Raw genomic sequence first — 57671 nt, forward strand, 5'->3', positions numbered from 1 at the left:
GGTCCTTGACGGAGCGGTGAAAAACATCGAATCCAACGGCAAGGGGAAGATAGACCTTAACGAGATCCCTATAGACGACGCAAAGACCTATGAGATGCTGCAGCGGGGGGACACGCTCGGAGTGTTCCAGCTTGAATCCTCCGGCATGACGGCGCTGGTGCGCCGGCTGCGCCCCGACTGCTTTGAGGATATGATCGCGCTCGTCGCGCTCTACCGCCCGGGGCCGCTGGAAAGCGGCATGGTCGACACATATGTGAAATGCAAACACGGCGAAGATACGGTGCGCTACCTCCATCCGAAGCTTGAGCCATACATGAAGGACACCTACGGGGTCATCCTCTATCAGGAGCAGGTCATGCAGAGCGCGCAGGCGCTGGCCGGCTACACGCTCGGAGAGGCGGACCTTTTGCGGCGCGCGATGGGGAAGAAGAAGAAAGAGGTCATGGAGAAGGAGCGCGTGAAGTTTGTCGAGGGCGCCGTCAAGAACGGCGTCGACGCGGCGAACGCGGGAAATATCTTCGACATTATCGAAAAGTTCGCCGGCTACGGCTTCAACAAATCGCACAGCGCCGCCTACGGGCTTATCGCCTACTGGACGGCCTGGCTGAAGGCCAACTATGGGCCGGAGTACCTCGCGTCGTACCTTTCCAGCCTCATCGGTTCCAAGATGGAGGTCCTCGGGCAGTACATCCGCAGCGTAAGGGACGCCGGCTATCCGGTCCTTCCGCCGGATATAAACGAATCGCGGGAAGATTTTACCGTCGTAGGCGAAGTCATCAGGCTCGGCCTTTCGGCGATCGCGAAGGTGGGAGACGCGGCGGTCGCGAATATCATCGAAAGCCGTGAAAAAGCCGGGAGGTTCACCTCGTTCTGGGATTTCCTCACAAAAATAGACACAAGGCAGGTCAACAAAGGGGTCATAGAAAACCTCATCAAGTCCGGTGCCTTTGACGGCCTCGATCCAAACCGCGCGCGGCTTCTCGCCGCGGTGCCGCAGTTCGTCGATCAGGCCTCGCGGCAGGCGCAGAATACCAACCAGGCATCGCTCTTCGGCGACGAGGACGAAGAGTATCTCATGCCGGAGATGCCCGAAGTCGAGGACTTCAGCGAGCGTCAGAAACTTGACCTTGAGAAGGAAAGCATGGGGCTCTACATCTCGGGGCACCCCTTCGACCATTACGAGGAACAGGTCTCGCCCTATATCACCTGTCCGATAAGCGAGCTCGGGCGCTGGCAGTCGCACCAGCCGGCGGTGACGGCTGGGCTCCTCTCAAGCGTCGCGGAAAAATTCAGCAAGACCTCCGGCAACCCTTACGGCACCGCCGTATTCGAGGACAACAGCGGCACCGTCGACGTGATGATCTTCGGCAGCCGCTGGACGCAGTTCAAACCGATACTGCAGGCCGGCTCGCTGTACTTCCTGAAGGGCAAACCGCGCGAGGACCGCGGAATATCGATAATGGCCGATGACATCTTTACGGAAGAGGAGTATAAATCCAAGCTGGAACGCCGCGCGATAGTGACCGTGGAATGCGAGGGGCTCTCTGATAAATTCTACGAGGAAATGTTCAGGCTGCTGACAAAACATCCCGGTAAGAGCGAGATAATCCTCAAGCTTGTTGGCGCCGAAGAGACGACCGTGTCGCTCATAAAGAGGATAAAGATAAATGTGACGGAGGAGCTTAAAAAAGAGCTCGTAGAGTATTCAAACGGATTGGCAAGCTGTATTTAGACAACAAAAAGGAGACGGCGAGATGGCGGAAAACGGACAGCCTGTCGGGGAATATATTGCCGTGAAGGCCCTGGAAAACGGGGTCACTGTCACGGGTGTGACGCGCGGCGCGGAAAATAAATTTCTTCACACGGAGAAGCTTGAGGAGGGCGAAGTTTGGATCGCCCAGTTCACCGAACATATCTCCGCGATGAAGATACGGGGCCGCGCCAGGGTGATAACCGCGCACGGAGAGATCGAGAGCGGAAAGAACTGAGAAAGGTAAGACAAATGGATAAGATGAAACGCAAGGTGAAGATAGTCTGTACGATCGGCCCCGCTTGTTGGGAATATGACACCCTCTTCAAAGTGGCGGAGGCCGGCATGAATGTCGCGCGCCTGAACTTCAGCCACGGCGATTACGCTTCCCACGAGCGGACTCTGAACAACGTCAGGGCCGTGGAACAGGAGCGGCAGATGCCGATCGCGGTGCTGCTCGACACCAAGGGACCGGAGATACGCACGGGAGAGCTTCCCGGCCACGGCAAGATCACATTGAAGGCTGACAGCCTCTTCACCCTCTTTTTTGATAAACGTGAGGGGGACGAACACGGCGTTTACATCGATTATCCGCCTCTTGCGAACGAAGTGAAGAGGGGACAGTCGATCTTCATCGACGACGGGGCGATAAACCTCGAGGTCGAAGAGGCGACGCCGGAAGGAGTCGTCTGCCGTGTGATCGTGGGCGGCGAGCTCGGGGAGCGCAAGGGCATCAACGTCCCGGGAGCGGACCTCTCCGTTCCGACGCTTACGGAAAAGGACGTCGCGGACCTTCTCTGGGGCGCGGCCCATGACGTGGACTACGTCGCGGTATCCTTCGTCCGCAACAGGGAGGACATTATCGAGGTGCGCCGCATCCTGGAAGGAGCCGGCGCGAAGGCGAAAATAATCGCGAAGATGGAGACGCGCCAGTCCGTGGAAAATATCGACGAAATCTTGTCTGTCGTCGACGGGATGATGGTGGCGCGGGGCGACCTTGGCGTCGAGATGAATACGGAGGACGTGCCGATGGTCCAGAAGGAGATCATCGAAAAATGCCGTATGCAGGGCAAACCGGTGATAGTCGCGACCCAGATGCTCGATTCGATGATACGCAACCCGAGGCCGACGCGCGCCGAGGCAAACGACGTGGCTAACGCGGTGATCGACGGGGCCGACGCCGTCATGCTCTCCGGCGAGACGGCGGGAGGCAAATACCCGGTAGAGGCCGTTGAAACGATGCAGCGGATAATCATACGCACCGAAAAAGATACGGAGCTGTGGCGCAGGAAGCCGCGCACGACGCCGCCGGTATGCGAGACGGCCGACGCCGTGAGCCACGCGGCGCGCGACGTCGCGAAGGAGGTCGGGGCGGCGGCGATAGTTTCGCTCACTTCGAGCGGCGGGACCGCGCGTATGGTCAGCAAATACCGCCCGCCCTGCCCGATACTCGCGATGACGCCGGCGCTCTCCACCTGGCGGCAGCTCTCGCTGGTCTGGGGCGTGATGCCCTGCATATGCCCGATCACGGCGGAACTGGAAAAATCGGTGGCCAACGCGATCTCGCTGATAAAGCGTGAGAACCTCGTCGAAAACGGCGATAACATCGTCATCACATCGGGAGTCCCTCTTGGCGAACCGGGAAGCACGAACATGCTGAACGTTCTGAGGATCGGCAGCATCATCGGCAAGGGAATGTCGCTTGTCCGCAAGCGGCTTACGGCGCCGGTCTGCCGGGCGGAGACGCCGGAAAAGGCGATCGCGGAGATCAGCGGGGACAAGATACTGGTGATAAAGAAGAGCACGAAGGAATATATTCCCGCGCTTGAAAAGGCCGGGGCGATAATCACCGAGGAAAACGGCCTCACCTCCCACGCCGGCGTCATCTCCCTCAACAGGGGCGTGCCGTGCGTCACCGGCGTGGCGGGGATCATGGACGAAGTGGAGGACGGCATGGTCATAACGGTGGACGGAATACCGGGACTGGTCTACGCTGGAAGGGCATACTGATGGCCCGTATCGGGACTCACGTCTCGGTAGCCGGCGGCCTGGACAAGGCCTTTGCGCGCGCGGACGCCCTCGGGTGTGAATCGATGCAGATATTCACGCGCAGCCAGCGCCAGTGGCAAAGCAAACCCGTTTCACTGCAGGAGGCGGAGGATTTTTACCGCGCCTGGCAAAGATCGTCGGTGGAGACGGTCGTCTCCCACGCCTCGTATCTGATAAACATCGGCTCCTCGGACGCGGAGATGCTCGTGAAAAGCCGGCGGGCCCTCCGTGAGGAGGCCGAACGGTGCCACCAACTGGGGATAACGGACATCGTGCTCCACCCTGGATTTGCGAAAGAGGCGACGGCGGACGAGGCGATAGAGAACATCGCCGCCTCCCTCCGTCAGCTTTTTGAGGATACGCCGGACTTCCGGGCGCGCGTGCTGCTGGAGACGATGGCGGGGCAGGGCACGGTGATCGGCGCCGATTTTGCCCACTTCTCACAGATAGGCGAGCTGCTGGACTGGCATCCGCGCCTCGCCTTCTGTGTAGACACCTGCCATGTGTTCGCCGCCGGTTACGACCTCCGTTCCGCGGAGGCCTACGAGCGGTTCATCTCGCTTATCGACAGGCACGTCGGGACGGACAACGTCCTCTGCTGGCACCTCAACGACAGCAAGGCCGCGAGGGGGAGCCGCCTTGACCGCCACGCCCACCTGGGCGAGGGGGAGATCGGGCTGCATCCGTTCGCGCTGCTGATGAACGACGTCCGTTTTGAAAATATCCCGACGATCCTCGAGACGCCCAAAGAGGGCGTCGGCGACGAAGGGAACCTTTCCTTCCTGCGAAAGGTACGCGGCGGATGATGCGCCTCTGATCGGCGGGACGCCATTGTGGATTTTGCGCTATAATCTATAAACAGATAAACGAAAAGGGGTGGGCCCTTGGCTTTTTTTGACCTGCGTTGGCAGGACTTTCTTGATATCCTGATAGTCGCTTTTTTGATATACAGGGTCCTTATGTTGCTTGTCGGCACGCGCGCGATGCAGCTTTTGCGCGGCGTGCTTATCATCGGCTTCATCGGGGCGGTCGCGAACATCCTTGAACTGCGCAGCCTCTCCTGGATCATCGGCAAGATGCTCGGCGCCTTTATCATCGTCGTTCCGGTGCTCTTCCAGCCCGAACTGCGCCACATGCTGGAGGAGCTCGGCAAGGGCCATCTCTGGAAGGTGGGCCGTAATGAAGAGGACATCGACCTGCGCGCGGATCAGCTCTCCAAGGCGCTGACCTACTGCCAGTCGCAGCGCATCGGCGCGCTCTGCGTGCTCCAGCGCGACACGAGCCTTAAAGAGGTATGGCGTACCGCCGTCATGCTCAAGGCAGATATCACCGAAGAGCTTCTCATCTCCATCTTCTGGCCCGGCACGCCGCTCCACGACGGGGCGGTGGTCATGGACCAGCAGAGCATCGTCGCCGCCGGCTGCTACCTGCCGCTGACGGAAAAGACCGATATTTCCCGCTGGTACGGAACGCGCCACCGCGCGGCGCTCGGCGTCACCGAAATGTCCGACGCGATCGCCCTCGTCGTATCGGAGGAGCGCGGAGAGATAACCGCCGCCGTCGGGGGACATTTTTCAAAGCCGCTCAGCGAAGCGCAGCTGAAGAAAATATGCAGCCACTATTTCAGTTTTGAGAGCAAAGAGACCAACTTCATGGACCGCCTCAGGGAAGAGATCCAGCAGCAATGGGCGGGAGGCGATAAAAATGTCTGATAACAGAAAGCGGATCGAGGCTTACATAATAAAAAAACTGCAGGCCGTCAACGGACGCATCGTCGGCCTGAGCAATAAACTTAATTACAAGGGAGATTCCGTATTCCAGTCAAAGGTATTCCTCGTCGGCGTCTCCGTCTTCATCTCGGTCCTCTTATGGGCCTTCGTCGCCCTTGACGGGAACTCCGACGCGGCGCGTACCGTGAGCGCCGATATCAAATACATAAACCTTCCGCGCGGATTTTCCATCTACGCTCCGGCGAAAAAGGCGGAGCTTAAGCTCGTCGGCAAGATAAACATGCTCTCAAGCGTGCTGCCTTCGGACATCGTTGCCGAAGTCGATCTCGCCAATCTGCAGCCCGGGAAATACAACCTGCCGATCAGGCTCGAAGCGCCGTCGTTCGCGCGCATCCGCAGCTGGCAGCCGTCGGTCGCCGAAGTGGAAATATACCGTCATGTCGAACGCACGCTTACGATCACTCCCAAGACGGAGGGCACGGCCCCGGAGGGGATGGTCGTAAGCTCGGTAAAGCTCGACCCAGACAGCGCCGTCATCAGCGGCCCGGAAAACGACGTGCTGGCCGTGCAGGGACTTGAGGCGGCGGTGCAGCTCGACAAGCTCGACGCCGACGGCAAAATGAAGGCGCAGGTCATCATCAGGACGGCTGCCGAAACACAGCTTGCGGGTCCGTCTCAAAACAGCAGGCTATCCGTCTCTCCGACGGAGACGAACGCCGCCATCGCCTTTGAAAACGAGATCGTGGGCGAAAGGATTCCCGTCAAGGTCTCCGTGGTAGGGCAGCCGCAGGAGGGACTGCAGGTGGAGTCGATAAAGGTGATCCCCGACAGCGTCTCCATCCGCGGCAGAAGCACGGCGGTCAAGAAAATGCAGTCGCTCGTGCTGCCGCCGGTCGATATATCGGGCCTGGACCAGAACATCCAGCTCATGATACCGATGCAGCCGGCGGAGATAGACCCCGACGTAGAGATAACCGGGACAGACCGCGCCAGGGTCGAGATCCGGCTGTCGAAGAAGATGAGCGCGAAGACCTTTACGAACGTGCCGCTCATCGTCGAAGGAGCCGAGCCCGGCAAAGAGTGGAAGGTCTCGCCGCACGGTGTCAGCATCACGATAGAGGGGCCGCAGCTTGCCATCGACTCGCTGGGCGGATCGTCTTCCGCCCCCTGCGAGCTTTACATCGACGTTTCCAATATCGTAACGAAGCAGATGGAGCTGCCGGTGCTGGTAAAGAACCTCAAAAAAGAATTCCAGGTGGTCCAGATAGAGCCGGAACAGGTGCTGGTGACTGCTGTCGACGATTAATTTTTATCTTGCGTGGATTTACGTATAACTTTCTGAGAGGGGTTACATACGAAATGGCAGAGGAGAAAAAGAGACGATTTTTCGGAACGGACGGCGTGCGCGACATCGCGAACAGCGGTATGATGAGGCCTGAATCGGCGATGAAGCTCGGAGCCGCCTACGCGCTCTTTTTGCGCGGGCGCGGCACGGGACGTCCCGTTATAGCGGTGGGACGCGACACGCGCCGTTCCGGCGAGATGCTCCAGTCGGCCCTCATGTCGGGGATCGCCTCGGCGGGCGGCAGCGCCGTCGACCTTGGCGTAATACCGACGCCCGGAGTCAGCAGCGTCGCCTCGCGCAACAAATTTGACGGCGGCGCGGTGATAAGCGCCTCGCACAACCCGGCGGAATACAACGGGATAAAATTCCTTGACAAAGACGGCTTTAAACTCACCGACGACGACGAGGCCGACATAGAGGCGATATTCCTCAATGAGGACGGCGGCCGCTTTGCGGCGCCAGAAGCGATCGGCGGCGTCAGCGACGGCTCCGCCTACCGGGCCCAATACGCGGACCGGCTGCGGCAGGTCGTCGGCGAGATCGAGGACACTTCCTACCCGATAGTCATAGACGCGGCTAACGGCGCGGCCTCGGACTTCGTCGAGCCGCTCTTCGCGCAATGGCGCGGAGGCGTGACCTTTATGGCCAACCGTCCCGACGGCCTCAACATCAACAAAAACGTCGGTGTCACCCACATCGGGACGCTCGCCTCCGAGGTTGTCAGAGGGGGAGCCGCGCTCGGCATCGCCTATGACGGAGACACGGACCGCGTGCTGCTCTGCGACAGCCGCGGGCGCACGCTCGACGGAGACATCATGCTCTGGGTCATCGGACGCTGGTTCGCGAAACGCGGCGTGCTCGGCGCGGGCGTCACGGCGACCGTGATGTCCAACATGGTGCTGGAAGACCTCCTCGCGGAAGATGGGATAAAGGTCTTTCGCTGTCCCGTCGGTGACCGCTACGTGCTCGATACCATGCGGCGCGAGGGCGCGCGCATCGGCGGCGAGCAGTCCGGCCACATCATCGCCCTTGAATACGCCAACACGGGCGACGGCCTCTGCGCCGGCATTCTCTTCCTTAAAGCGGTCGCCGAGCTTGGAGAGGATATATCGACGCTGGCCGACCGTTTCGAGCGTTATCCGCAGGTGCTGCGCAACATGAGGGTCGACGACAAAGACAGGATAATGACCAGCCCGCTTGTCGGCGCGGCCGCCGAAGAGGCGGAGCGGCTGCTGAAAGGCAGGGGGCGGATGCTGCTGCGTCCCTCGGGAACGGAGCCTCTTATCAGGATATTCGCTGAATCGCGCGACGCCGGACTGATGAATCAGGCCGCCGACATCATGGAGGCGGCGATAAAAAAGGCGGTGGAGAACCATGGCTGATAAGGCATATCACCCGGTAAAAAAGGCGGTTTTCCCCGTTGCGGGACTCGGCACGCGCTTCCTCCCAGCGACGAAGGACATCCCGAAGGAGATGATGCCGCTCGTCGACCGGCCGCTCATCCATCACGGCGTCGACGAGGCCGTAACCTCCGGCTGTACGGAGGTCGTCTTTGTCACCGGGCAGGGCAAAGAGAGCATCCGCCGCTACTTTGAGCCCTCTGACGAGCTCGTCTCGCTGCTGCGCGAGCGCGGCAAAGAAGAACTTGCCGCCGTCGTGGAAAATATCCACAGCCTCGCCGATTTCTACTACGCGTTCCAGGAAAAACCGCTCGGCCTCGGACATGCCGTACTCTGCGCCGAGGAATTTTGCAAAGACGAATATTTCGGCCTGCTGCTGCCCGACGATGTGATGATCGCCGAACCGCCGGTCCTTTCGCAGCTTGAGGCCGTGAGAAAAAAATATAATTCCTCCGTGCTCTGCGTGGAGCAGGTCGCGGAGAGCGAGGTCTCGCGCTACGGCATCGTCGACGCCGAAGAGGTCGAGCCCGGGATATACAGGGTGAGGGGGCTGGTCGAAAAGCCGGAACGCGGGGACGCGCCCTCGAACCTCGCGATCATGGGCCGCTACCTGCTCTCGCCGAACATCTTCCGCCATCTGCGCGAGCTCAAACGCGGCGCGGGCGGCGAATACCAGCTCACCGACGCCATCTCCTCGCTGCTGAACGAGGAGCCGGTCTACGCCGCGCTCTACAGCGGAAAACGGCTGGACTGCGGCGTCAAAGAGGGCTGGATCAAAGCGACGGTCGTCAAAGCGCTCGAAGACCCGGAGCTGCGTGAAATAGTCCTCGCGGCTGTGCGTGAAAGCGGCCTGCTGATGAGATAAAATGTCGCCGGAGCTACAAAGCGAAGTAAAAATTAAATTAAACTCAAACTTTTCCATAGTCTAGGGACCATCCGAGCGTAACTTTCTCACACATATAAAAGATATTCTGCAATAGCAACGTATTTATTTACTGTTTGCTATTGCAGAATATCTCTTTTTGTATTATAATCATAGTACTTACTGGGTACTATATACATCTTGGAGGTCTTGACATGTCTATGCCTGATTGGGTCGCAGCTTACAAAGGTCCGGGAAAAGAGATCAAGGAACAAAACGGTAGGTTTTATCTTTACGAACGCACTACTGTTTACGATAAAGAAAAGAAACGCGCCAAAAAAATCTCCGGCGCTTATCTTGGACGTATCACTGAGAACGGCTTGATTCCTAAAAATAGCTGTTTAGTGAGCGCAGAGCCTAAACCCGACGTGGAGTACGGCGCGTCTAAGCTGCTGTTTGATATGTCCGGCGATATCCGCACTGAACTTCAGAAGCGTTTTCCTGAGTGCTGGAGGTATATCTACGTTTTAGCGCTGCTGAGGATCGTTTCTATGGAGCCGTTCAAGCGCCTCCATGAAGGTTATGTGCGCTCTTTTCTTTCTGTGGAACTGCCGGGGCTGGATCTTTCTTCAAAAGCTATGTCCGGTTTTCTTGCGGCGCTTGGCGACAGACGTCCCGCGATGGTCGATTTTATGAAGGGTTTTGTTTCCGGCACGGAGTATATCCTTTTCGACGGCACTCGCATTCCTTCCCATTCTGATAATATGCTGAACGCTAAGCAGGGGTATTGTCATACGCCTGATTATTCCCCTCAGATCAATCTTATGTATGCCTTTTCTCTCAAGCCTGAGGCGGCTCCCGTCTATTATCGGACGTTTGCCGGAAATATCTGCGATGTCAGCTCTTTTCGCGAGGCAGCGGCTGAATCTGGTGTGAAGGATATGGTGGTGATTGCAGATAAGGGTTTTGGTTCTGATTATAATTTCAAGATGATGGATTCGTGCGGTCTGAAGTATATAGTGCCTCTTCGCAGGAACAGCAGGTATTTCAATAAGGATAGGATAGGCACCAGGGATTATAAGGGGACTTTTCTGTTTAACGACCGCCCTGTCTGGTTTTTCGAGGAGATAATAAAGGACGCGGACGGCAATGCGGCGGGCAAGGTGGTTACTTATCTCGACAAGGACCTTGAGCTTCGGGAGCAACGTGATTACATGAGCAGGATCGCGTCGCATGTGGATGGTTATACCGAAGAGGGGCTTTTTGAAAGGGCTGGAAAGATGGGGGTATTGCTGATACGCACTAATATTGAAGCGGACGGCAGGAATGTCTATGAGTTTTATAAGAAGCGGGCTGCGATTGAAGAATCGTTTGACGTATTGAAGAATACGCTTGAGGCCGATGTAAGCTATATGCAGAAGGATGTTTCGTTTGAGGCATGGGCTTTTATCAACCATATTTCTCTGATGATAATTTACAGGCTTTATTCAAGAATGAAGGGGGCGGAGATGCTGCAAAAGTTTTCGATTCGCGACTGTATCTTTTATCTCTCCGGAATCCGTAAGCAGCTTCAGGGCAAGGAGTGGAAAACGACCATTATTACCAAGAAGACCGCAAAGGTTCTGGAGCTTCTGGGATTAAAGGTCTAAACCAAGAAGCTCCTGGTAACTTCCTCTAGTACCTAGAAGATAGAAAAGTTTGGGATTAAAGCAAACACACTGACCATAGCCGGGGGATGACGGGGCTCTTTAATCGTCTCCCCGCAAATCCTCTGTGCGGGGACCGGCGGCTTTTGGTTTTCCCGTGTTGAACCCCTTGAAGCCGCTGGATTCCCGATAGGAGCGTTCGGGAATGACAAACCAACGTCACTGGATTCCCGACAGGAGCGTTCTGGAATGACAAACCAACGCCGCTGGATTCCCGACAGGAGCATTGATGAACATACTAAGTTCGATAACGGAAATCAAAGATTTCCTATCTCACTTATCGGGAATGACGGGAGGGCTTTAATCGTCTCCCCGCAAATCTTCTGTGCGGGGTCCAGCGGCGTCGGTTTCCCCGTGTCAAGCCCATTCAAAGCCGCTGGATTCCCGACAGAGGCATTCGGGAATGACGGGAGGGCTTTATTATCAGGCCGTCAGGCGAGGTCTGCATATCGGCTGATATTGTCCGCCGCGTACAGTGGCAGATTCTTCAGCCAGCCTTCGTCCTTATAATCTGACATTGAAATCCTGACGGAGGTCTCGGGCTTGAATTTTTCATAAAACGTCTTCAGACTCTTAGCTTGCAGGTTGGTCTCGGCTTTGACCTCGACGGGAATCACATTGGAACCGTTGTCTATCAGGAAATCGATCTCGGCGCCGCCCCTGTCGTTCGTCCAGTAGTAGACGTTTATGCCCTTCACGGTCTTCATCTGTTGAAGCACATACTGTTCCGTCAGCGCCCCCTTGAATTCTTTGAAGAGGTCGTTTCCCTCCATGAGTATCTTTTTGTCCAGCCCGGTCATGCAGGCAAGAAGCCCGACGTCCACAATAAACAGCTTGAACGCCTTAAGATCCTCGTATGCTTTCAAAGGAAGCTTTGGCGCGGCGGCGCGGTTGACCTTGTGGACAAGGCCGCAGTCCGAGAGCCAGAGCAGCGCCAATTCGTATTCCCTTGCCCGTGCCCCCTCTTTTACCGCCCCGTATATAAATTTTTTGTTCTCTTTGGCAAGTTGGGAGGGAATGCTGTTCCATAACATTCTTATCTTCGGCACGACTTCGTTCGGAGCGTGTTTGGAAAAGTCCTGCTCATACGCGTCGAGGATGCGGCGCTGTATCTCGCGCACGCCGCCGTATGACTCGTCTTCGATGAAGCTCATAACGGCTTCCGGCATTCCGCCGATGAAGTAATATTTTTTCAGCAGCTCAATATACTCGTGTTTGAACGCCGTAACCATGGCAAAATCGTACTCGTGCAGGAGCACCGCAAATTTTTCTTTTTTCATCGCCAGCATAAACTCTGAGAAGGAGAGCGGATATAAATCAAGAAACTCCACCTTTCCAACAGGGAAAGAAGTGCCGTGGTGGAGCGCCGTGCCAAGCAGCGACCCCGCGCATATTATCTGATATTCAGGCGCAAGTTCGTTAAAATATTTAAGCGACGACAACGCCTGAGGGACTTCCTGCACTTCGTCGAAGATCAGCAGCGTGTTCGCCGGGTCGATTTTCTGGTTCGTGTAAAGCTCCAGCCCGGCTGTTATTCTCCGCACGTCCATGTCTGCGGAAAAGAGCGCCTTCATCGGCCGGTTATTATCAAAATTGACATAGACGGCCCTGTCGTAATCCGTCCTTCCAAATTCCTTCATCAGCCACGTCTTGCCGACCTGTCGCGCGCCGCGTATTATCAAAGGTTTCTTTGCCTTTTTGTCTTTCCACTTGCGCAATTCCTCTATTGCCGTCCTGTACATGTCCATCACCTCGCCGGTATATCATACAATGTCGCCCACATTTTTACAACGAAAAATGTGAGCGTATGACATTTTTTACAGTGACTAACGTGAGCGTATGACATTTACTGCGACGACTAATGCAAAACGGAGAAGGCGCGGCCGCGCTCTCTATGCCGCAGAGCCGGCTGCGGCGAAAATAAATTCAAAGCCGCTGGATTCCCGACAGGAGCATTCGGGAATGACGGAGTTCCTAACCATTTGGGAATGACGGGGCTCTTAACCATTCGGGAATGGCGGGAGAGCTTTAATCGTCGCCCCGCAGATCTTCTATGCGGGGTCCAGCGGCGTCGAGTTTCCCGTGTTAAACCCATTCAACGCCGCTGGATTCCCGACAGGAGCATTCGGGAATGACGAGGTTCCTAACCATTCGGGAATGACGGGAGGGCTTTAATCGTCTCCCCGCAGATCTTCTGTGCGGGGTCCAGCGGCGTTGGTTTCTCGTGTTAACCCCATTTGACGCCGCTGGATTCCCGACAGGAGCATTGATGAACATACTAAGTTCGATAACGGAAATCAAAGATTTCCTATCTCACTTATCGGGAATGACGAGGCCCTTAACCATTCGGGAATGACGCGGGCTTTAATGGTCTTACTTCTTTCTTCTTCCGCCCGCAAGCGGCAGCAGCGCGAGCGCGAAGAGAGCCGCGAAGCCCGTTATGCCGGCGGAGCAGCCGCCGGAGGAACCGCCGCTGTCGCCGCCCTTTTTCGGCCTGTCCGGCTTGAGCCACGGGGAGAGTACTTTGACGGATACGCCCGTGCTGTTCTTCGCGATCTCTTCGACGAACGGGGCCTTGACCGTTACGACGTTGCTCTCGCCGGTGTGGATGCCGCCGAGCGCGCGGCCCGCCACGATGATGTTTTCGCCGTTTTTCTGATGGCTTATCACGAGCAGTTTGACGTCGGGAAGCGCGACGCTGCTTGTGAGGTGAACTTTTGCCTGAATGTATTTTTGCCCGTTCTCCGTGATTATCTCGGCGGACTTTTTGACGAACTCAGCCGTTACCGGCGGCTGGGCGGAGGCTGACGACGACTTTGACGCCGCGAGCTTCGCCGAAGAGACCGACGACGCGTCCGTTCCCTCGTACACGTCGGGGTCGAGCAGCGCCATGCGCACGTAGCCCCAGTTGTTGTCGCTGTGGATCTCGTCTCCGTTGGGGACGACCTTCACGTACAGGTAGCCGGTGAGCATCCCGTCCGTCGCGGCCTTGGCTTCGCTGAGCTTTTTGCTCGCGCTCCACTCGACAGCGATCTCCTTGATGTTCGAATCGCCCGTCGACTGCCAGCCCTTGATCGCGTAGAGGCCGCTCGTGCCAACTTTGTCGGCCTCCGTCAGTTCGCTCTCGTCCTTCCATTCGTTCGTCCAGTAGAGCTCGGCCTTCACGTCCGTCGTATCGACGTAGCTGCAGTTGTAGACGCGCACCTTGACGGTGTAATCGTCGTCGGCCATCAGCGCGCGGTAGCTCGTATTGCTGCTGGAAAGCGTGGTTCCGGCGCTCTCCTGTCCGTTGTATATAGTAACGCCGCGCATTATCCTCGGCGTGTCGTCGTCCGCGGTGGCCGTCCTATACGTGTAAGTGCTCGAGTTGAGCCTGTGCGGCAGGTTGAGCGCGGGGTCGGGATTTGCGTTGTAATTTCCGTTCTGATACCAGACGCTTGAGGATGAGGTCTTCTTTATGTCCGTTATCATCTGCGCCATCACGAAGTTGCCGGTGTTTTCGACCAGCATCGCAAGCGCGGCCCCAAAGGATGCCTTGTCCATCTCGTCCTGCGTGTAGACGCCGTCGTATCCCTTCTGTCCGGGCCAGCTCAGAGTATATGCCGCAGTGTTCGTGAGGTTGCTGCTCGACGAGCTGGACTCGCTGTTCGTCTCGTCGTAACTGAAACTGGCCGAAACGCTGACCGGTGTCTTTCCAGCGGCGTTGGACTGTCCGATGCCGACGCCGAGCTCCGCGTTGAAGGAGTTCTTGTTCGTCGTGGACGACGTGTCCGTCTCGCCCGTCATTTCAGACAGCTTGACGGAGACGCTCGAGCTGTTAGCCTCGCCGATTACTACGTTCGTTTTCGTCGTCTCGCCGACACAGCTTGAGTAGTTCTTGACCTCTTTGAGCTCGCGTGGATACGTGAAGAGGTTGTACGGCTGATGAACGGGGTCGTACCACTCGGCGTTGAGGCCGCTGACGGCGTACTGCTCCGGCTGCTGCGGCACCTGTATCTGGAGGTAACGCTGCGACGGGTAGACCGTCATATCGCCGTCCGTGCCGAATACGTCGTCGCTTGCCGCGTATGGTCCGTCGCGCCCGTAGTCGTCGTCCAGCGGATAGATGACCGGATAGCGGTATACGTCGATCTCCTCCGTCTGGTAAGAGACGAAGTCGTCATACATTCCCGCCGCGCTGACGCTTGATGTGGCGGTGTATTTGTTGGTCTGCGTGTTGCTCTCTTTTTGAGTGTTTGTATAGCTGTACCCGGCGGAAGCCGACCCGCTGACTTTGCCGCCCTCCTTGCCGGCTTTAGCGGAGGCCTTGACGGAGACGCCCATCGTCGTCTCGGAGGACTTCGTCTCGGTCGACGAGACTTCGTCGTTCTCCGTGCAGTCGGCCTGCGTCTTGTAGACGCCGTACATCGGCATGGAGACCTGCTTTGTGAATACGTCGATGCTCGCGCCGTTCACCACGTCGTAGTGGCGCGGCGCCATCTGCAGCTCGAACGTCGGCTGAATTTTGGCCGTCATCGTGTAGATGCTCGGCTCGCCCAGCAGCATCGTCTGGTGGTCATAGTCGACGGCGGTCAGGCAGATAGAGGGCGTTCCATAAGAAGTGTACGTCCCCCCCAAGTCGGACGCCCACTCACGCGAAACAAAATACTGCGCGAGTACCGACTGATAGCCATGCGTTTTAAACGACCAGCTGCCTCCGTCATTCACAGCCTCGATGACGGCATAATCTATCTTGTTGTCGTTGCCGTAGCTTGCGATGGCTATTTGCTTGATATTATTGTCATTCGTACACTTGAAGTTGCCAACGGTCATCCCATGCGAACCGGCGTAATCCGCATTTTCATACCAGTCACCATCGTCATATTGTTTACCCCAGTCCAAAAAATACCAGCCGAACATATCATAGGTGCTTTGGTTGCAGAGCAGGGTTCCCGCGCCGTCAAGGTTTGCCCACTCCCTGACGCTCACATAAGAGCCGTAGTGCTCCCCATCGTCTACCCAGCCCGGGTGAATATAGACAAGCTCGTCCTTGCCGTCGCCGTCGAAGTCTGCCGCCTCCGCCCATATTTGTGCGACTAGATTCTCTCCGCACCAGAGGTTCACGCTCTCGTCCTTGGCGACGAAATACTTTGTGAAGGAGCGGTTGGCAATGTCGGGCTTATAGCAGGCAAAGGCGATTCTGTTCGTGCTTTTACCCTCTTTGACCTCGCCGGAATAGGTTCCGTAGACGACCATTATTTCATCAGAGCCGTTGCCGTCAAAATCGCCGACTGTAACGTCCATTCCCTCCGTGGTGTATTGGTCGGGAGTGTTGTCATGCTGGTACAGGTCGTCAAACTGTATATTTGAGATGTGCTCTGAAATAGTGTTGCTGTCTCTGTCGTACTTAGCAAGAGAGAGCTGGAATGATACTCTGCTTGTGAAAGCGATGGGGAATTCCATAATGCCGTCGCCGTCAAAATCCCCTTTTGCTATCCTCACCTGGCACGGCGAACGGAAATATCGGTCGCTTTCACCAAGGTCGAACTTCGCTATCTCGGCGCGTGATTTGTAAGCGACGGTGCTGCCGTCGGCGGCGTCAAAAAGCTCTTTCCCGTCATACATTTCAGCATATACACGAAGAGTTGAAGAATCGTCGGAAGATTCCCGTGTCAAGTATGCAACGACCAGCTCGCTGTATCCGTCGCCGTTAAGATCCGCCGCGACACAGTCGAGCGAACGGCCATATACAGTGTAGCCAACGCCAGTATTATCCCCCGTTATCCAGCTTTGGACAGCGTCATTCATAATTTTAAGGGTCTTATTTATTTGCTGCTTATCTTCGTCAAGATAGGAATATTTGAGATAATGCTGCTTATCGATACCACTCTTAGCCCAATAACATGCAGCTATTTCCATATATATATATCCGACGGCACCACATAGCTTTGCTTAACATTATTGTATGTCTCGATCGTGATGCTTACCGGCCTTATACCGGCAGCCGCGCACCTCATTATTCCTGCGTAGTTCTGACTGGCGTCCGTACCCAGACCGTCAAGAGGGTCGGTACGATATATCTCCTGTGATGCGTCACCCTCAACGACCGTAAGCGCGCCGTCCCCTGTAAAATCGTCCGGCTCTATAGGTAGCATCCTAAAGGCGCGTGTGGCTTTGCTTGCTTCGTAAGTTTGGTAAATTGTATATTCTCTGTGCCCCAGTATGGCCTGCTGCTTTTTCGCGACGCTCAAAAAGCTGTCCTGATAGGCAGCCGCCGTCTGTGAATATACGCTCTCCTCCATGCCGTCGAGCGGGCCGAACTTGCTGTCTTCCCACGAAGTCTCGTCCGCGATCGCCGGGAGCATGCGCGCCCCCGCGTAGAAGAGAAGCGCCGTGAAGAGCAGCAGCGCCGCCGCGGCCGCCGGCCTGCGCGAATGGATAAGTTCCCTCAGTTTAAACATTTTTCATCCTCCTTAAATGATTATGCGTATGTGTGACATAGATATCTTCGACAAATTATTATTAGTTATTATGAAGGGAATTCCGTTGAAAATAAAAAATCCGGTATGAAAGGTAGCTCATTCGGCACGAACGGTAAAAGCCGCCGTCGCCGGGGATCGGCCGCCGCCCCGGAGGGCGTATCCTCACGGCGAGGGAAGACGTCCTTGTAATCCCGCATACGGCAGGTTATACTTTTTGAACAAAGCGGACGAGTATATAATATAAGAAGGAAATATTTACGCGGACGGCGGAAAATGTATCAGGCGATTCAGGCGTTTTTATCGAATTTACGCTTTCAGCGATTTTTGACATCATTGCGCTTCAGGAAAAGCACCAAGTTGAGCACCAAGACAAGCACCAAGTCGAGCTCTCCGGCACGGCGATTGCCGTGCTGAAAGCGCTTGAAGGCGGAGAGCTGCCGCGCAGGGAAATTTTTTCGGCGATAGGAAAGAGCGGCGATTCCAGAGCTTTCAAACGCAATATCGAGCCTCTCATAGATTCGGGGCTTATCGAAATGACAGTACCGGAGAGACCGAAGAGCAAACTGCAGCGGTATCGTTTGACCGGCAAAGGCGCGGCGGCGCTGAACGCGCGCCGCCGCGCGGAATAGGGGATCTGTGATCCCCGTCATCGAAGCCGGCAGTTACACCAGATGGTGCATATAATCAGCGGTTCCCTAACTTTATCTGTCCTTCTGCATCTCTTCCGTGAAGGGATAGTATATGCGCAGTTCGGTTATTCCCTTGAGTGAATGGTCCTGGCGGCCCGCCGATTCGCGCAGCCGCTCCCACTTGCCGTTGTCGTAGCGAGCGAGGACGAGCGATTTTCTGCCGTAGGTGGACCAGAGGTCCCAAAGTTCTTCGCCCGCCGCGGGGCCGGAGACGAGGCCCTTTTTGAAGAGCGGCGGCGGGCCGCCCATCATCGATCTGCCGTCGGCGGGGCCGACGACGAGCCACTGCGTCATGTTCCAGACGTTCTGCATCTCTTTTGACTTGAGCGCGTGGTCCCAGGGGATTATCTGAAAGCCGCCGGTGACTCCGCGCGGCGTGGTGGAAACGTCGATGACGCCGCTGTGGTTGGCGCGGATCGCGCCCGTGCGCTGGAAGAGCGTTCCCTCGAAGCGTCCCGTGCCGCCGAGCGGCCTGATGACGCGGCCGAGCAGCTCATAGCCGCCGCGTTTCCAGGCGATGACGCGGCCGCCGGGGCGGTTTTCGATGTTTACCATATAGGGCATGGCGTCGTCTTCGTTTGCCACGATGACGAGCGTGTCCTTAGCTTTAGGCAGGTTGGCGGGGGAGAGCGGCGCTTCGCTCATGTCCGGCCTGCGCACGAAGACGGCGGAGCCGACGGGCGGGGCCCAGGCTCCGAAGAGGCTTTCGCCCGCCTTCGCGGAGATGACGACGGAGGCTCCGGGGCCGGCGGCGGGGGCGATCGTCTCCTGCGGGATGACGCTCATCGTGCGCCCCTTGTCTTTCTCAACGGAGACGAGCATGTGTATCGCGTTCACCGCCGAGGCGCAGACCGTTCCCGGCGCGCTCCACGCGCTCGCCGTGTAGCTCGGCCAGCGCGTCTTAGTCGGCAGGGCCTTCACTGTACCCACCTCGCGTGTGCTTCCGTCCGCGGTCGTCACCGTTACCGCCGCGCCCTTTTCCATCGGTATCTTTATCTCGAAGAGTTTTTTCTCTGCGGCTTCCGCCCGCAGCGAAACGGCGGCCAGCGCGGCGCAGAGCAGCGCCGCGGCGATCATCTTTTTATACTGCATTACGCTCACCTCGCATAGTTATTTATCATGTACAGGTATATCATTAAAGAGCGGCGATAGCAAGAGATAGCCGCCGGATAACAGGGCAGGAGCATCAATGCCGATTTACGCGATTGGAAGTAAATGGTAAGCAGCGATTTAGCGCCCTTCCGTCGCTCCGGCCTCCGAGCCGGAGCCCAGAGTCGTTGGTTTTGGCTCTGCAAGCGGCGGCGGAACAAACCCAAGTCACTGGATGCCGGGTCAAGCACGGCATGACAAGATAAAGCCCGGGGCGGCGGAGTACCAGTGCCGGCATGACAAGCTAAACCCCTGTTTATCATTCCCTATATAAGTTTGCCCTGCTGCCGTTAAAATTTTACCGGCAGGGGGAAGAACCAGATCGACCAGATGTTGCCGATGAAGTGGAAGAGCGCGGGGGGGAAGAGGTTTTTGTAGCGGTATTTGAGCCAGCCCATGATAAGCCCGGGAAAGAAGGTGCAGAGCGATATCCAGTATGGCGCGACTATCAGATGTATCGGCGCGAAGACAAGGTTGGTCAGCACGATCGCCGCGAAGGGGGGGAAGCGCCGTTCCAGCATCGGCTGAAGCCAGCCGCGAAAAAATGTTTCTTCTATAATGGCGGCGGCGAGGCCGGAGCCCCCGAGGCTCAATGCCTCCCAAAGGCCGCGCTTTCGCGGCAGCGTCTCCCACGGCCAGTTCATCGCGACAACCGTGAGGATCAGCAATATAAATGCAGACACCGCAAGCGTCTGCATGAAGTCTTTGATGTTGAAGTCCCAGCGCAGGCCGTAGTCGTCCGGGTCCTTTTTCCCGTACCAGCACCAAACGTAGGGCCAGTAGAGCAGAAAGACGCCCGCGCAGAAGGATACTATAGTACCCATCGAACGGCGCTATATTTTAAGGCAGTCGGAGCAGAGGCCGTAAAAGAATATCTCCATGCGCTCGATCTGCGCGATGTTGTCGCGTACGGACGTCGCGGATTTGAATATTTCGTTTTCGTCCACCGGGATGTCGAAGAGTTTGCCGCACTTGCGGCAGAGGAAGTGCCCGTGCGTGGTGGTGGTGGGGTCGAAATAGACTCTTTTGTCGTCGATGCTGAGGATCTTGATGAGCCCGGCGTCCGCCAGCAGCTGCGCGGTGCTGTAAAGGGTGGCGACGGACATCGTTGAATATTCGGCGGAGAGCTCGCGGTAGAGCGTGTCTGCCGATGGATGGTCTGTGCGCCCCTCCAACTGCTGTAATATAGCGATGCGCTGAGCCGTTATCTTCGCGCCTCTCTCTCTAAGGACTGCTATCCCATCGTCTACGGTCCACATTTATCCATTCCTCCAAAACTGGTATTCTTGAATCATTTCAATTATTATAAATCATATCTTTCGATTTGTGTACCGTAAAACAAAAAATGCTTTTTAGGCTTGCGGATTTGCGTAATTTAACGTTATAATGTCCGTTGCACATAATGGGGTGTAGCCAAGCGGCCTAAGGCATCGGACTTTGACTCCGACATCGATGGTTCGAGTCCATCCACCCCAGCCATGTTATGTAAAAATGCTGGTCATATCATTAAAAACGTGTTTTTGAAGGGAGCCGGAAAAGTGAATCAGCCAAAAAAACCGTTTGGGGTTCTGCTCTTGGCTGCGGGAAAAGGCACGCGGATGCGCAGTAAAACTCCCAAAGTCCTACATCTGATGCTTGAAGAACCAATCCTCTATTATCCTCTGAGATCGGCGGAGAGCGCCGGCTTTGAGGATATCGCCGTTATGGTCGGTTTTGAGGGCGCGGCGGTGGAGAGGTGGACGCGGGATAATTTTCCCGGCGCGGAGATAATATGGCAGCGTGAACAGAAGGGCACCGGCCACGCGGCGAAGCTTGCCCAGGGCTGGTGGCGGAATTTTGATAATGTGATGGTTCTCGCGGGAGACGCGCCGCTGATAAAGGCGGAGACGCTCTCGTTTTTTGCCGGACGTCACGCGGAGGGCGGCAACGCCTGCAGCTTTTTGAGCTTCGACCTTGAGGACCCCGCCGGATACGGGCGGGTAATACGCGAGGGCGGACGGGTCCGCGTGGTGGAGCACAAGGACGCCACGGAGGAGGAACGCGCCGTAAAAGAGGTCAACAGCGGCATGTATATCTTCGACACGGCGGCGCTTGCCGATGTGATAGACGAGATATCATGCGCCAACGCGCAGGGCGAATATTATCTGCCCGACGCGCTCTCGCTGATCGGATCACGCGGCGGCAGGGTGGAGGCCGTTAAGGCCGACTATGCCGAGGAGTTCTTGGGAATCAACGACCAGACGCAGCTTGCGGCGGCGGCGCGGATAATGCGCGACCGCATCGTAGGCGATTTCATGATAAACGCCGGACTGCAGTGTATGGACCCCTCGAGCCTGTGGATAGGCCCGAAGGTAAAGATCGGACGCGACGTCGTCATCCACCCCTCCGTTCAACTGTGGGGCGAGACGGTCATCGAGGACGAGGCCTTTATCGGCAGTTTCTGCGTGCTCCGCGATTCGGTGGTGCGCGCCAAGGCGAATATCAAGGGTTCGGTCCGTCTCAATGATTCGACCGTCGGCCCGCGCGCCTCGGCCGGACCTTTTTCCTTCATGCGCGAACATGGCGAGCTTCTTGAGAACGCCCACATGGGCCGTTTTGTTGAGATAAAGAAGAGCCGGATAGGCGTCGGAGCAAAGGTGCCGCATCTCTCATATATCGGCGACACCGAGATCGGCGAGAATACGAATATCGGCGCGGGAACGATAACCTGCAACTATGACGGGGAAAAGAAGAATCCGACGAAGATAGGCAGGGATTGCCTGATCGGCAGCGATACGATGCTCGTCGCCCCCGTCACACTCGGAGACGACGTCTCCACGGGGGCCGGCTCCGTCATCACCAGCGACATACCGGACGGCGCGCTCGGCGTAGGCCGCGCGCGGCAGTCTAATATCGAAGGCTGGAGCCGCAGGCGGCGCGGTAAAAGTAAAGAGTGAACCGTAAGATAAATATCAGGGGATTATATTAAGGAGGAGAATAAAATGTCCGCAGGATTAAGAGAGGTAAAGATATTTTCAGGCTGCGCGAATGAACAGTTCGCGAAAGATATCTGCATGAATCTAGGGGTACCTCTTTCCGCATCAAAGTTATTCAGGTTTTCCGACGGTGAGATCGGAGTCTCCATCGAGGAGAGCGTCCGCGGCGCAGACGTTTATGTGGTCCAGCCGACCTGCGAGCCGGCGAACGAACACCTTATCGAGCTGCTTATCATCGTTGACGCGCTCAAAAGGGCCTCTGCCTATCATGTCAACCTTGTCATGCCCTATTTCGGCTACGCGCGCCAGGACAGAAAGACCCGCTCCCGCGAACCGATCACGGCGAAGCTGATCGCCAACCTGCTTGAAAAAGCCGGCGCCGACCGTGTGATAGCGGCCGACCTCCACGCGGGTCAGATACAGGGATTTTTCGATATTCCCGTCGATCATCTGACAGGCATTCCCCTCCTTGCTTCATATTTCCACCGCATCCTTGCGAAGGAGATCGAACAGGACCTCGTGACCGTCGTATCCCCGGATATCGGCGGCGTCGTGCGCGCGAGGAAGTTCGCGGAGCAGATCAACAACGCCGATCTCGCGATCGTCGACAAACGCCGCTCGCATGAGGTCGCGAATCAGTGCGAGGTGATGGAGATCATCGGCAATATAGACGGCAAGACCTGCATCCTCGTAGACGATATCGTTGACACCGCCGGCACGATCGTGAAGGCGGCCGAGGCGCTCAAGGAGCGCGGAGCCAAGGCGGTCTACGCCTGCGCCACCCACGGAGTCCTTTCCGGGCCGGCGATCGACAGGCTCAGGGGGTCCGTCATCGAGGAGATGGTCCTGACCGATACTATCCCGCTCAAGGAGGCGAAGAGGATCGAAAAGATCAAGGTGCTTTCGATAGCGCCCCTTTTTGCCGAGGCGCTGAGAAGGATCCATTCGGAGCATTCGGTAAGCATTCTCTTCCGTTAAGCGCGGATAGAGAGATGATTTTAGAAAAACAGAAGTGTAAAAAATACTGAGGAGGAAACACCAATGGCTAAGAATCAGACAGTAAAACTTGACTTCACGAAGAGAGAGGTCACCGGAACGGGCGTCTGCCGCAAGATCCGTTCAAAGAACCTCATCCCCGTGGTACTCTACGGCCCCGACTATAAGAGCGGCCTCGCCGGGACCGTCGCCGCGAAGACGATCGCGCCGGTGGCGAACGGCGGACATAGAGAGACGACGCTCATCGAACTCACGATCGACGACGGTACGACGGCCTCCGCGCTTATCCGCGACGTGCAGCGCCACCCGCTTACGCGCCAGATCCGCCATATCGATCTCTATCAGGTCCTCAAGGGCCACAAGGTAAAGGTCGAGATCCCCGTCCGCGTCGCGAACGTCGAGGCCTCAAAGGGCGTCAAAGAGGGCGGGCTTCTTACTCACGCCGCACGCCTCATCCTCGTCGAGGTGCAGCCCAGCGATATTCCCGAAGAGATAGTCGTTGACGCGAAGGATCTTGAGATGGGCTCCGAAGTCTTCGTGAAGGATCTCGACGTTCCCGAAGGCGTCACCGTGCTGACGGACCCCGAGATACTCGTGCTTCATATTTCTGCCATCCGCTCATCGGACGACGAGACGGAAGAGGGAGAAGAGGAGAGCAAGGAAGTCGAAGTCGTTGCCAAGGGCAAGGCTGCCAAGGAAGAGGAATAACAGCTCCGCGGATCATATAAGCGTCCGGCGCGCCGGTTTGACATCGCCTTTCGAGGGCCTGTGCCGCGCCGTGCCGCCGTTTTCCGCCTATGCTCCTGACGGAGGATATCGTTGTAGTTTGCCGTTAAAGACGCGTAATATCTGTTATGCGTCTTTAACTTTATTTATGGGATGAATGATCATGAAATTAATCGTTGGCCTGGGAAATCCGGGATATGAATATGTATGGACCCGCCATAACGCGGGATGGACGATCGTCGATTCCTTTGTGGCGAGGCTGGGGCTGCGCGAGCCGCAGATAAAATTCCGCGGCGCCTATTGGGGGCCGGTCGTCTGCTGCGGAGAGCGCGTCTCTTTTCTCGAACCGCACACCTATATGAATTTAAGCGGCCTCTCCGTCGGCGAGGCCGCGCGTTATCAGAATCTTGAGCCCGAAGACATCCTCGTGATATCCGACGACGCCGCGCTGCCCTTCGGGCGCATCCGTATGCGCAAGAGCGGCTCGGCCGGCGGGCAGAACGGGCTGAAATCGATCATCGGCGCTCTCGGGACTCTCGACGTGCCGCGCCTCCGCGTCGGGATCGGTTCGCCCGACGGCAAAATGGACCTTAAAGACTGGGTGCTGGGCAAGATACCGCCGGACCAGCGCAGGGAGTGGCACAAGATCGAGGACGCCGCCTGGGAGGCGCTGGAGCTCTGGCTCAAGGGAGATGTCGACAGGGCGATGTCGAAGGCGAACGGTTTCCGGTTAAATGAGGGAGAATAAGGGCCTTTATCAGGGGAGCTCCCTCGCCGCGCTCGATGAAGAGCTGTGGCTGCGCAACAGGGGGGTGCATCTCGCCTCGAAGGGGGCGATGCGCCCCTGGGTCTGCCGTGAGATAAAGCAACCCTTGCTCGCGCTGCTGCCGGACGCGCGCCAGGCGCGGGATTTCGCGGCGGACGCCGAAGAGCTCGGTCTCTTCGGCAGCGTCAAGATCCTTCCCGAGATGACCCTCGCCGAAGACGATTCGAGGAGCGAGGCGCAGCGTATCGTGCGCGGCGACATTCTGGAAAATTTCAAATATAAGGGCGGGGTCCTCGCCGTCACGCCGGCCTCACTGATGGCGCCCTTCTCGACCGGAGGAGACTATATTGAGCTTGAATGCGGCAAGGAGGTCGGGCGCAGCCGCCTCATCGACTGGCTCGCGCGGAAGGGCTATGAACGCAGCGACCTCGTCTGGACTCCCGGACAGTTCGCCGTCCGCGGCAGTATCGTCGATATCTTCAGCCCCTCGGATATGTATCCGGTGCGCGTGGAATTTTTCGACGACGAGGTGGAGAGCATCCGCTTCTTTGTTTCGGAGACGCAGAAGAGCCTGCGCACCATACGCAAAAGTTCCGTGCAGAGCCTTGTGTCAAAATCCGACAACGCGCTGGAAAACTATTTCCCCGAGGATATGCGGATACTCTTCTTTGACCCGCACGGCCTCGATACGACGGCGGAGAACGCCGTCTGGCTCTGGAAGAGCCTCGACCGCGAAGAGAGCGTGCCCTGGGAAGCCTGGGAGAAGCTCTGCGCGGGTTTCACCGCCTATAAGAGGCTGCGCGTCCTTCCGGACGTAAAAAACTGCGCCGCGCGTATGGCGGTCATGCAGTTCCCCAACTTCCGCGGCAAACTCAAAGAGGTCGAATTGCACTGCCTCTCTTTAATAAAAGAGGGTTTTCGGATAAAGGTCGTCTCCGAGGCCGAACGCAACCTTCAATGGGGGCGGATCAACGGCTTCGAGGCCCGCGAGGGCATACTGAGCGAGGGCTTCATCGACGGCGACGCCAAAATCGCCGTCATGACCGATCTTGAACTGTCGGGCATCACCGTCGCGCGGCGTCGTGTGGAGAACAGGGCCCCCAGCGACTGGGGCGCCGGCCTCATTCCCGGCCAGTGGGTCGTCCACGACGAATATGGCGTCGCCCTCTATCAGGGGTCGGAGCGCGTGAAGACCGCCGACGGCGAGCAGGAATATCTCATCCTGCAGTTTGCCGAGGAGCGCCGCCTGCTCATACCCGTGATGCAGTTCCACAAGATAGCGCCGTGGTCTCCGCTTCCGGGGCAGGAACCGACGCCCGACAATCTTAGGAGCTCGCACTGGAAAAAGGCCGCCTCGAAGGCGAAGCTGATGGCGGAACAGGCTGCCGCGGAGCTTATCAAGATCTACGCCGAACGCGAGGTGAGCAAGGGTTTTTCGTTCCCCGACAATCGCGAAATGATGCGCGAGCTGGAGGAGAGCTTCACATACAAAGAGACCGCGGACCAGCTCCGCGCGATCGAGGACGTGGAGCGCGACATGGAGCGCCCCGTGCCGATGGACCGCCTCATTGTGGGCGACGTCGGCTTCGGAAAGACCGAGGTCGCGATCCGCGCGGCGGGCAAGGCGGTCTTCGCGGGAAAGCAGGCGGCGATCATGGCGCCGACGACGCTGCTCGCGCAGCAGCACTTTGAGACGTTCACCGCCCGTTTCGCGAACACGCCGATACGCGTGGAAGTGATCTCGCGTTTCGTGCCTGTGGGGCAGCAGCGGCGGATATTGCAGGACCTCGGCGACGGCAAGGTCGATATCCTTATCGGGACTCACCGGATACTGACGGACGACGTCAGGTTCAAGGACCTTGGCCTTATAATCGTAGACGAGGAACACCGCTTCGGCGTCATGCACAAGGACCACCTGAAGAGGTCGATGCCGGGCGTCGACGTGCTGATGCTTTCCGCGACGCCGATCCCGCGCTCGCTTTCGCTCTCTGTCAGCGGACTGCGGGACATGTCGATACTGCAGACGCCGCCGCAGCGGAGGCTGCCCGTCATCACCGTGGTGCGCCCCTTTTCGGAAGAGCTTCTGAAGAACGCGGTGCTGCGGGAAAAGAACAGGGGCGGCCAGATATTTTTTGTCCATAACAGGATAAACGACCTGCAGGAGCGCGCCGTCATGCTCAAACGTCTCTTTCCGAAACTCAACATCGCGATGGCGCACAGCCGGACGACGGAGTCGGCGCTTGAAAAGACGATGTCCGAGTTTTCCGCGGGAAGGATAGACATTCTCGTCTGTACGACGATCGTTGAGAGCGGACTGGACATCCCCGCGGCCAATACGCTGATCGTCGACGACGCGCATGAGCTCGGACTGGCGCAGATGTACCAGCTTCGCGGGCGCGTCGGGCGGCGGGAGGAACAGGCCTACGCCTTTTTATTCTATCCTAACGACGTCCATATCTCCGTCGAGTCCAGCGAGCGCCTTGAGGCGATCGCGGAACTCGACGAGCTTGGGGCGGGCTATCAGCTCGCGCAGCGCGATCTTCAGATACGGGGCGGCGGGGATCTCATCGGCGTCTCGCAGCACGGAAACTCCAGCCGGATCGGCTATCAGAAATACTGCGACCTGCTTGCGGAGGAGATATCCAAGATAAAGGGCACGTACAGGCCGCAGATGGAGCTGGAGATCGGCTTCCCCGTCTCCATCCCCGGCGATTACCTGCCGCAGGAAAACCTGCGCGTAACGCTTTACAGGAGGCTGCTGAAGACGGATTCTCTCGCGGAGGTGCTCGAACTGCGCGAGGAGACGGAGGACCGCTTCGGGAAGATCCCCAACGAGCTCGACTTCCTCTTCAACGTCGCGGCGATCAAAGGCGTCTCTTACGAACTGGGATTTACGAAGATGATCTGCAGCCGCTACGAACTCGTGCTGCAGGGCAGGCCGGACGGCGCGTGGGAGAGGCTGACGCTGCCGCCGAAGTGGCGCCGCCGCCTGGACGGCTTCATCGGGCCGGGCGGATTTGCGGGCATCAGGGACGTCGCGCGGATAATTCAGGAACAAAATCCCGCGCCAATCTGATAGAATAGTGCAGGCAGGAGGGATTCGCCATGCAGGAAGAAAAAGCAATGTCGGAAAAATTTGTCAGGCTCGCAGAGGTGATGAAGCGTCTGCGCGCGCCGGACGGCTGCCCCTGGGACCGCGAGCAGGACTACATGTCGCTGCGCCGCTACATAATCGAGGAGGCCTACGAACTCATCCAGGCGATAGAGTCCGAAAACATCCCGAATATGTGCGAGGAGTGCGGCGACCTCATGCTGCAGGTGGTGTTCATCTCCTGCATGGCGGAGGAACGCGGCGACTTCACGATCTCGAACGTGATGGACGGGCTGACCAACAAGCTCATCAGGCGTCATCCCCACGTCTTCGGGGACATCAGCGTCAAGGATTCGGACGATGTGCTTCGCAACTGGGAACAGATAAAGTCGGCCGAGCGCAGGGGCAAAGAGGAAGATTCCTCTTACATGGCGGGAATCCCGCGCGGCATGCCAGCGTTGCTGCGCGCCTACCGGATACAGGAGCGCGCCGCGAAGCCCGGTTTCGACTGGCCCAAGGGCGACGTCTCTCCCGTGGTCGCGAAGGTGGAGGAGGAGCTGGCGGAGCTGAAAGAGGCGATGGCCTGTAAGGGCGGCGACGAAATCGCCGAGGAACTCGGAGATCTCATCTTTGCCGCCGTCAACCTTTCCCGCCATCTGGGGATCGACCCCGAGATAAATCTCCACCGGGCCTGCGAGAAGTTCGACGCACGCTTCAGAAGTGTGGAAAAGTCGGTTGAAAAATCCGGACGTCCGTGGAAAGATTATACCTTGGACGAGCTGGATGAATTCTGGAAAGAAGCAAAAAATAAATAAATTTGGAGGAATCCTCATGACAACAGAAGAGAAGATCAAGGAAGTACTTGCCAACCACGTATCGCCCGCGCTCCAGTCGCACGGCGGCGACTGCTCGTTCGTAAGATATGACGAGCCGTCCGCCACGCTTTACGTCGCGATGGAGGGCGCCTGCGGCAGCTGCCCCTTCGCGCTGGAGACGCTGCGCATGACGGTCGAACAGGCGGTCATCGCGGAGGTCCCCGAGGTCAAAGCGGTGGAAAGGGTATAGGCGGATCTTAAAGTAATGAAAGAAACAAAGCAGGAGGCCGAAAATCTCCTTTCGCTCACCGACGCCTCCGTCGTGAAGCTGCTCGCCGAGCATGAGGAGATCCTGCGCCTTGTCGAGCAGAGCTTTCCCGTAAAGATATACGCGCGGGGCAGCTCGCTCTCTGTCAGGGGCGACGACGAACGGCTGATAAAAAAACTTGAGAACCTGCTCGTGCAGTACGCGGAGCTCTCGCTTTCGGGGCATAAATTCAACAGCGCCGAGATACGCTACGGGCTTCACAGCATCCAGAAGGGCGAGGAGGTCGACCTGCGGTCGCTTTACAACGACGTCGTCTGCATAAGCAACCGCGGCAAGGCCATCCGCCCCTATACGAACGGACAGAAGGGCTATATCCAGGCCATTCGCGACAACGACATAACCTTCGGCATCGGCCCCGCCGGTACCGGAAAGACTTATCTCGCCGTCGCCCAGGCCGTAGCTTACCTGAAATCCGCGAAGATAAGCCGCATCATCCTCGTGCGCCCCGTCGTCGAGGCGGGGGAGCGGCTCGGCTATCTTCCCGGCGACATGAACGAAAAGGTCGCCCCGTACCTGAGACCGCTCTATGACGCTTTTTACGAGCTGCTGCCGGCGGAGAGGTTCGACCGTTACTTTGAGAAGGGCGTCATCGAGCTCGCGCCGCTCGCCTATATGCGCGGCCGCACCCTCAATGACAGCTTCATCATCCTCGACGAGGCGCAGAACACGACGCCGGAGCAGATGAAAATGTTCCTCACGCGCCTTGGCTTTGGTTCAAAGGCCGTGATCACGGGGGATATCACACAGGTCGATCTGCCCGGCACCAAGGAATCGGGGCTCAAAGTCGTGCAGGATATCCTGAAGGGAGTCCCCGGAGTCTCCTTTATCAGGCTCAACGACGGCGACGTCGTGCGGCATGAGATAGTACAGAGAATAGTGAGGGCTTACGAAGACTATGACAGACGGAGAGCGGAAAAGCAGGCTGAAAGATAGCATCACGGCGGTATTCAGCAAATTTTCATTCAGGCGCGAAAACAGACAGTATATCATTTTTCGGGCCATCCTCCTCTGTGTCGCGACGCTGCTTGTCAGCGTCAACTGGTACATGTTCGACCGGAGGGAAAACTATCAGATAGGGATTCCCTCCGAGAAGACATACTTCGCCCTCACCTCGGCGCGGTACGAGGACCGGGCGGCGACGCTCGAACTGCGCCAGCGCGCGGCTTCGCGCATCATCGACGTCATGGTGCAGGACGAGAAGATCGCCTCCGAGGTCTCGCGCCGCCTCGAACTCCTCGAAAAGGGCGAGCTCAAGCAGCTTTTCAACGCGCCGCTGCTCAACATCTATAACAAACAGGGCTCCGCTTCGCAGAAATCGATCGTCGACGCCGCGCTTGACATAGGGCGCAGGGTCCGCGACGAATCCACCGACAGGGAGCAGCAGACGACTCTGGTCTGGAAATATCTCAAGGAGACGAAGCTTTCGCAGTCGGAACGCAACGTCGCCTTTCAGATGCTTGACGTCGTCCTCAACCCCTCCCTCCAATCCGACGGCGAGATGGTCCAAAAGCTGCGTGAAGACGTCGCGGCTCAGATACCGGCCGTGATAAAGGAGATACGCCCCGGCTCCGTACTTGTACAGAAGGGGCAGGTCGTCACCCCGTCGCTCGCGAAGCTGCTCGCCTCGCAGGGCTATCCCGACGCCGCCTTCCCCTGGAAACACCTCATCTTCATCCTCGGCGCGATCAGCATCTGGAGCTTCTGGCCGGTGTGGATCGCCAGCGGCCTGCGCGAGAAGCTTTCGATGCGCGAGTGGATATATATCGCCGTCGTGCTCTCGGTTGTCTGGACTCTCGAGGTCGTATTCGCGCGCTTCGGCGGTTACTCGATGGCCGTGCTCGGCCTCACCGGCTGGCTCTGTCTTACTCTGCCGGTATCGCTCTCATTTCATATCATCTTCGGAGGCGGCGTGATCAGCGTCATCATCGCCTTCGGCACCAATCCCGGCATCGTCTGCCTCGGCTGCATCCTCGCGGCCTTCGCCGCCGGCATCGGCCGCATCCTTTTTATCGACCCGCCAAACCACCGCATCACCATCTGGCGCAACCTCTTCTTCCTCGGGCTCTGTCTGGGAGCCGCCTCTATCTGCATACACTGGGGGCTCGGCCTCTATTTCGATTATAACCTCGCCCTTGGGGCCGTGCTCTTCAGCGCGATCTGGGGAACGATCGTCGTCGCGCTGCTGCCGCTGTGGGAGAACGTCTTCGACGTCCTTTCGCCGCTGCGCCTGCTTGAGTTGAGCCATCCCTCGCAGCCGCTCATCAAACGTCTGCAGATGGAGGCTCCCGGCACCTACAACCATGTCCTCATGGTCGGCACTCTCGCTGAGGCGGCGGCGGACAAGCTCCATATGAACGGCCTTCTCGTGAGGGCCGGCGCTTATTACCACGACATCGGGAAGCTCAAGAACCCGCAGTATTTTGTCGAAAACCAGCGCCACGGGAAGAACATACATGACAGTCTGCCGCCGACGCTTTCGGGACAGCTGCTGATATCGCACGTGAAGGAGGGGCTGGATATCGCCGCGCAGACGAATCTCCCCAAAGCCCTGCGCCGCTTTATAAGCGAGCACCACGGAACTACTTCGCAGCGGTATTTCTATGAAAAGGCGAAGGCCCTCGGCGAGAATGTCACCGAGGAGCAGTTCCGCTATCCGGGGCCGCGCCCGCAGTCGCGCGAGACCGCGCTCGTGATGCTCGCCGATTCCGTGGAGGCGGCGATAAAGGCGCGCAGCAAGCCCTTCGAGAGCAACAGGGAGCTTTCCGACTTCATCAATCAGGTGATACGCAGCAAGGTGGAGAGCAACCAGCTCAACGATGTGGACTTTACGATGAAGGAGATGTCGCTGATAACGGAGGCCTTCATGGAGGTCTTTCAGGCGACCTACCATTCGCGTGAGGTAAAGAACATCAACGAAATAATAAAAGAGGCGAAACTCAAAGGCGGGGAGCATAAGGAAGAGGCTGTTCCCCTGACGGCGGAAGCCCCCGCCGCCCCCGCGGGTAGAGAGAAAGAAGAAGAGGAGGATGATAAGGATGAAGACAACGATACACTGCGGTGAGATATTCAACGAGACGAACAGCTCCATGTGCTGCGGGGAGAGGATAAAGAAGCTCGAGAAAATATTATCCGCATATCTTGAAGAGACGAATCTCCTCCCGGAAGCGGCCGCGGAATGCGAGATATCGCTCACCTTTGCCGGCGCGGATCAGATCGCGGAGATGAACGAGGAATACCGTGAGGTCGCGGGCCCCACCGACGTACTCTCCTTCCCGATGTGGGAGAACGAAGAGGGCGGATTTGAGCCGCCCGATGACTGGGAATGCCTGACGCTCGGCGACATCATCGTCTGCCCGGAGATCGTCGCGAAGAACGCCGAAGAAAACGGCAAGAGCGCCGAGAGTGAGACGGTGCTCGTCATCTGCCACGGCTTTCTGCATCTCGTCGGCTTCGACCACGCGGACGACGCGGAGCGCGAGCGCATGTGGCAGGCGCAGGAGGCTCTCGTCGCCCGATTTTTTGCCGGGGCGTAAGCGAAATGGACGATAAACCGTTATTAAGCAAAGAGGCCGCGAAAAAACTCCTTGCCGAAGCCGCGCGCGCGCGCGCGGCGGCCTACGCTCCCTATTCCGGCTTTTGCGTCGGGGCGGCGCTGCTCTTTGAGGGCGGCCTCACCGTTCCCGGATGCAACGTGGAAAACGCGAGCTACAGCCTTTCCGTCTGCGCGGAGCGCAACGCGATGACGACAGCCCTTACGAAGGGGCTGCGCCGGCCGCTCGCCGTCGCCGTCGCGGGGCCGGAGGGGGTTTTTTGCCCTCCCTGCGGGGCCTGCCGCCAGTTTCTCGCCGAATTCAACCCCGATATGGCCGTAGTGCTCAAGGAGGCGGACGAGCCGGTCGTCTATACATTAAGAGAGCTGCTGCCGCTTTCGTTTTCCCTGGATGAAAACTGCGGCGGCGCTGACTGAGAAAGAGTGGATGCTAATGAGTGAAGATAAAACATTCCGCAGCGGCTTCGCAGCCCTGCTCGGACGTCCCAACGTCGGAAAATCGTCGATAATAAACGCGCTGCTCAAAGAAAAGGTGGCGGCCGTATCGCCAAAGCCCCAAACCACCCGCAACGCGGTGCGCTGCATATATACAGCGGAAGGTGAACAGATCGTATTTGTGGATACTCCCGGCATTCATGCGCCGAAGCACGCGCTGGGAGATTTCATGATGAAAGAGGCGGAGGAATCCCTTATGCTCGTGGACGCCGTCTGCTACGTCGTCGAGGCGCAGGACCGCGCGGTAAGCGAGAAGGATGAGATCATCCTCAAGGTATTGGAGAAGGTGGCGCAGCCTGTCGTGCTTGCGGTGAACAAAACGGACAAGCTCGACAAATTCGAGGATTACAAGAAGGCCGCGGCGGTCTATGAAAAATACATAAGCCCGGCCGCAGTCGTTCCCGTTTCCGCCAACAACGGCAGAGGACTGCCCGAGCTCGCCGCGGCGATCAGCGCGCTGCTGCCGGAGCAGCCTCCGATCTATCCCGAAGATATGCTGATGGATTCTACGGAGCGTTTTCTCGCTTCGGAGGTCATTCGCGAAAAGATATTCCGCCATACCGACGAGGAGGTCCCTCACGGAGTGGCGGTAATAATAGACGAGTTTAAGAGCCCCGACGAATTTCCCGACAAGAAGGTCTGCGACATACGGGCGACGATCATCGTCGACCGGCCGGGACAGAAGGGGATAATCATCGGCAAGAACGGCGCGATGCTGAAACAGATCGGGATCGAGGCGCGCAAAGAGCTTGAGGAAAAGTTCGGCTACAAAGTCTTTCTCCAGCTCTGGGTGAAGGTTAAGCCCGGATGGCGCAAGTCGCCCGAGGAGCTGCGGCGTCTGGGGTATAATAGTTGATCCCGATCCGGCTGCCGCAGGGATACTACACAAAGACTGGAACTGTGCTTCTAAGAAGGGATTCCTCCAGGGAGGGGCAGTCCCTTCTCCTTTTTATGCGCGAATTTGGGCCGCGTTGGGTCAGCGCGCCGTCCGCGACGGGGAAGAACCGCTTCGGAGGCTCCACCGAGCCGATGACCTGGGGGGAGTTCTCGCTCTATCAAAGCCCCTCAAAGCTTTATCTGCAGGGGACCGAGGTCAAGGAAGATTTCCTGACGCTGCGCTCTTCGCCCCCCGCCGTCCTCGCCGCCCTCCGCCTCTATAAGCTCACGGCGAAGGAGGCTCCGCTGAACTGTGAGAATGACGCGGCGCTGCGTATGCTATGGAGCGCGCTTGTGCAGCTCCGGGAGAAATGCCAGCCGTACATCGTCGAATTCCGCTACACATGGAAGCTGCTGAACCTTATGGGGATCGCCCCCTCTCTCGACCTTTGCGCCGAGTGCGGCGAGAGGCTGACTGACGGCGGCAGGTTCACGCAGGAGGGTATGCGCTGCCGCCGCTGTTCCCAGGACCGGGGCGAGCCGGTCAGCGCCCAGGAGCTTGCGGAGCTGAAGGGCGCCGTCTCTCTCCCGCATGATAAATTCATCCTTTGGTCGCGTGAAACGCGTGAAAAAGATTGTTATATTAAGAATTTAAAAAAGTTATCGCCATATTTTAGCAACATGCGTTAGAATAGTTCAAATATGTAAAAGCAGCACTCATCAAAGGAGGCAACAGAAGGTGAATTTTCAAGAGATAGTTATGCGCCTTGAGCATTTCTGGGCTTCTCAGGGTTGCGTCGTCCAGCAGCCCTACGATTTGGAAGTGGGAGCAGGCACCATGAATCCCGCGACGACCCTGCGTGTTCTTGGTCCCGAGCCCTGGCGCGTAGCTTACGTTGAACCTTCCAGAAGACCCACAGACGGAAGATATGGAGAAAACCCCAACAGGCTTCAGCACTATTACCAGTATCAGGTCATAATCCAGCCGACGCCGGACAACATTCAGGAGATGTATATCGAAAGCCTCAAGGTCCTCGGTATAGATCCCGCGGAACATGACATCCGTTTCGTCGAGGACGACTGGGAGAATCCGACGACCGGCGCCTGGGGGCTCGGCTGGGAGGTCTGGCTCGACGGTATGGAGGTCACGCAGTTCACCTACTTCCAGCAGATGGGTTCGATAGATATGGACGTAGTACCGGCGGAGCTGACGTACGGACTGGAAAGAATCGCGATGTTCGTCCAGAAGGTCGACAACGTTTACGACCTCCAGTGGGTCGGCGAGATCAAATACGGCGACGTCCATCACAAAGGCGAGGTCGAGCATTCGACATACAATTTTGAAATCGCCGATACGGACATGCTCTTCAACCTCTTCAACAGGTATGAGGCGGAATCCCGGCGCGTGCTTGAGGCCGGGCTCGTGCTGCCGGCTTATGATTACGTCCTCAAATGCTCACATTCGTTCAACCTGCTTGACGCGAGGAACGCCATCAGCGTCACGGAGAGGACCGGTTATATCGGGCGCGTGAGGAACCTGGCCTCCGCCTGCTGCCAGGCCTACGTCAAACAGCGCGAAGAGATGGGCCATCCGCTGATGGGAAAATTTGACAAATATGAAAAAGGAGGCGCATGCTGATGTCCGACCTTCTCTTTGAAATAGGAACAGAAGAAATTCCCGCGAGGTTTATGCCGAAGACGCTTGCCGATCTTGCGCAGTATGCGGAGGAGGAGCTTTCGGGAGCGCACATACCGCACGGGGAGATCAAGTCGGAATGCACGCCGCGGCGTCTGGTCATCACCGTAAAAGAACTTGCGGAACATCAGGAGGACTCCGTCGAGATCTCGAAGGGGCCGATGAAAGCCCAGGCATTCGGCGCGGACGGCAGTCCGACAAAGGCGGCGCTGGGATTCGCGCGCAGCAAGGGCGTCGAAGTCTCGGAGCTCAAGATCGAGAGCATCGGCAGCGCCGAATATGTCGTGGCGGAGAAGCGCACGAGCGGCCAGCCGACGATGAGCGTCCTGCCTCAGCTGCTGGAAAAGATCATCCATCGCCTCTCATTTCCAAAGAGCATGTACTGGGCCGACAAATCGGTACGTTTCGCGCGTCCGGTGCGCTGGATCGTGGCCCTTTACGGCGACCGCCCGATCGACGTCTCCTTCGGCGATGTGAAGAGCGGCGTCGTCTCCCGCGGGCACCGCTTCATGGGCGCCGAGTCCGTTCAGATAAAGGATGCGGATTCCTACGCGGCGGCGATGCGCGGCAACTGCGTCATCACCGACCCCGAAGAGCGCAAGGCGATGATACTCGCCGGCATCTCCGAAATAGAGAAGGAACTCGGCGCGAAGGTCACCGTAGACCCCGAGCTGCTTGAGGAAAACGTGCACCTCAACGAATACCCGATACCCTTCTACGGAAGCTTTGACAAGGAATTCCTTGACATTCCCGCCGAGGTGCTCATCCTCTCTATGGCCAAGAACCAGCGCTACTTCCCGGTCCATGACGCGGGCGGCAGGCTGATGGCCAACTTCATCGGCGTCAGCAACAACCGCGCGAAGGATATGAGAGTGGTGCGCGAGGGCAACGAGAGGGTCCTGCGCGCGCGCCTCTACGACGCGGCCTTCTTCTGGAAAGAGGACCAGCAGAAGTCTCTCGACGTCCGCGCCGAGGAGCTCAAAAACGTGACCTATCAGGAACAGCTCGGCTCAGTTTATGACAAGGTGCAGCGTATAAAGAAGATCACGCTGCGGCTGGCCGACGAGCTCGCGAGCGACGTGGACAGAACGAAGCTTGCGCGCGCCTGCGACCTCGCGAAGGCCGACCTCGTCACGAACATGGTCTATGAATTCTCCGACGTGCAGGGCGTCATGGGACGGGAGTACGCGCGCAAGGCCGGAGAACCGGAAGAGGTCGCCCTCGCCCTTTATGAGCAGTACCTGCCGCGTTTCGCCGGGGACGAACTTCCCTCCGGGATATCCGGCGCGCTGCTCGGCATCGGCGAACGCCTCGACACGCTGACGGCGATATACAAGATCGGGCTCGAACCGACGTCGTCGCAGGACCCATACGGACTGCGGCGCGCGGCCAGGACGATCAACGAGCTTATCTGGGGACTGTCGCTCGACATAGATATGGACAGGGCTCTTGAAATGGCCGCCTCACAGCTCGAACTCGAGCCGGAGCGCCTCGAAAAGATGAAAGCCTTTATCGCCCTGCGCCAGCAGGTGCAGCTGCGCGAGAAAGGATTCAGCCACGAGGCGGTGGCGCTCGCGATGCAGACCATCCCGAGCCGTCCGCTGCAGATATACCGCCTCGCGGAGGTGCTGACGAAAGCCGGCGGCGAGACGTGGTTCGCCGAGCTCATCACGGCGGCGGTACGCGTCAAAAACCTTCTCTCCAAGGTGGAGGAAGAGGTCGGCGCGGTCGATCCGGCGAAGTTCACCTCGGATTCCGAGAAAAAACTTTACGAAGAACTGGGCAAGCTGACAAAGGACGCCAAAAGCGCCGTCGAGAGCCGCGAATGGGAAAAACTCGCGGCGACGATGGCGGAGCTGGCCCCCGTCATCGCTCAGTTCTTTAACGACGTGCTGGTCATGGACCCCGACGCCGCCGTCCGCATGAACCGCATCGCCCTGCTTAAAGAATGCCAGGCGTTCTTCATGCAGATAGGAGATTTCAGTATATTGAAATAATAAGGTTTTAGTATAAACCGTGATAAAATAGCGAGAAAGCACCAACTAGTGATATCGCAGTGTTTTATTATTCTCTCTTTGAGGAGGAAACGACATGGTTGAATCAACAAAGTACATCTATGATTTCAGCGAAGGCAGCGCCGATATGAGGACGCTGCTGGGCGGCAAAGGCGCCAACCTTGCCCAGATGTGGAAGATAGGCCTTCCGGTACCCCCGGGCTTCATCATTACCACCGAGGCCTGCCATAAGTACTGGGAGGAAAAGGATTTCATCGCCGGCATCTGGGACGACGTCGAAGCCGCGGTGGCGAGAGTTGAAAAGCTGGCCGGCAAAAAGTTCGGCTCTTCGGAAAACCCTCTCCTCGTCTCGGTACGTTCCGGCGCTCCGGTCTCGATGCCGGGAATGATGGATACGATCCTCAACCTTGGACTTAACGACGACACAGTCGCCGCCCTTGCCAAATCCGCCGGTGATGAGAGATTCGCCTATGACAGCTACCGTCGTTTCATCCAGATGTTCTCCGACGTCGTCCTGGAAGTGGACCTGGAAAAGTTTGAAGAGCGCCTCGCGCAGGCGAGAGAGAACGCCGGCGTAAAAGAAGACTACAAGATACCAGCCGAAGAGCTGAAAAAACTCGTCGTCGACTATAAAAAAATCGTCGAAGAGGCCGGCTGCGCCTTCCCGACCGACCCCTGGGTACAGTTGCGCCTGGCGATAGACGCCGTATTCCGCAGTTGGAACACGCCGCGCGCGATCACTTACCGCAAAATAAACAACATCCCGGCCGAATACGGCACGGCGGTGAACATCGTGACGATGGTATTCGGAAACCTTGGAGACGACTGCGGTACGGGCGTCTGTTTCACGAGGAGCCCGTCGAACGGAGAAAATAAACTCTTCGGCGAATACCTCATCAACGCCCAGGGAGAAGACGTCGTCGCCGGCATACGCACGCCTGTTCCCATCGCCTCGCTTGAAAAGGCGATGCCCGAAGTCTACAAAGAATTCCATCGCATCGCGAAGCTGCTTGAGACCCACTACCGCGACGCTCAGGATATAGAATTCACCGTAGAGAGAGGCAAGCTCTACATCCTCCAGACCCGCAACGGCAAACGCACGGCGTCGGCGGCGGTGAGGATCGCGATGGATATGCTCCACGAAGGGCTTATCGACGCGGAGACCGCGGTATCGCGCGTCGCTCCTGAACAGGTCGAACAGCTTCTCCATCCGCAGCTCGACCCCAAAGCGAAGCGTGACGTGATCGTCAAAGGGCTCCCCGCCTCACCGGGAGCGGCGGTCGGCAAGGTCGTCTTTGACGCCGACGAGGCCGCGGAACGCGGCGGAAAGGGCGAGGCGGTCATCCTTGTCCGTCCTGAGACGACCCCCGACGACATCCACGGACTCTTCGCGGCCCAGGGCGTCCTCACGAGCCACGGCGGAATGACGAGCCACGCGGCCGTCGTCGCGCGCGGCCTTGGCAAACCCTGCGTATCCGGCGCGGAATCGGTGAAGATCGACCTGGTCGCCGGTACATTCTCGGTCGGAGGCGTCACCGTCAAAAAAGACGACTTCCTCACCCTTGACGGTACCAACGGCGACGTCATTCTCGGAAAGATAGAACTTATCGAGCCGCAGTTCGATGAAAACTTCCGCGAACTGCTTGAAGACGCCGACAAGATATCAAACATGCAGGTATGGGCCAACGCCGATACACCGGAAGACGCCAGGCGCGCCCGCAGCTTTGGCGCGAAGGGCATCGGCCTCTGCCGCACCGAACACATGTTCATGGCGGCAGAGCGTCTGCCCGTCATGCAGGAGATGGTCGTAGCCACCACGACCGAGGAGCGCGTCGCGCAGCTCAAGAAGCTCGAAGTTATGCAGGAAGAGGACTTCCTTGGGATCTTCGAGGCGATGGAGGGACTGCCTGTGACGGTGCGTCTGCTCGACCCGCCGCTTCACGAATTCCTTCCGAAGATACCCGAACTGACCAAAGCCCTTGAAGGACTCGCTCCTGAAAGCGCCGAGGCGAAAAAGATCAACGCGACGATAGCGCGCGCGAGAGAGCTCCACGAACAGAACCCGATGCTCGGCTTCCGCGGCTGCCGTCTCGGCATGATCTTCCCCGAGATCTACGAAATGCAGGCACGCGCCATATTCAACGCCGCCTGCAAGCTCACGAAGAAGGGGCTCCGCATCATTCCCGACATCATGATCCCGCTCGTCGGCACTCAGGAAGAGATGAAGAGCATGCGCAAGCTCGTTGACGAGACCGGCGCCGCGGTGATCAAAGAGACCGGCGTGAAGCTCGAATACATGGTCGGGACGATGATCGAACTGCCGCGCGCCGCGCTGGTCGCCGACCAGCTCGCCGAGTACGCGCAGTTCTTCAGCTTCGGTACGAACGACCTTACGCAGACGACCTTCGGCTACTCACGCGACGACGCGGAGGGGAAATTCCTCGGCCAGTACGTCGAAATGGGCGTGTTTGAAGAGAACCCGTTCGCAAGGCTTGACCGCGACGGCGTCGGCGCGCTGATGGAGATCGCCGTGGGTAAGGGACGCTCCGTGCGCCCCGGCATCCAGCTCGGCATCTGCGGCGAACACGGAGGCAACCCCTCAAGCATCGCTTTCTGCAACAAGCTGAAGCTCAACTATGTAAGCTGCTCGCCTTTCCGCGTGCCGGTAGCGAGACTCTCGGCCGCCCTCGCGGCGCTAGGGGTATTGAAATAGGCTGTAACTGCTGTCAAGTATCGAAATAGGAAAGAAAACACGGGGCCGCACCCTTCACCACGGAGGGGCGGCCCCGTTACTGTTTTTGTTGTACTTGCTTAACGGAATGGCAGAACACTAAATCGCCGTTTATCTTTTTCGCGCAGCCACCCATAAGCGTCAATTTATCCCTCGCCGGCCTGTTGACGTGTTTGCCCTGAATTCATGATCCGGAATGTTGTACATCCGGCCCTTTGTTGTCTATAATAGCATGGGATATTTACCGGCAGGGGCTATCCTTTATATCATATTTCAGGGCGTGCCCGGCAGCAAACATCAGGCTGCGAACCTGCCCGCTAATGGAGAAGAATAGATGACAATACGCGAACGTTGGGAAGAAATAGAACGGGGGATACTTTCTCCGCAGGCCTGTCTGGCCGTAAACAGCAAGGGGCGGGAGCGCGGGGAGGAACCGTGTGCGATACGCACCTGTTTTCAGCGCGACAGGGACCGCATAATACACTGCAAATCCTTCCGCCGGCTCAAATACAAGACGCAGGTGCTGCTGCTGCCGGAGGGCGATCATTACCGTACCCGGCTCACGCACACGCTTGAGGTCTCGCAGATCGCGCGGACCATTTCGCGCGCGCTGCGCCTGAACGAGGACCTGACAGAGGCGATCGCGCTGGGCCACGACCTCGGCCATACGCCGTTCGGCCACATGGGAGAGACGGTGCTTGACCGGCTTGCGAAGCAAAATGGCCTGCCGGGCTTTCATCACGCGGCACAAAGCCTGCGGGTCGTAGACCTCATAGAAAAGGACGGCAGGGGGCTGAACCTCACCTGGGAGGTGCGTATGGGCATCATCCAGCACTCAAAAGGGCAGGTGGACGTTCGCTCCGGCTATGACCTCAGCAACCCCACCACGATGGAGGCTTGGGTGGTGCGTGTTTCGGATTCTCTCGCATATCTTAACCACGACGTCGACGACGCTCTGCGCGCCGGCCTCATTGAAGCGGGCGAAATGACTCCCGAGATGAAAGAGGTCGTCGCAATACCGAACTCAAAGAGAATAAACGACATGATCATGGACGTGATCGAAAACAGCACGCCGAGCGCCGTCAGGTTCAGCGACGCGATGCTTGGCTGCATCGAGCGGCTGCGCAGCTTTCTCTACCGGCATGTTTACGCGCGCGCCAACGCGCAGATCGAGGATTCGCGCGTTGAACACGTCCTCACCGCGCTCTTTGACGCGCGCATGAAAAAAAACGGCGGCTCGGCCCAGGAGGCCGTGGATATGATATCCGGGATGACGGACCGTTACGCCCTTCATCTCTTCCAGGAGACCTTCGTCCCAAGCCCTTGGCCGAAGCCGAAAATATGATCCCATACGCAAAGCGAAGGCCGGAGGATCAAGCCCCGGCCTTCGCTTTATGTACATTATTTCGCTTGAATCGCTACTCGATAATATTATACTTCTTCAGCAGCTCCTGATACTTTGCCTCCATATCCGTATGCTGGCTCGGGTCCTTCTTGTAGGGATCTGAAGAGGCGCTCGGCAGCTTGACCGGTTCCTTTTCCGAGGTTTTTTTCTGCGGTATCGGGGTGGGTTCATCCTGGCCCGCGGCCGTCTCCGTCTCGTTCGGCTGCCTTGCCTGTTCCTCTCCGCCTAGCCTCATCGCATACTTATTAGAGGTGGTTTCGTCGTCGATAGGCGCGAGCAGGAGCTGCGGCGCGTTGTCGTCCGCGCGCGCCGCAGCGAGAGAACCTCCGTGCCACGGACAGACGGCGGTCGGCGCGTGCCCCTGCGGCAAAAGCAGCGTCGTTGCCGGGCAGCCCTCCGCGGCGATGAATCCGGTCGCTTTACAGACCCTGACAGCCTCGACCTCCGCGTCGCCGGGAATGGAGAATGCTGCGGGGAGATTCATCTTAGTCACCGCGTAGGAGACGAATTCCTTCCATACCGGCAGTGCCGCGACCGCGCCGGTAGACCTGCCTCCCAGCGGTTTGTGGTTGTCGTTGCCGATATATACGACCACGACAAGTCCGGGAACGCCGCCGACGAACCAGGCGTCCGTCCAGTCGTTTGTCGTGCCGGTCTTGCCGAAAGTTTCATAGTTGGGGATCTTGGCCCGTGTTCCCGTGCCCCAGCTCGTGACCTGTTCAAGCATTGAACGCATCGAGACGGCCGTGGCGGGGGATATCGCGTTGGCCAGCTTGGGTCCGTTCTGCTCCAGCGACTCTCCGCGCTGCGAGAGTATCTCCTTTACGGCATAGGGTTCGACCTTATATCCGTTGTTGGCGAAAGCCGCGTAAGCTACCAGCATCTCAAGCGGCGTCAGGCTCGCCGTCCCGAGCGCCACAGAAAGATCGTCGGGCAGATACGGCGTTGTGATGCCGATACGGCGGGCCAGGTCCGCGATGCGTCCTACGCCGTCTATCTGCGCGAGGCGGACCGCGGAGGTGTTGATGGATTTTGCCAGCGCGGTGATCAGCGTCACCTCGCCGTCGAACTTGTTGGAAGTGTAGTTGCCGGGCGACCAGCCGTTGGGGAAAAGCAGCGGGGCGTCAAGAATATGGTCTACGCCGCGGTATCCCTGCTCAAGCGCCGTCGCGTAGACTATCGGCTTGAAAGCCGAACCCGGCTGGCGGTATGCCTGCGTCGCGCGGTTGAACTTGCTCTTGTCAAAATTACGTCCTCCGACCATCGCGAGGATCTCTCCGGTATTTGGGTCCATAGCGACAAGCGCTCCTTCATACGGCATCTTCGAAACGATCTCTTCCGCTTTCTTTTGAAGGTCGATGTCAAGCGTCGTATGCACCTTCAGGCCGCCGCGATATATCTTCTCCGTGCCATAGTTTGGAAGCAGCTGCTTGAAGAGGATGTAGGAGACGAAATAGGGAGCTCCCTCAAGAGATATGGAATTGGACCTCGCCGTGCGTTTGGCAAGAACCGGCCTCTTGTCTATATAAGAATCATAGTCGTCCTTCGATATCCAATCGAGATCAAGCATCCTCCGCATAACGTAGGCTTTTCTTGTCTGAGAACTCTTCTCGCTTCTGAAGGGGGAATACTTCTCCGGCGCCGCGACCAGTCCCGCCAATATCGCCGATTCATCTATAGCCAGATTCCTTGGTGATTTTGCGAAATATGTTTTGGACGCCGCCTCCACCCCGTAAGCGCCGTGCCCCATATAGATGGTGTTCAGATACATTTCGAGCAGCTGGTCCTTGGTATATATCCTCTCAAGGCGGAGCGCGAGGATGGCCTCCTTCGCCTTGCGGATGATAGTCTTCTCGTTAGACAGGAAAAGGTTTCTCGCCAGCTGCTGCGTTATCGTGCTCGCTCCCTGCTTGGCTCCCCGGTGGAAGACGTCGACGACCAGCGCGCGGACGATCGCTATCGGCCTGATGCCGGAGTGTTCATAGAAAGAATCGTCCTCCGCGGCCAGTATGGCCTTGACCATCCACGGAGATATCGCGTCGAGCTTTACCCACGTCCTGTTTTCCTGAAACAGTTGGGTGACCACCTTGCCGTTGCGGTCATACACCGTCGTCGCGAGGCTCGGTTCATGGTCGAGCATATCCTGATAAGAGGGGAGCGTCGCCGTGATATCTTTAAGGAAAAATATCATCGCCACCGCGACGACGGCTCCGACAACCGCTGCCAGCAAAGCCAGCGTTGAGAATAGAGAAAAGACAAAGGACTTCTTTTTCTTGGCTTTATGTTCCAGAGAGAAGTCCGTGTCATTACGGACCGTATGAGACATTATTTATTTACCTCCGAAATCGATCGTACATACAACGGCATTATATCATATATCGATATCCACCCGGCCGTATTACGCAATATATACCCAACCGCCGAAGGCTGTCGGGGTAGAGTTGATTGAGCCTGCTTGATGATTATAAACCTTACGGCATAATAAACATACCCGATAAGAGCGCGCGGCTGCTCGGGGCAGAGGCATGGACGTCAGCCCTACGCCCGGATAAAAAATTTTTTCGCAAGAGATACGAATTTTTTAAAAATAGGGGGTTGCAATTTTCAGCAATCCGTAATATACTACCTCCTGTCGCCGATACGAGGCACCACCAAATCGGAAACGGCGGCACGAACCATGTCAATAGAATACAGTGCGTAAGGAATAAAAAGAATTACTTTAAGCAATTCCAGCGAGAGAGATTCCAGAATCAAACGGAGAGTTTGATCCTGGCTCAGGACGAACGCTGGCGGCGTGCCTAACACATGCAAGTCGAACGAAGACCATAGAGGAGCTTGCTTTAATATGGTTTTAGTGGCGGACGGGTGAGTAACGCGTGAGGACTTGTCGAGTACAGGGGGACAACAGGTGGAAACGTCTGCTAATACCCCATAAGCCTTCGGGTAAAAGGAGCGATCCGGTACACGAGAGACTCGCGTTCTATCAGCTAGTAGGTGGGGTAACGGCCCACCCAGGCCAAGACGGATAGCCGGACTGAGAGGTCGATCGGCCACACTGGAACTGAGACACGGTCCAGACTCCTACGGGAGGCAGCAGTGGGGAATATTGGGCAATGGGGGAAACCCTGACCCAGCGACGCCGCGTGAGTGAAGAAATCCCTCGGGATGTAAAACTCTGTTGTGTGGGAAGATAATGACGGTACCACACGAGGAAGCCCCGGCAAACTACGTGCCAGCAGCCGCGGTAATACGTAGGGGGCGAGCGTTGTTCGGAATTACTGGGCGTAAAGCGCACGCAGGCGGACCAGTAAGTCTGTCGTCAAAGGCGGAGGCTCAACCTTCGTTCCACGATAGATACTGCGGGTCTAGAGTATGTGAGAGGGAAGTGGAATTCCCGGTGTAGCGGTGAAATGCGTAGATATCGGGAGGAACACCAGTGGCGAAGGCGGCTTCCTGGCACACAACTGACGCTCATGTGCGAAAGCCAGGGCAGCGAACGGGATTAGATACCCCGGTAGTCCTGGCCGTAAAACGATGGGATACTGGGGTGTGGGTGAAGCAGTTCATCCGTGCCGTAGTTAACGCGTTAAGTATCCCGCCTGGGGACTACGGTCGCAAGACTGAAACTCAAAGGAATTGACGGGGGCCCGCACAAGCGGTGGAGCACGTGGTTTAATTCGATGCAAACCGAAGAACCTTACCTGGGTTTGACATACTACCGGTACTGACCTGAAAGGGAAGGGACCCCAGCTTGCTGGGGAAGTAGAACAGGTGCTGCATGGCTGTCGTCAGCTCGTGTCGTGAGATGTTGGGTTAAGTCCCGCAACGAGCGCAACCCCTATAGCCAGTTGCTAACAAGTGAAGTTGAGCACTCTGGCGAGACTGCCGCCGACAAGGCGGAGGAAGGTGGGGATGACGTCAAGTCATCATGGCCTTTATGCCCAGGGCGACACACGTGCTACAATGGACGGCACAAAAGGCAGCTTACTAGCGATAGTTGGCGAATCCTTAAAAGCCGTTCCCAGTTCGGATTGCAGTCTGAAACCCGACTGCATGAAGCCGGAATCGCTAGTAATCGCAGATCAGCCAAGCTGCGGTGAATACGTTCCCGGGCCTTGTACACACCGCCCGTCACACCACCCGAGTTGGGGGCACCCGAAGCCGCAGGCTTAACCCGTAAGGGAAAGAAGCGTCTAAGGTGCGCCGAGTAAGGGGGGTGAAGTCGTAACAAGGTAGCCGTACCGGAAGGTGCGGCTGGATCACCTCCTTTCTAAGGAGCAACATAATTTTTTGTCTCCTCGCAATTCCTTACGCACTGCTATTGAGTGGGCCGATAGCTCAGTTGGTTAGAGCACACGGCTGATAACCGTGAGGTCGGAAGTTCGAATCTCCCTCGGCCCACCATTTTATTGCCATCGATTGGGGATGTAGCTCAGTGGGAGAGCGCCTGCCTTGCACGCAGGAAGTCGTCGGTTCAAATCCGATCATCTCCACCATTATGATGCCCTTTTTTAGGCATCATGCACCATGACAAAAGACCTTCAAAACCGCAGGTTTTGAAGCCCGTAACTCCCAAACATAAGATCCGCCGGTTAGATGCGTCAGCTGCGAAGCGACTGCGTCTCGACTGGAGCGGAATCGTATACAAATACGTTGGAGCGAAAGGCGAGGCGCAATCGCGAAGCAGATGGCGCATATAACCGGCGGCAAGGTGTATAAAGGATTTATGAGGTTAAGGTACAACATAGCACGAGGGGAATGCCTTGGCGCTGAATGCCGAAGAAAGACGCAGCAAGCTGCGAAAAGCCGCGGGGAGGAGCAAGCATCCCGTGATCCGCGGATCTCTGAATGGGGCAACCTTCACAGAGCAACCTGTGAGCCTATCCAATAGGCGGCAACCCGGGGAAGTGAAACATCTCAGTACCCGGAGGAAAAGAAATCGTAAGAGATACCCCAAGTAGTGGTGAGCGAAAGGGGCACAGCCCAAACCATATACATGCCAAGCCTGCAGGCGTTGTGTAAATGGTGTAGAGGGACCTGTCGCGGAGTCCTGCAGAACTCCGAAAGAGTTACAAAGCCGTTTTATAACCGAATCGAGTTGGAAAATCGAGCCACAGAGAGTGAAAGCCTCGTAAGTGAAATAAAAAGGCCTCTTAGACAGACACCCAAGTAATACGGAGCACGTGAAATTCCGTACGAATCCGGGCCGACCACGGTCCAAGGCTAAACACATTCAGCGACCGATAGAGAAACAGTACCGAGAGGGAAAGGTGAAAAGCACCCCTGGCGGGGAGTGAAACAGACCTGAAACCTCGTGCTAACAAGCAGAGGGAGCATCTTCGGATGTGACCTCGTGCCTCTTGGAAAATGAGCCGTCGAGTTATAGTACGTGGCAAAGTTAAAAACTACAAGGTTTGCAGCTGCAGCGAAAGCGAGTCTGAACAGGGCGCAAGTCGCGTGCTATAGACCCGAAGCCATACGATCTATCCATGTCCAGATTGAAGACCGGGTAACACCGGTTGGAGGATCGAACCACAGCCTGTTGAAAAAGGCCTGGATGAGGTGTGGATAGGAGTGAAAAGCTAATCGAGTATGGTGATAGCTGGTTCTCCCCGAAATGCATTGAGGTGCAGCCTCAATCGATAGACTGCAGGGGGTAAAGCACTGAATAGGTAAGGGGGCAGCACTGCCTGCCGAGCTTAATCAAACTCAGAATACCTGCAGATCAAGATTGGGAGTGAGACTGCGAGTGCGAAGATCCGTAGTCGAAAGGGAAACAGCCCAGCCCGACAGCTAAGGTCTCAAAGCCCATGCTAAGTGTTACAAGGATGTGGGGATGCCCAGACAGCCAGGAGGTTGGCTCAGAAGCAGCCACCCTTGAAAGAGTGCGTAACAGCTCACTGGTCGAGCGTCCCTGCGCCAAAATGTGGGGGGCTAAGCATGGCGCCGAAGCTTCGGATTCAATGGAGATATCTATTGACTGGTAGGGGAGCGTTCTTTATAGGACGAAGCAGTGCTGTAAGGCACTGTGGACAATAAAGAAGTGAGAATGACGGCATGAGTAGCGAAAAGTGTGCGAAAACACACTCACCGAAAACCCAAGGATTCCTGGGGAAGGTTCATCCACCCAGGGTTAGGCGGGACCTAAGGCGAGGCCGAAAGGCGTAGTCGATGGACAGCGGGTAGACAATCCCGCCCTTCGGTAGCTCGTTTGACAGAAGTGGTGACGCAGAAAGCTATGCACGCCGGGTGATGGAAATCCCGGTACAAAGTCGTAGGCTGAAAAAGAGGCAAATCCCTTTTTTCTAAAGGCCGAGAACTGACGTGGAAGAATCTGATTCGAGAAGGTGCAAATGCTCGGCTGCCGAGAAAAGCCACTATGGAGAACTATCGAACCCGTACTCAAAACCGACACAGGTGGGTTGGCTTAGAAGGCTAAGGTGAACGGGATAACCATTGTTAAGGAACTCTGCAAGTTGACTCCGTAACTTCGGGAGAAGGAGTGGCTGGAGATGTTAAAACTATACGTAATAAGCATCTTTGGTTCGCAGAAACCAGGCTCAGGCGACTGTTTAACTAAAACACAGGACTCTGCTCAAGGCGCAAGCCGAAGTATAGGGTCTGACACCTGCCCGGTGCTGGAAGGTTAAAGGGAGAAGTTAGACGCAAGTCGAAGCCTTGAACTGAAGCCCCAGTAAACGGCGGCCGTAACTATAACGGTCCTAAGGTAGCGAAATTCCTTGTCGGGTAAGTTCCGACCTGCACGAAAGGTGTAACGATCTGAGCGCTGTCTCGACAGTGGACCCGGTGAAATTGTGGTACTGGTAAAGACGCCAGTTACCCGCAGTAGGACGGAAAGACCCCGTGGAGCTTTACTGTAACTTGATATTGAATTTCGGTATAGTATGTATAGGATAGGTGGGAGTCAGTGAAATAAGGACGTCAGTCTTTATGGAGACACCGTTGGAATACCACCCTTATTGTGCTGGGATTCTAACCGCAAGCATTGAAGCATGATGCGGGACATTGTCAGGCGGGCAGTTTGACTGGGGCGGTCGCCTCCCAAAGAGTAACGGAGGCGCGCGAAGGTCACCTCAGTGTGAATGGAAAACACACAAAGAGCGTAAGGGTATAAGGTGGCTTAACTGTGAGACTGACAGGTCGATCAGAAACGAAAGTTGGTCCTAGTGATCCGGTGGTCCTGAGTGGAAAGGCCATCGCTCATCGGATAAAAGCTACCCCGGGGATAACAGGCTGATGCCGCCCGAGAGTTCCTATCGACGGCGGCGTTTGGCACCTCGATGTCGGCTCATCGCATCCTGGGGCTGAAGCAGGTCCCAAGGGTTGGTCTGTTCGCCCATTAAAGCGGTACGTGAGCTGGGTTCAGAACGTCGTGAGACAGTTCGGTCCCTATCCACTGTGGGCGCAAGGTATTTGAGAGGAACTGTCCCTAGTACGAGAGGACCGGGATGGACGGACCGCTAGTGAACCAGTTATTCCGCCAGGAGTAAAAGCTGGGTAGCCATGTTCGGATCGGATAACCGCTGAAGGCATCTAAGCGGGAAGCCGGCCTCAAGATGAGATACCTCATTGCATAAGCAAGTAAGGTGTCCGGCAGACGACCGGTTAGATAGGTTGGGAGTGTAAGAGGGTAACGCCCTTTGAGCTGACCAATACTAATACACCGAGGCCTTAACCTCATAAATCCTTTATAGACCTGATAGAAGGTTTATATAAAGTTTCCGGTGATTATGGAGAGAGGGTCCCACCCAGTTCCATGCCGAACCTGGCAGTTAAGCCTCTCATCGCCGATGGTACTACGGAGGGTATCCGTGGGAGAGTAGGTCGTTGCTGGAATTAATTGAGAAAACAGACTCAGGAGATCATCCTGGGTCTGTTTTTTTGTCTTCTGTCTTTTAACCTGAATGGTGATATAATCAGTAAAATTTACGTTGTCATAGAGCGAATGGCAGTAAGTGCGGCCGTAGGTCTCGTGGCGAGGGTGTTTTCACGCCGTTCATCGTTATTGTCGGGAGGGTCTTGATGCTTGTTCTGAACGACCATGAGTTTCTTCGCGCCGTTGATTTTGTGAGAAATCATTATGGCATCAACCTTGAAAAGAAGTACGCCCTTGTTCAGGCGAGGCTGGCCCTTGATATTGAACATAAGGGGTATCCGTCGTTCCGAAAGTATTTTGACGAGGTCTTTTCCAACCCGCACGGCGTCGAAGCCCAGTCCATGATCGATAAGATATCGACAAATCATACATTTTTCTTCCGCGAAAATTTTTGTTTCGAACATATGAGGGACGCGGCCGTTCCCGCCCTTGTCGACAGCGGTGTGAAGCATCTCTCTATCTGGAGCGCCGCGGCCTCCACGGGACAGGAATGCTATTCCATCGCGATGGTTCTCGACGATCTGCTGGAGGACCGTTACAGTGGCGTTTCTTTTTCGATACTCGGCACCGACATAAATACCGAGGTGCTGAGAAGGGCGGCCGCGGGCGTATATACCAGGGCCGAGATACAGAAGATACCGCCGCATTTTCAAAAACGCTATTGCCGGAGACGCCAGGACGGTGATTATGAGATCGTTCCCAAATTGAGGTCGCTCGTCTCATGGAGGAGGATCAATCTGGCGGAACCGTTTAAAGGAGTTTTCCGCTGTCATCTTCTTTTCTGCCGCAATGTAATGATCTATTTTGACGCCGAGGCGAAAGCCGCGCTGGTGAGGCGGCTCTACCATGTCGTTGCCGACGGCGGTTACCTCTATCTCGGAAGCGCCGAGACTATCGACCGGGAACGGAAATATTTTACTTACGTATCCCCTTCGGTATTCTCGCGCAACAGGGGGACCGGCTGTGAACGCTGACGTAATAAGGGTCTTTATTCTTGAACGTTCTCCCCGAATGATGATAAAGCTGCTCTCTTTTTTTGAGAGCAAGCTTGATGTCGAAGTCGTCGAGGCTAATCAAAATGTCGACGCGTTTCTCGACGAAGCGCGGCGCTTTGAGATGAAGGGACTGATGGACAAGCTGCGCCCGGAGGTCATCGTAGTCGACCTTTGCGAGCCGGTGAAAAACGATCTCGTTATTTTGGCAAAGATAAAGGAGATGGCCTTTGTCCCCGTCATCGCTTTCAGTACGCTTGAGCTGCCGCGCAGAGATGTCTCTGAAATGGGATTTTATTCTCTCGTCCGGCGGCCCTCCCTCGATGATGAGCAAGATGAAAGGACGGCTTTTAATAAGCTCCTTTATCATATCCGCAACGCCTCGTTTTTTAATGATCAGTCATTGAAGAAAGCCGGCCAGGCAAGGAAAACGCTTACTTCCCCCCCTGCGGCCGCCCCCGCGCCCGGCGCGGTCCGCCTTATCGCGATCGGAGCTTCCACCGGCGGGACCGAGGCTTTGATAAAGCTCGTTTCCGCGTTCCCGGAAAATATGCCCTGTATAGCCATCGTCCAGCACATCACGAGGGGGTTTTCCGGCATTTTTGCCGAACATTTGGCGAGGCGCTCTCTTCTGCGCGCGCGCGTGGCTTTTGATGGAGCGCCGTTATGTCCAAATGTGATCTATGTCGCGGCCGACGACACGCATTTGACGGTCGAGCGCTGCGGCGCGCAGTTTGTATTCCGCTGCTTGCCGGGCGAAAAGGTCTCAGGGCATCGCCCGTCCGTGGACGTACTTTTCAATTCCGTCGCCGGTCAGGTAGGGCGCGCCGCGATCGGAGTCATTCTCACCGGTATGGGCAAAGACGGGGCGGAGGGGCTGCTTGCTATGCGCAGGGCGGGGGCATTTACTATCGGGCAGGATGAAGCCAGTTCGCTTATATATGGTATGCCGAAGGTCGCCTTTAATCTTGGAGCGGTGGAAAAACAGCTCCCCTTGAATAGTATCGCCGCGGGAATTGTGGGAAAAATACGAAATGAAAAGCAGTAATTTTGCCGTTGTTTAGTATATAATAAACAACGGCATTATTTTTTCCAAAATTTTGTAAATTGGTCGTTAAGCCGGTCTGAGGTTTCTGGGGGGATATTATGCATAAATATAATATGCTGATCGCCGATGACTCCGATTTTAATAGAGCTATACTGCGCAAGATATTTTCCGCGGAGTACCAGATAGCGGAGGCAAGCGACGGCGTTGAGGCGCTCGCTTATATAAAAAGCCACGGCGGCGAGCTGAGCGTCGTGCTGTTGGATATCCTTATGCCTAACTTTGACGGTTTCGGGGTCCTGCGGTCGATGTCCCAGCTGAAGCTGATCGACGCGATACCGGTAGTCATCATCACCGCCTATGGCAATCCCAACAATGAGGAGCGCTGCCTCGAGATGGGGGCCTGCGACATCATTAATAAGCCTTTCAGCGCCGGCACTATCACCAGGCGTGTCCGCAATGTCGTTCAGGCGCATCAGCACCGGGATAAGCTTAAAAAGCTGGCTCGCGACCTGTCCGTCAGGCTCCAGCGCAGTTTCTCCAACATAGTCGACACGCTTTCCACCATCATTGAAAACCGAAATCTTGAATCCGGCCAGCATATCACGAGGACACGGCTCTACACAAAGGTCCTGCTGAAAGAGCTGGCGGCGTCCAATCCATCCTACGGATTGGACAGCGCCGCGATAGAGACCATCTCGAGCGCCGCGGCGCTGCACGATGTCGGCAAGATCGTGATCCCCGACGCCATTTTGAATAAACCCGGCAGGCTGACGGCCGAGGAGTTTGACGTTATGAAAAAGCATGCCGCCGAGGGCGGCGTCATCGTAAAGCATCTGGGTGACGGACAACATGAAGATTATCTCAGTTACGCCTATGAGATAGCGTTTTGCCATCACGAACGCTGGGACGGCAAAGGGTATCCGCGCGGGCTGCGCGGCGACGATATCCCGCTCTGCGCCCAGGTCACCGGCATCGTCGACGTCTATGACGCGCTTACCACCAGAAGGGTCTACAAGCCGGCATATACGCATGAGAAAGCCATCGGGATGATCATGAACGGCGAGTGCGGAGCGTTCTCGGATGATATACTGCGCTGTTTTATGAAGGCGTCGCCCGAGCTCAGGCGGCTGGCCGGCGAATACAGCGACGACGCGGCGGCGGAGCTTTCTCCGACCGGCTCCGAGGGCTGCGGCCGGCGGCCGGCGGAGGAGAGCGAGGTCCCGCGGGAAAAAAGCAGCCCGTTTTATGAGTTCCTCCGTGATTGCGGGGAACTGTTTTTTATCGCCGACCTCGAAAGCGGGCGGATCTATTGCAGCAATCGCGGCATAAAGGAGTTTCCCAGTGAATTTACTGTCTCCTTTTCGGAGCTTATGGATTCCGCGGCTCTGAACGTCCACCATGACGACTGCTATAAGTTCAGAAAACAGGTCATGCTCATTGAAAGCGGCATCGAATGCGGCGGCATCGATTTCAGGTGGCGCGCCGCCGACGATGTTTACAGGGTGATCCATGAGGAGGCGCACCTGTATAGAGACATGGAGGGCAACGAGAGGTACGCGATAGGATTGTTGAGCGCGGCCGGGCAGCAGCGGCGGTGAAGAGCGTTGATATCATGCAAAGGTGGAAAAGCGAATGAATAAGATCCTGATCGTAGACGACGCCGCTTTTATGCGCAGCGTCATCAGGGGAATCCTCGAAAAGGGCGGCTATGATGATTTTTGCGAGGCGGAGGACGGAGACGTCGCTTTCTCCCGCTATAGGGAATATGCGCCGGATCTTACCATCCTCGACATCACGATGCCGCGGCAGGACGGAATAGAGACGCTGAGGCAGATCATCGGTTTTGACGCGGCGGCCCGCGTCGTCATGTGTTCGGCCATCGGTCAGGAGCCGCAGATAGTCAAGGCCATCAATCTTGGCGCGAAAGATTATATCGTCAAGCCTTTTCGCCCCGACAATATGCTGCGCGTCGTAGACCGCTACCTGAGAGAGGGCGGAGATGCGTAACGAAGACGGGCGCGGGGCTATTGCTATGAGCGATCATCAGAACGACGTCCTGAGGGAGATGGGCAACATCGGCTCGGGGCACGTGTTGACGGCTCTTTCGCAGATGACGAAAAGGGAATTTTCCATCTCCGCCCCCGACGCTGAGTTCCTGGACTATGAGGAGCTGCCGGCGAAGATGGGCGACGCGGAGGACGCCCGGGCCGCCGTGACCGTCGACCTTTCCGGCGATATCGAGGGCATCTTCATGTTCATCGCCGACCGGTCTCTGGCGGACGCGCTGCTCTCCTCACTCGGAGTCGGCTTGGCCGCGCCGGAGTTTTTCTATGAAATGGAGCCGATGCAGCGCTCGGCGCTGCTGGAGGTCGGCAACATCGTCGCCAACTCTTACGTCACGGCGATATGCGGACTGACGGGGCTCTCGGTCTCAAGCTCGGTGCCGGCGATGTCCGTTGACATGCTGGGAGCGCTGCTGAACCTGCCGGTGCTGCGCTATGCCGTCACGGAGTCGCGGATGATTTACATGCGCAGCGCTTTTTGTATAGACGGGGAAGAATTCAACGGGAACGTCGTGCTATTCCCCGACCATCCGTCGCTGGAAAGATTGATGGCAAGCGTTGGGCCGAACTGATGGAAGAGAGGATATATGTGAATATCGCGCAGCGCAGGTCGGCGGCCGCCCCCGCCGTATTCGTCTGCAGCGCGCTGGGGTCATGCATCGCGGTATGTCTTTATGACGCGATGCGGCATATCGGCGGAGTGGCGCACATACTGCTGCCGAACGCTCCGGTCCCGCTGAAGGGCGCCAACCCGGACAAGTTTGCCGACCGCGGCATCGCTGGACTTGTGGAAGACATGGCGGCGATCGGGGCGGAAAAACGGAAGCTGCGCGCCAAGATCGCCGGAGGCGCCTGCCTTTTTGATTTCGGGCAGCACGCCGCGAACGCCGGGGGCCGCGCAGGGACGGAGTTCAGCTTTGCGGCAATTGGCGAGAGGAACGCCGTCGAGGTAAAAAAGGAGCTTTTGAGGCTCGGCATTCCGCTTATAGCCGAGGACGTCGGAGGCAGGTACGGACGCTCGGTCAGTTTCAGCGCCGCCAACGGAGAGCTCCTCATTAAGAGCCTTAAGTACGGCAAGCTGGTAATATGAAGAGAGGAGGCGGCGCGGTGGGATATTTCAGCAGAGATAAGGGAGCCGAGGCGCCAAAGATCAAATGCGCGGAGTTCCTCACCTTTAAATGCGGCGAACAGCGATACGGCATCCCGCTGGCGATGGTCGCGGAGATAACCGCGCTTACGGAGCTTTCCGCCCTTCCGGACGCGACTGGGGAGATCGCCGGCGCGGCGGAGCATAAGGGCGCCGCCTACACGGTCGTGGATATGTCGATGCGGCTGCTCAGAAAGCCGGCCGCGATCTCGGAAAAATCTTGCCTGATCATCCTGCGGGACGGCGGCGGCGCGGCCGGAGCCTGCCTTGTCGACGAGCCGGGGGAGATAGTGGAGATCCCTGAGCGGGATATGGAAAAAGAGGTGTCGCGGGGATTTTACCTTTGCCGCCGCGAGGGCAGAAATATACTCTTGCCCGATAAGAAATTCTTTTTTATTTAAACTTTATTCAAAATATAAATTCCGCGTCCGCGGTAGGGAGGACTCCTCATGAAACATGGCAAAGGAAAATTCAAAGCTTCTACGATAATGACGCTGTGCACGCTTGTGACCTTTGTGCTCGTCGTTCTGGGAATCGCCGGGGCCGTCAACTGTTTCCGAAATTACGAGAATATGACGACATACGTAAACAATCTCACGAAGCTGCGCAACAGCGTTAAAGACTTTCTTTCCCTGTATTATGAACAGCGCAGCAACGTGCAGGTGTTCGCAGTCACCCTCAACCCCAAGTATAGGGCAAAATGGCTCGTGACCAACAAGGAGAGCGGCAGAGACGCGATCGCGAAGGAACTGCGGCTCATTGGCATAACTCCCGAAGAGGAGCGTATGCTCTCGGAGGTGCTGCGCCTCGTTGAGGCGACGGCGCAGGTGCAGCGTGAGGGGCTGCATGTCGACGTGAAAAGGGGGCTGGACCTCTCAAGCGCCGCGATCGTCAACGGCCAGGTTGGCGACAGCGCCGCCTATGACGAACTTACGAGGGCCGTGGGAGCCATTTTTGGCACCGATGCCTATCAGGAAGACCAGGACGCCCTTCTCGGCACCTTCAATAAACTCCAGGATTCGATAATCGCCCGCGTCCTTGATGACTGCGGGCGGGCGCAGCTCGTAATGAGGCAGTCGATCATCTTCCTGATCGCCATCCTCTGCTTCCTGCTCATGATGGTGCTTTTCGTCCATTTCGCCGTGAGAGGCAGGATCATCGCCCCCATGCAGATGCTTGAGGAGCATTTCGGGAAGATATCCAAGGGCGATCTGCACACAAAGGTCTCCCTCGCGGAGGACGGGACTGAGATCGGAGAGCTGGTGGCGGCGGCGAACAGGATGCAGGATATGTTCAGCCGTTATATCAAAGAGGTGGAGACGGTGCTCTACGAACTTTCGCAGGGCAACCTCGGACAGACGGTCAGCGATAATTTTACCGGCGACTTCGTGAAGATACGCGAATCGCTCATAGCGATACTCTCATCCTATAAAGCCAGCTTCGAGGAGATCAACAACGCGGCGTTCGAGGTCTCAAACGGTTCCGAGCAGATCGCGATGAGCTCGCAGACGCTTTCCGAGGGCGCTACCGAACAGGCCAGCACCATTCAGGAGCTTACCGCCAACGTCAACGAGGTCAGCGCGCGGATCAGCGAGACGGCGGAGAACGCCGAGGATGTGAAGAAGGCCGCCGTGGAGATGACCGAGGTCATACAAACTGGCAATCAGTCGCTTTCACAGCTTGCGGGGACGATGAAGGAGCTCAACAAATATTCGTCCGACATCTATAAGATCGTCAAGACGATAGACAATATCGCTTTCCAGACGAACATCCTCGCGCTCAACGCCTCAGTGGAGGCGGCGCGCGCCGAACAGAACGGCGCCAGCTTCTCCGTCGTCGCCGACGAAGTGCGCGCCCTCGCGGCGCAGAGCGCGAAGTCGGCTCAGGCCACGGCGCAGCTGATAGAGGATACGCTCAACGCCATCAAGACGGGCGTGGAAACAGCCGTATCGACGGAAGAGCTGCTGAGCGCCATTGTGGGACGCGCGGAAAACGTGAAGCACAGGGTCATCAAGATAACCGAGGCGATGGAATCGGATTCCGTGGCCGTGCAGCAGGCGCTGGCCAGCCTTGAACAGCTTTCGTCCATCGTGCAGGCCAATTCCGCGAACGCGGAGGAGACCGCCGCCGCTTCGGAAGAGATATCGGCGCAGGCCTCCGCGATGATGGACCTTGTCCGCAGATTCAGTTAAGCGGTTTAGGGAAAGGGCCGCGAAAGGTTGCGCAAATGCCGGAACAGAACGATTTTAACAAAGAATTTCTGGATCTTTTCATCTTTGAGACGGGTAAATACCTGGATGAGGCCGACGGTATACTGTTGACCGATGAAAAGGGAAAAGAATTTTCCGAAGAAAATATCAACGACCTTTTCCGCATCATGCACACGATAAAAAGCACCTCGGCGATGATGGGCTATGACCTGCTTTCCGCCTTCGCGCACAGGCTGGAGGACCTGTTTTCGGCCCTTCGCTCGGCGGCTGCGAGGGAGGCCGGTTTGGGAGGAAGGGTTTTCGACCTTCTGTTTGGCTCGCTGGAGGCGATGCGGGAAGAGCTGAAGCGCCAGCCCGGAAGCGAGGAGGGCGCGGAGGCTTTTGAAAGCCTGACGCTGCAGATGGCGGTGGTTCTTGACGAGATGAAAAACGGCGTCGCCGCAGCGCCGGCGCAGTCTCCGGCGACGGAGGGCGGCGAGGCCTCGGTCCGTATATTCCTGGAGCCTGGCTGCGCGATGGCAAATGTCCGCGCCTATATAATCTGTACTCAACTGCGTCAGCTATGCGCCGGGCTGAAATATTCTCCCGAAAATATGGAAAACAGCCCCGAACTCGCGGAAGAGATACTGAAAAACGGCTTTACCGTCACATTCCCGCGCGGCTGCCGTGACAGAATGCTCGAGGCCGCGCTGGCGGAGCTCTATGTCC

43 protein-coding genes, 3 tRNA genes and 3 rRNA genes (2 of these 49 cut by a window edge) are annotated in these 57671 nt (G+C 57.0%); 42 read left to right on the forward strand and 7 right to left on the reverse strand.

What is annotated here, in order from left to right:
* The 9 genes from dnaE to CLOEV_RS06045 all read left to right on the forward strand — a co-directional run.
* Positions 1-1732, forward strand: partial view of a DNA polymerase III subunit alpha gene (gene dnaE, locus CLOEV_RS06005; protein ID WP_008709720.1) — the 3' portion only. The gene continues 1685 nt to the left of window position 1, outside the view; only the last 1732 of its 3417 coding nucleotides appear in the window; its start codon lies beyond the left edge, outside the window; its stop codon occupies positions 1730-1732.
* Between the two features lie 22 nt (positions 1733-1754).
* On the forward strand, positions 1755-1988 hold the full coding sequence (gene mtrB / locus CLOEV_RS06010; RefSeq protein ID WP_008709719.1) for a trp RNA-binding attenuation protein MtrB: 234 nt from the start codon (positions 1755-1757) through the stop codon (positions 1986-1988).
* A 14-nt stretch (positions 1989-2002) separates the two neighbouring features.
* The gene (pyk, locus tag CLOEV_RS06015) at positions 2003-3760 is read left to right on the forward strand and encodes a pyruvate kinase (RefSeq protein WP_008709718.1); all 1758 of its coding nucleotides are present in this window, start codon (positions 2003-2005) and stop codon (positions 3758-3760) included.
* Positions 3760-4605: a deoxyribonuclease IV gene (locus tag CLOEV_RS06020; RefSeq protein ID WP_034442545.1), complete on the forward strand. Its 846-nt coding sequence runs from the start codon at positions 3760-3762 to the stop codon at positions 4603-4605. Before pyk ends, CLOEV_RS06020 begins: the two co-directional genes overlap by 1 nt.
* Before the next feature lie 78 nt (positions 4606-4683).
* Positions 4684-5511: a diadenylate cyclase CdaA gene (gene cdaA / locus CLOEV_RS06025; RefSeq protein ID WP_008709715.1), complete on the forward strand. Its 828-nt coding sequence runs from the start codon at positions 4684-4686 to the stop codon at positions 5509-5511.
* Entirely contained in the window at positions 5504-6835 is a 1332-nt protein-coding gene (locus tag CLOEV_RS06030) for a CdaR family protein (protein ID WP_034442548.1), read from the forward strand. Before cdaA ends, CLOEV_RS06030 begins: the two co-directional genes overlap by 8 nt.
* A gap of 53 nt (positions 6836-6888) precedes the next feature.
* A complete protein-coding gene (locus CLOEV_RS06035) occupies positions 6889-8256 on the forward strand; it encodes a phosphohexomutase domain-containing protein (RefSeq protein ID WP_034442551.1) in 1368 nt (455 codons plus the stop codon).
* Positions 8249-9139: a UTP--glucose-1-phosphate uridylyltransferase gene (locus CLOEV_RS06040; RefSeq protein WP_034442554.1), complete on the forward strand. Its 891-nt coding sequence runs from the start codon at positions 8249-8251 to the stop codon at positions 9137-9139. The genes CLOEV_RS06035 and CLOEV_RS06040 overlap by 8 nt, the downstream gene beginning before the upstream one ends.
* 212 nt (positions 9140-9351) lie before the next feature.
* Complete coding sequence (locus CLOEV_RS06045; RefSeq protein WP_034442556.1) at positions 9352-10785, forward strand: transposase; 1434 nt, start codon at positions 9352-9354, stop codon at positions 10783-10785.
* Positions 10786-11273: 488 nt separating this feature from the next.
* Here the strand turns inward: CLOEV_RS06045 and CLOEV_RS06050 are convergent, their stop codons facing one another.
* The 3 genes from CLOEV_RS06050 to CLOEV_RS06060 form a co-directional block, all read right to left on the reverse strand.
* Complete coding sequence (locus CLOEV_RS06050; RefSeq protein WP_034442558.1) at positions 11274-12584, reverse strand: ATP-binding protein; 1311 nt, start codon at positions 12582-12584, stop codon at positions 11274-11276.
* A 631-nt stretch (positions 12585-13215) separates the two neighbouring features.
* A complete protein-coding gene (locus CLOEV_RS06055; protein WP_156938371.1) occupies positions 13216-16740 on the reverse strand; it encodes a hypothetical protein in 3525 nt (1174 codons plus the stop codon).
* Positions 16731-17282, reverse strand: coding sequence for a hypothetical protein (locus CLOEV_RS06060; protein ID WP_034442565.1), 552 nt, complete (start codon positions 17280-17282; stop codon positions 16731-16733). Before CLOEV_RS06060 ends, CLOEV_RS06055 begins: the two co-directional genes overlap by 10 nt.
* 428 nt (positions 17283-17710) lie before the next feature.
* Here CLOEV_RS06060 and CLOEV_RS15890 point away from each other — a divergent pair, with 428 nt between their 5' ends.
* Positions 17711-17932: a Fic family protein gene (locus CLOEV_RS15890; protein WP_039917360.1), complete on the forward strand. Its 222-nt coding sequence runs from the start codon at positions 17711-17713 to the stop codon at positions 17930-17932.
* A 72-nt stretch (positions 17933-18004) separates the two neighbouring features.
* On the opposite strand, the gene CLOEV_RS06070 is transcribed toward CLOEV_RS15890, so the two are convergent.
* The 3 genes from CLOEV_RS06070 to CLOEV_RS06080 form a co-directional block, all read right to left on the reverse strand.
* Entirely contained in the window at positions 18005-19084 is a 1080-nt protein-coding gene (locus tag CLOEV_RS06070) for a hypothetical protein (protein ID WP_034442568.1), read from the reverse strand.
* A gap of 347 nt (positions 19085-19431) precedes the next feature.
* Positions 19432-19965, reverse strand: coding sequence for a Synerg-CTERM system glutamic-type intramembrane protease MrtS (mrtS, locus tag CLOEV_RS15895; protein WP_051484924.1), 534 nt, complete (start codon positions 19963-19965; stop codon positions 19432-19434).
* Between the two features lie 9 nt (positions 19966-19974).
* Positions 19975-20400, reverse strand: coding sequence for a Fur family transcriptional regulator (locus CLOEV_RS06080; RefSeq protein ID WP_008710262.1), 426 nt, complete (start codon positions 20398-20400; stop codon positions 19975-19977).
* Between the two features lie 144 nt (positions 20401-20544).
* On the opposite strand from CLOEV_RS06080, the gene CLOEV_RS06085 reads away from it, so the two are divergent.
* From CLOEV_RS06085 to CLOEV_RS06170, 18 genes are all read left to right on the forward strand, one after another.
* A tRNA-Gln gene (locus CLOEV_RS06085) sits at positions 20545-20620 on the forward strand.
* On the forward strand, positions 20620-22077 hold the full coding sequence (gene glmU / locus CLOEV_RS06090) for a bifunctional UDP-N-acetylglucosamine diphosphorylase/glucosamine-1-phosphate N-acetyltransferase GlmU (protein WP_270553895.1): 1458 nt from the start codon (positions 20620-20622) through the stop codon (positions 22075-22077). Before CLOEV_RS06085 ends, glmU begins: the two co-directional genes overlap by 1 nt.
* 45 nt (positions 22078-22122) lie before the next feature.
* A complete protein-coding gene (locus tag CLOEV_RS06095; RefSeq protein WP_008710264.1) occupies positions 22123-23094 on the forward strand; it encodes a ribose-phosphate diphosphokinase in 972 nt (323 codons plus the stop codon).
* Between the two features lie 63 nt (positions 23095-23157).
* Positions 23158-23820 (forward strand): 50S ribosomal protein L25, encoded by a 663-nt coding sequence (locus CLOEV_RS06100; protein ID WP_034442571.1) that lies wholly within the window; start codon positions 23158-23160, stop codon positions 23818-23820.
* A gap of 181 nt (positions 23821-24001) precedes the next feature.
* The gene (gene pth / locus CLOEV_RS06105; protein WP_008710266.1) at positions 24002-24586 is read left to right on the forward strand and encodes an aminoacyl-tRNA hydrolase; all 585 of its coding nucleotides are present in this window, start codon (positions 24002-24004) and stop codon (positions 24584-24586) included.
* Positions 24573-27680, forward strand: a complete 3108-nt coding sequence (locus CLOEV_RS06110; RefSeq protein WP_051484925.1) for a DEAD/DEAH box helicase — start codon at positions 24573-24575, stop codon at positions 27678-27680. Before pth ends, CLOEV_RS06110 begins: the two co-directional genes overlap by 14 nt.
* A gap of 29 nt (positions 27681-27709) precedes the next feature.
* Positions 27710-28510, forward strand: a complete 801-nt coding sequence (gene mazG, locus CLOEV_RS06115) for a nucleoside triphosphate pyrophosphohydrolase (RefSeq protein ID WP_034442574.1) — start codon at positions 27710-27712, stop codon at positions 28508-28510.
* 16 nt (positions 28511-28526) lie between these two features.
* Positions 28527-28760: a NifU family protein gene (locus CLOEV_RS06120; RefSeq protein ID WP_008710272.1), complete on the forward strand. Its 234-nt coding sequence runs from the start codon at positions 28527-28529 to the stop codon at positions 28758-28760.
* A 15-nt stretch (positions 28761-28775) separates the two neighbouring features.
* Complete coding sequence (locus CLOEV_RS06125; protein ID WP_008710274.1) at positions 28776-29771, forward strand: PhoH family protein; 996 nt, start codon at positions 28776-28778, stop codon at positions 29769-29771.
* The gene (locus tag CLOEV_RS06130) at positions 29734-31899 is read left to right on the forward strand and encodes an HD family phosphohydrolase (protein ID WP_034442578.1); all 2166 of its coding nucleotides are present in this window, start codon (positions 29734-29736) and stop codon (positions 31897-31899) included. The genes CLOEV_RS06125 and CLOEV_RS06130 overlap by 38 nt, the downstream gene beginning before the upstream one ends.
* Positions 31874-32371: an rRNA maturation RNase YbeY gene (gene ybeY, locus CLOEV_RS06135; protein WP_008710276.1), complete on the forward strand. Its 498-nt coding sequence runs from the start codon at positions 31874-31876 to the stop codon at positions 32369-32371. The genes CLOEV_RS06130 and ybeY overlap by 26 nt, the downstream gene beginning before the upstream one ends.
* Positions 32372-32376: 5 nt before the next feature.
* The gene (locus CLOEV_RS06140) at positions 32377-32805 is read left to right on the forward strand and encodes a cytidine deaminase (protein ID WP_034442581.1); all 429 of its coding nucleotides are present in this window, start codon (positions 32377-32379) and stop codon (positions 32803-32805) included.
* A 16-nt stretch (positions 32806-32821) separates the two neighbouring features.
* On the forward strand, positions 32822-33739 hold the full coding sequence (gene era / locus CLOEV_RS06145; RefSeq protein ID WP_034445449.1) for a GTPase Era: 918 nt from the start codon (positions 32822-32824) through the stop codon (positions 33737-33739).
* The gene (recO, locus tag CLOEV_RS06150) at positions 33736-34449 is read left to right on the forward strand and encodes a DNA repair protein RecO (RefSeq protein WP_008710279.1); all 714 of its coding nucleotides are present in this window, start codon (positions 33736-33738) and stop codon (positions 34447-34449) included. The genes era and recO overlap by 4 nt, the downstream gene beginning before the upstream one ends.
* A gap of 49 nt (positions 34450-34498) precedes the next feature.
* On the forward strand, positions 34499-35398 hold the full coding sequence (glyQ, locus tag CLOEV_RS06155) for a glycine--tRNA ligase subunit alpha (protein WP_008710280.1): 900 nt from the start codon (positions 34499-34501) through the stop codon (positions 35396-35398).
* Positions 35398-37452 carry a glycine--tRNA ligase subunit beta gene (glyS, locus tag CLOEV_RS06160; RefSeq protein ID WP_008710281.1) on the forward strand — a complete coding sequence of 685 codons (2055 nt, stop codon included), beginning with the start codon at positions 35398-35400 and terminating at the stop codon, positions 37450-37452. Before glyQ ends, glyS begins: the two co-directional genes overlap by 1 nt.
* Positions 37453-37546: 94 nt before the next feature.
* Entirely contained in the window at positions 37547-40183 is a 2637-nt protein-coding gene (gene ppdK, locus CLOEV_RS06165) for a pyruvate, phosphate dikinase (RefSeq protein WP_034442587.1), read from the forward strand.
* Positions 40184-40535: 352 nt separating this feature from the next.
* The gene (locus CLOEV_RS06170) at positions 40536-41546 is read left to right on the forward strand and encodes a deoxyguanosinetriphosphate triphosphohydrolase (RefSeq protein ID WP_008710283.1); all 1011 of its coding nucleotides are present in this window, start codon (positions 40536-40538) and stop codon (positions 41544-41546) included.
* A 73-nt stretch (positions 41547-41619) separates the two neighbouring features.
* Here the strand turns inward: CLOEV_RS06170 and CLOEV_RS06175 are convergent, their stop codons facing one another.
* Positions 41620-43932: a transglycosylase domain-containing protein gene (locus CLOEV_RS06175; RefSeq protein ID WP_008710284.1), complete on the reverse strand. Its 2313-nt coding sequence runs from the start codon at positions 43930-43932 to the stop codon at positions 41620-41622.
* 425 nt (positions 43933-44357) lie between these two features.
* Here CLOEV_RS06175 and CLOEV_RS06180 point away from each other — a divergent pair.
* The 14 genes from CLOEV_RS06180 to CLOEV_RS06245 form a co-directional block, all read left to right on the forward strand.
* A 16S ribosomal RNA gene (locus CLOEV_RS06180) occupies positions 44358-45876 on the forward strand.
* A 57-nt stretch (positions 45877-45933) separates the two neighbouring features.
* Positions 45934-46010: transfer RNA gene (locus CLOEV_RS06185), tRNA-Ile, on the forward strand.
* Between the two features lie 17 nt (positions 46011-46027).
* Positions 46028-46102 (forward strand) — tRNA-Ala (locus tag CLOEV_RS06190).
* 234 nt (positions 46103-46336) lie between these two features.
* A 23S ribosomal RNA gene (locus CLOEV_RS06195) occupies positions 46337-49306 on the forward strand.
* 41 nt (positions 49307-49347) lie between these two features.
* A 5S ribosomal RNA gene (gene rrf / locus CLOEV_RS06200) occupies positions 49348-49463 on the forward strand.
* The 16S, 23S and 5S rRNA genes sit together here with 2 tRNA genes alongside, the layout of an rRNA operon.
* A 186-nt stretch (positions 49464-49649) precedes the next feature.
* The gene (locus CLOEV_RS06205; RefSeq protein WP_008711296.1) at positions 49650-50477 is read left to right on the forward strand and encodes a CheR family methyltransferase; all 828 of its coding nucleotides are present in this window, start codon (positions 49650-49652) and stop codon (positions 50475-50477) included.
* Positions 50467-51543, forward strand: coding sequence for a chemotaxis protein CheB (locus tag CLOEV_RS06210; protein WP_051484926.1), 1077 nt, complete (start codon positions 50467-50469; stop codon positions 51541-51543). The genes CLOEV_RS06205 and CLOEV_RS06210 overlap by 11 nt, the downstream gene beginning before the upstream one ends.
* A gap of 98 nt (positions 51544-51641) precedes the next feature.
* On the forward strand, positions 51642-53141 hold the full coding sequence (locus CLOEV_RS06215; protein ID WP_051484927.1) for an HD domain-containing phosphohydrolase: 1500 nt from the start codon (positions 51642-51644) through the stop codon (positions 53139-53141).
* A gap of 34 nt (positions 53142-53175) precedes the next feature.
* Entirely contained in the window at positions 53176-53550 is a 375-nt protein-coding gene (locus tag CLOEV_RS06220; protein WP_008711302.1) for a response regulator, read from the forward strand.
* On the forward strand, positions 53543-54178 hold the full coding sequence (locus tag CLOEV_RS06225; protein WP_008711304.1) for a chemotaxis protein CheC: 636 nt from the start codon (positions 53543-53545) through the stop codon (positions 54176-54178). Before CLOEV_RS06220 ends, CLOEV_RS06225 begins: the two co-directional genes overlap by 8 nt.
* On the forward strand, positions 54178-54696 hold the full coding sequence (locus tag CLOEV_RS06230; protein WP_008711306.1) for a chemotaxis protein CheD: 519 nt from the start codon (positions 54178-54180) through the stop codon (positions 54694-54696). The genes CLOEV_RS06225 and CLOEV_RS06230 overlap by 1 nt, the downstream gene beginning before the upstream one ends.
* Positions 54697-54713: 17 nt before the next feature.
* The gene (locus CLOEV_RS06235) at positions 54714-55154 is read left to right on the forward strand and encodes a chemotaxis protein CheW (protein WP_008711309.1); all 441 of its coding nucleotides are present in this window, start codon (positions 54714-54716) and stop codon (positions 55152-55154) included.
* Positions 55155-55202: 48 nt separating this feature from the next.
* Positions 55203-56945: a methyl-accepting chemotaxis protein gene (locus CLOEV_RS06240; RefSeq protein ID WP_008711312.1), complete on the forward strand. Its 1743-nt coding sequence runs from the start codon at positions 55203-55205 to the stop codon at positions 56943-56945.
* 35 nt (positions 56946-56980) lie between these two features.
* On the forward strand, positions 56981-57671 hold the start of the coding sequence (locus CLOEV_RS06245; RefSeq protein WP_008711313.1) for a chemotaxis protein CheA. It continues 1298 nt past the right edge of the window; only the first 691 of its 1989 coding nucleotides appear in the window; its start codon is at positions 56981-56983; its stop codon lies off the right edge, out of view.

The sequence above is a fragment of the Cloacibacillus evryensis DSM 19522 genome (genome assembly GCF_000585335.1).
In the GTDB taxonomy this organism is placed as follows: Bacteria; Synergistota; Synergistia; order Synergistales; family Synergistaceae; genus Cloacibacillus; species Cloacibacillus evryensis.

Coding starts and splice junctions, on each gene's coding strand:
- mtrB (WP_008709719.1), top strand. CDS start 1,755: ATGGCGGAAAACGGACAGCCTGTCGGGGAATATATTGCCGTGAAGGCC.
- pyk (WP_008709718.1), top strand. CDS start 2,003: ATGGATAAGATGAAACGCAAGGTGAAGATAGTCTGTACGATCGGCCCC.
- CLOEV_RS06020 (WP_034442545.1), top strand. CDS start 3,760: ATGGCCCGTATCGGGACTCACGTCTCGGTAGCCGGCGGCCTGGACAAG.
- CLOEV_RS06030 (WP_034442548.1), top strand. CDS start 5,504: ATGTCTGATAACAGAAAGCGGATCGAGGCTTACATAATAAAAAAACTG.
- CLOEV_RS06035 (WP_034442551.1), top strand. CDS start 6,889: ATGGCAGAGGAGAAAAAGAGACGATTTTTCGGAACGGACGGCGTGCGC.
- CLOEV_RS06040 (WP_034442554.1), top strand. CDS start 8,249: ATGGCTGATAAGGCATATCACCCGGTAAAAAAGGCGGTTTTCCCCGTT.
- CLOEV_RS06045 (WP_034442556.1), top strand. CDS start 9,352: ATGTCTATGCCTGATTGGGTCGCAGCTTACAAAGGTCCGGGAAAAGAG.
- CLOEV_RS06050 (WP_034442558.1), bottom strand. CDS start 12,584: ATGTACAGGACGGCAATAGAGGAATTGCGCAAGTGGAAAGACAAAAAG.
- CLOEV_RS06055 (WP_156938371.1), bottom strand. CDS start 16,740: ATGGAAATAGCTGCATGTTATTGGGCTAAGAGTGGTATCGATAAGCAG.
- CLOEV_RS06060 (WP_034442565.1), bottom strand. CDS start 17,282: ATGTTTAAACTGAGGGAACTTATCCATTCGCGCAGGCCGGCGGCCGCG.
- CLOEV_RS06070 (WP_034442568.1), bottom strand. CDS start 19,084: ATGCAGTATAAAAAGATGATCGCCGCGGCGCTGCTCTGCGCCGCGCTG.
- mrtS (WP_051484924.1), bottom strand. CDS start 19,965: ATGGGTACTATAGTATCCTTCTGCGCGGGCGTCTTTCTGCTCTACTGG.
- CLOEV_RS06080 (WP_008710262.1), bottom strand. CDS start 20,400: ATGTGGACCGTAGACGATGGGATAGCAGTCCTTAGAGAGAGAGGCGCG.
- glmU (WP_270553895.1), top strand. CDS start 20,620: ATGTTATGTAAAAATGCTGGTCATATCATTAAAAACGTGTTTTTGAAG.
- CLOEV_RS06095 (WP_008710264.1), top strand. CDS start 22,123: ATGTCCGCAGGATTAAGAGAGGTAAAGATATTTTCAGGCTGCGCGAAT.
- CLOEV_RS06100 (WP_034442571.1), top strand. CDS start 23,158: ATGGCTAAGAATCAGACAGTAAAACTTGACTTCACGAAGAGAGAGGTC.
- pth (WP_008710266.1), top strand. CDS start 24,002: ATGAAATTAATCGTTGGCCTGGGAAATCCGGGATATGAATATGTATGG.
- CLOEV_RS06110 (WP_051484925.1), top strand. CDS start 24,573: ATGAGGGAGAATAAGGGCCTTTATCAGGGGAGCTCCCTCGCCGCGCTC.
- mazG (WP_034442574.1), top strand. CDS start 27,710: ATGCAGGAAGAAAAAGCAATGTCGGAAAAATTTGTCAGGCTCGCAGAG.
- CLOEV_RS06120 (WP_008710272.1), top strand. CDS start 28,527: ATGACAACAGAAGAGAAGATCAAGGAAGTACTTGCCAACCACGTATCG.
- CLOEV_RS06125 (WP_008710274.1), top strand. CDS start 28,776: ATGAAAGAAACAAAGCAGGAGGCCGAAAATCTCCTTTCGCTCACCGAC.
- CLOEV_RS06130 (WP_034442578.1), top strand. CDS start 29,734: ATGACAGACGGAGAGCGGAAAAGCAGGCTGAAAGATAGCATCACGGCG.
- ybeY (WP_008710276.1), top strand. CDS start 31,874: ATGAAGACAACGATACACTGCGGTGAGATATTCAACGAGACGAACAGC.
- CLOEV_RS06140 (WP_034442581.1), top strand. CDS start 32,377: ATGGACGATAAACCGTTATTAAGCAAAGAGGCCGCGAAAAAACTCCTT.
- era (WP_034445449.1), top strand. CDS start 32,822: ATGAGTGAAGATAAAACATTCCGCAGCGGCTTCGCAGCCCTGCTCGGA.
- glyS (WP_008710281.1), top strand. CDS start 35,398: ATGTCCGACCTTCTCTTTGAAATAGGAACAGAAGAAATTCCCGCGAGG.
- ppdK (WP_034442587.1), top strand. CDS start 37,547: ATGGTTGAATCAACAAAGTACATCTATGATTTCAGCGAAGGCAGCGCC.
- CLOEV_RS06170 (WP_008710283.1), top strand. CDS start 40,536: ATGACAATACGCGAACGTTGGGAAGAAATAGAACGGGGGATACTTTCT.
- CLOEV_RS06175 (WP_008710284.1), bottom strand. CDS start 43,932: ATGTCTCATACGGTCCGTAATGACACGGACTTCTCTCTGGAACATAAA.
- CLOEV_RS06205 (WP_008711296.1), top strand. CDS start 49,650: ATGCTTGTTCTGAACGACCATGAGTTTCTTCGCGCCGTTGATTTTGTG.
- CLOEV_RS06215 (WP_051484927.1), top strand. CDS start 51,642: ATGCATAAATATAATATGCTGATCGCCGATGACTCCGATTTTAATAGA.
- CLOEV_RS06220 (WP_008711302.1), top strand. CDS start 53,176: ATGAATAAGATCCTGATCGTAGACGACGCCGCTTTTATGCGCAGCGTC.
- CLOEV_RS06225 (WP_008711304.1), top strand. CDS start 53,543: ATGCGTAACGAAGACGGGCGCGGGGCTATTGCTATGAGCGATCATCAG.
- CLOEV_RS06230 (WP_008711306.1), top strand. CDS start 54,178: ATGGAAGAGAGGATATATGTGAATATCGCGCAGCGCAGGTCGGCGGCC.
- CLOEV_RS06240 (WP_008711312.1), top strand. CDS start 55,203: ATGAAACATGGCAAAGGAAAATTCAAAGCTTCTACGATAATGACGCTG.